Here is a 55,957-nt window from a genome sequence, read left to right on the forward strand (position 1 = left end):
CCAGGCTATATCTCCAAACTCAATATCTGAAAGATACGCCCCCACCTCATCAAAAATCAGTTTGTCTGTGATGGGTAATACCTGCAGGCTATCGCGGTGCACTATCATGTACTCCAGCTCCACACCGAATCCTTCGAACAGGTGCAGCGGCTTCTTGTGCTTATCTTTCGGTTCTGCCGTTTCCATTTTTATGATTGTCTATGCGTTGCTTTAAAGATTTGATGATAGAGGTATAAAGCCCTTTTTTAAGGATTTTATCTTCAACACCAGCGTCGATGCTCGGGTTATCATTCACTTCAATGATATATGCTTTGCCGTCGATCTCCTTCACATCCACACCGTAGAGGCCATTACCGATTAAGTTGGCTGCTTTCAGCGCCGTGTGCAGCACATGGAAAGGCACCTCCTCAAACGGAATCACTTCGCCGTCACCCTCCTCATCCTGTTTCTTTTTGCCGTTCCAGTTGTATATCTGCCAATGGCCTTTGGCCATGTAGTACTTACAGGCATAAAGCGGCTGTTTATCCAGCACGCCAATACGCCAGTCGAAATCGGTGGGCGTGTACTCCTGCCCGATAATCAGTTCCGAGTCGTCCAGCATTTTGTCCAGTTCCTCCTTCAGGCTCTGACGGTCTTTTGCTTTTACTACGCCCTGCGAAAATGAGCTATCAGGTTTTTTCAGCACACAAGGCAGTCCTAGTTCCTCTTCCACTTTATCTTTGTTGTCTTTGTGGATGATCATGGTTTTGGGCGTCGGCACTTTGGCTTTAGCGAGCAGCTCGGCCAGGTATACTTTGTTTGTGCAGCGCAGGATAGAAACCGGGTCATCAATCACAACCAACCCATCGGCAAAGGCCTTACGGGCAAAGCGGTAGGTATGGTGGTTTACAGCAGTGGTTTCCCGGATAAATAGAGCGTCAAACTCGGGCAGCCGACGGTAATCATCCTTGGTGATAAGCTCTGTGTAAAATCCCATACTTTCGGCGGCCTCCACAAAATGCTGAATGGCACGGCTGTTGGAAGGCGGCGCTTTTTCCTCCGGGTCTACCAATATGGCAAGGTCATACGCTTTCCTGTTGATACGCGCACCTGAGAAGCGGTGGCGGGCAAAGTAAGCTTTGGCAAAGCGTTTCAGGTATTTACGATGCTCGTCCTGCACCTCGTTTATGGGCACCTGCGAGATGCTCTGCAGCACCCAATGGTCTTTGCGTACAAACTGCGCGCGTAGCAGCGGCGCCTGAAAATGATCGTGCAGCGCCTTGCACAGCTTCTCATACTTGTGCGCCAGGTTTTGTCCAAAGTAAATGCTTAGTGTAAAGCTATCAGACCTCAAACCAGCCAGGCTTTTCTGAATCAGGTCTTCTATTTCAACCGTAATGGCGCGCACAATAGTGGGGCTCTTCAGGTCTTGCATAGTGGTAACGCTAGGTATGGCCTTATGGCCTCGTGCCTCCGCCAACAAAGAAACATAGTAGCCAGCGCTTTGGTAGCGGTGCGAGCGGCAAAGGTTGAAGATCCGGGCGCTCCTGATGTCGGTGTAAGTAGAGTTGGTGAGGTATGTCTGGGCATCGACTACCTCTGTGTCTTCAATTGCTTCCTCCCAGTCTTTGGGGTGGTCCACAATAATTATTTTTCGCATGTATTATTCTTCGAGAGGTTCTTGATGAGCGGGCTGTATGGCTAGCAAATTGGCATCATAAGTAGCCATACCCAGCATAATAGAGTTGATTAGGTGCGTCGCCTTTACTTCATAGTAATTGTCGTTAAAGAAAGGGTTTTCCCGGTAAGGGTCAGCTACCACAATGCTTTTCTGATCTTCTCCAAAACCGCACAATACTACAAAATGTCCCATAGGGAAGCCACGGACATCATCATAAACCGAGTCCCCCTGTTCATTCCCAAACTCGCGGGCACTTTGGTACAGGTAAGTGGCGCTTAAGCCGGTAAGCAATGGTATATTCCGGTCGAAGTACTCGCGCAGCAGGTTTTTCGTAAGGTCCTGGCAGCGCAGCTCGCCACCCAGGCGCAGAAACTCAATATAGGCGTTAGTGGCACGGTGCAGTTTAGCGCCTTTTTTATACTTTAGTTGCTCCTCCAGTTTTAGGATGATCTCCTCGTTACTCAGCCCGATCCAGGTTGGGTCAAAAATGAACATATTGTACGTATAGATGCGGGCGCGATAGCCGCGTTTGAGGGCATGGCAGGCCAAGAGTACCTCCAGCGTGCCTCCCTCGTCCAGAGACGGAACTTCCTTAATGACATCTACGAGCGAAATAGGATCTTTGAAATAACGATACACGGCATGCAGGCTTGTGGGGCCGCAAGTGGAATCATCAGGTTGAGTATGGATTTTTATTGGAATCACGTTAAAATAAATCAGCTTAAGAAAGTACAACAACGTGTCTTTTATACGCTAGGAAAAGCAGAAGTAGTTGAATTTAATAAAGATTATACGTGCAAATTAGAAGGGCCTGAAGAAGAACTTTATCGCTGGAGTTTGGCTTCTAATTAAGAGAATGTGTATATTAAGATGCACTTGTAACTAATACTATGGATTGGAGCTTCAGAATTAGTCACCGTAATAGAATAGCGCTGGCACTGGCGTTTGTATTCCTGATTATAGTGCTGGCAAACTGGTTTGTAAGTTACAGCATGACCAAGGTGAGCCAAAGGTTTGAATCCGTGTATGCTGACCGGCTTGTGCCAGCCCTCGACATCTCTGCCATGCAGGAGAAATACTATCAGAACCGTCTTCTGCTGGAAGAGCACCTATTAGCCACAACAGCGAAGGAGGAGAAACAGATTATGCAACAGATAGAGCAGAACGAAACCGACCTGGACTCGCTGCTGCACAAGTTCAGGGCCACCTACCTGACCTCTCAGGAGAGTGAGGATTTAAATGAGTACCTGAAGGCGGGGGAACGTTACAGCAAGGTTCAGCAGACTATACTTGTGATGAGCCATACCCAGGACAAAGCGACTGCCATGGCTATGTTCAGGCAAGAAGGCATGCAGTCGTTTCAGGAGCTGTTACTGCCGCTCCATGCCTTAAGCCAGCTTCAGGAGGAGGTTGGGCACGAGTTGTATGCTGACTCTGAGCGGCAGATGAAATCATTGAAAGTGCTCTCCTACCTTGTTATTGCGTTGGCGGTTATACTTGCACTACTGGTTGGGTCTTTGTTACAGGCATCGCGCCAGCTGAAGCATATCAAGCCGCAGAAGTATCACCTGAATTAGAAGGCATTAGCTAAGGTGGTTTAAAGTTTAAATTTATACTTTCAACCACCTTAGAAGTTATGAAGCACCAGTCAGGTTTGCGTAGGCCTGATACACCCGCTCAAAGTTAAATTGCTGCACCAGCTGCTGCATCTGCTCTGCAATTTCATTGTTACAAAGGTTGCCTATACTTCCCTCGTGCGTGTGTGTTACTTCCGCCGGAGCCTGAAAAGTACCTGCCTCTATTTGCTCTCCCACGGCTTTATAGGCATCTCTGAACGGCACCCCCTGTAGCACCAGCGCATTGACGGCATCTACGCTGAACAGGTATTTATACTTCTCATCTTTTAGAATATCCTCCCGCACCTGCAGCTGCTGCGCCATGTAAGCCATCATCTGCAAACAACTTTTTATCTCCTGAAAAGCTGGGAAAAGGCTTTCCTTTAGTAACTGCATTTCGCGGTGATAGCCGGATGGCAGGTTGATGAGCAGCATACTTACATCAGTTGGCAGTGCCTGCAGCCTGTTACATTTGCCACGCAGCAACTCGAACACGTCCGGATTTTTTTTGTGCGGCATGATGCTGGAGCCGGTAGTCAGGTGGTCGGGCAGCGTTACAAAGCTGAAGTTCTGGCTCATATACAGGCACAGGTCCATACTCATGCGGGCTACTGTGGCAGCCACAGCAGCCAAGGCCACAGCGACGGTTCGCTCGGTTTTGCCACGGCCCATCTGTGCATACACCACATTGTAGTTCATACTATCAAAACCCAGCAGATCGGTAGTCATCTGGCGATTAAGCGGAAAAGAAGAACCGTAACCAGCTGCAGAGCCAAGAGGGTTTTTATCGGCTACTTTATAGGCGGCCAGCAGCAGTTGCATATCGTCCAGCAAACTCTCTGCATATGCTCCAAACCACAAACCAAATGATGAGGGCATGGCCACCTGCAGATGCGTGTAACCTGGCAACAGCACATTTTTATACTTTTCGCTCTGGGCCTGCAGCACTTCAAACAGATTCTCCACTTCCTGCACTACCTCTTGCAGCTGATGACGAAAGTATAGCTTCAGGTCTACCAGCACCTGGTCGTTGCGTGAGCGGCCGCTGTGGATCTTTTTACCCGCCTCACCCACTCTCCTAATCAACTCCAACTCCACCTGCGAGTGTATGTCTTCCACACCTGGCTCAATATTAAAATCTCCGGCTTCTATACTTTTATAGATGTTTTTCAGCTCCGCCTGCAGCACCTGTAGTTCCGCTGTAGTTAGCAATCCTATACTTTGCAGCATCTGCGTATGCGCCAGCGAGCCCAGCACATCGAAGCGCGCCAGTTCCATGTCCAGTTCCGCATCGCGGCCAACAGTAAATTTTTCTATTTCAGCGGCTACAGCCGTGGTTTTCTGCCAAAGTTTCATGTAGTGGTGTTGAAAAAGTGGGTAAGCTTTTGAAGCATGTATTTAACTATTTAGGATAATCACGCTCTCCAGCAGCTCAATATAATTTTTGATTCCTTCTTCTATTTCATGCAGGTAAATGTACTCGTCTGCCATGTGAGACCGCCCTGAGAATCCTGGCCCTATTTTGAGCGAAGGCATAGGCAGCAGCGCCTGATCTGAGAGGGTCGGAGAGCCATAGGTTTGTCTGCCTAAGCGAAGGCCGGCCTGTACCAACGGGTGCTCTAATGAAATGTTAGATGGTTTCAGGCGCATAGAGCGCGGTTGTACTTCGGCCTTTACATGCTGCTGAATTGTCTCCAATACTTCTTCCATTGTATAAGCATCGGTCAGGCGCACATCTACGGTAAAGGTGCAGGTGTCCGGCACTACGTTATGCTGCGTGCCCGCCTGCAGTACCGTCACGCTCATTTTCACCGGCCCCAAATGCTCCGACATTTTAGGAAAAGTGTAACTCTGGAACCATGCTATATCCGGCAGCGCCTCATATATGGCATTTACGCCTTCTTCACGTGCAGCGTGGCCAGCTTTGCCTTTGGCGGTGCAATCCAGTACTATCAGCCCTTTTTCAGCCACGGCTAAATGCATTTCTGTCGGCTCTCCAACTATGGCAGCTTCTATATGGCCCAGTTGCGGCAGTATAGTTTCGATGCCGTTGCTACCGCTGATTTCCTCCTCCGCCGTTGCCGCCAACACCAGGTTATACTTCAGGTCCTGCCGTTCATAAAAGTATAAAAAGGCCGCCACCAACGACACCAGACACCCACCGGCATCGTTACTGCCCAAGCCAAAAAGTTTACCGTCTTCTATAGCTGCCTCAAAAGGGTTGCGGGTATACCCGACGTTTGGCTTAACAGTATCATGATGGGAATTAAGAAGTAAAGTTGGAAGCGCCGGATTAAAGTGCCTATTGAAAGCCCAGATGTTATTCTGTTGCTGATGAACTGATTCTACGCCTCTTCCTTTTAAGAAGCCTGAAAGTATAGCGGCTGTTTTATCTTCCTCTCTGCTGAACGACGGCGTTTGAATTAGCTCCTGCAACAGCTGCACCGCCTGGTGGTATAGTTCTTTTTGCTTCATTAGGTAAGGCTGAGGGTGGTGCCGCTGTAGTGGTTGGTGTTTATACTTGTCAAAGCTTCTGCCTGGCAAATTAGGACCTGTGCCACTCCCTGCTGCAGCGCAGCAAAGGCATTATCCATTTTCGGCACCATGCCTGCGTTAATCACGCCTTTACCTTTCAGCTTCTCGAACTTTTCACTGTCAATAGCCGAAATCACAGAATCATCGTCTTGCGCGTTTTGTAGTACTCCCTTCTTCTCAAAACAGTATACCAGCTGCACTTTATGCTTCGGAGCCAGTGCCGTGGCTAGTACCGAAGCAATGGTGTCGGCGTTGGTATTGAGCAGGCTGCCTTTCGTGTCATGGGTGAGCGGGGCAAAAATTGGAATAAGCCCAGCCTGTAAGAATACCTCCAACGCCTGCACGTTTATACTTTCCGGGCCTGTCACATCACCTGCAAAACCATAGTCTATAGCTTTCACCGGACGTTTCTGCGCGGGAATAATGTTGGCATCAGCACCAGTCATGCCTATGGCGTTACAGCCCAATGCCTGCAGCTTCGCTACCACCTGCTTATTTACCAATCCGCCGTAGACCATGGTTACCAGGTCCAGCGTTTCTGCGTCTGTAATGCGGCGGCCTTCTACCATATGAGGCGTAATGCCCATACGCTGGCCAATGGCAGAGGCTATTTTTCCGCCTCCATGTACCAGTAACTTTGGGCTGGGCAACTGCGCGAAATCAACTAAAAAAGCTTGCAGCCGCTCCGGATTATCGAGGATATTGCCTCCTATCTTTACTATGATCATGTGTTAAAGTAATTTCCTGGCGAGGTGGTATTAAGTAACCGTCAATAACCGTGTTATCAGTTGATAAGTTTTATATCGAAAATCCCTCACCACTATTTATACCAAAGCCTCCAGCATACGCTTTAGCACAGCCTGAGCGGCATAAGTACGGTTATTAGCCTGCTGCAGAACCAGCGAGTTCGGGCCATCCAAAATCTCATCACTTAGCTCCACGTTGCGCCGCACCGGCAGGCAATGCATTACCTTCGCATTATTGGTTACCTGCAGCTTCTCGTTAGTCAACATCCATCCTTCTCCATCTGTCAGCACCTTGCCATAATCTGTATAGCTCGACCAGTTTTTGACGTATACGAAATCAGCATCTTGCAGCGCCTCTTGTTGGTTGGTGGTAACGTTAGCGTTTTGGGTAAACTCATTGGCCAGCTCATAGCCTTGCGGGTGCGTTATCACCAGGTCTACATCTGCGTACGCCATCCACTCAGCAAAAGAATTTGCCACGCATTGCGGAATCGGTTTGATATGAGGAGCCCAGCTCAGCACCACTTTCGGGCGCTTGCCGGCCACTGCGTTTTCTTTAATCGTCAACAAATCTGCCAAACTTTGCAGCGGGTGGCGCGTAGCCGACTCCAGGCTCACGATTGGCTTTTTGCTATACTTGATAAACTGCTGTAGCAGCTCCTCGCTGTAATCTTCCTCCCGGTTCTGCAGTTTCGGGAAAGACCTGATCCCAATAATATCGCAGTATTCGCCCATAACGGCAGCAGCTTCTTTAATATGCTCCACAGTAGTGCCATTCATGATGGCTCCTTCCTGTGTTTCCAAAGCCCAGCCCTCCTTATCCAGGTTCATCACGATCACGTTCATGCCCAGGTTCTGCCCAGCCTTCTGCGTGCTCAATCGCGTGCGCAGGCTGGGGTTCAGAAAAATTAATCCCAAGGTTTTATTCTCGCCGAGCGTTTTATACTTGTAGGGGTTCTCTTTCAGGTGCTGCGCCTCTTCTACCAATTGGTTCAGGTCGGCTACGTCATGCACAGAAGTATACTTTTTCATTAGATAGCCTGTGGTTCAGTTTGATAAAGGACGGCCTCAAAAGCTGTTAGGAATGCATCTACTTCGCGCATGCCGATGCAGAGTGGCGGCAGTAGGCGCAGCGTATTCTTGTTTGAAGAGGAACCTGTAAAGATCTGGTGCTCCTCCAGCAGCTGCTTTCTTATAGCGGCACAAGGTTTATCTAGCTCCACACCTATCATCAAGCCTTCGCCTCGTACTTCTTTTACACCTGGCAGATGGCGCAGCTCATGCATCAGGCGCTGCCCGATATTGTGTGCGTTTTCCATCAGTTTCTCCTCCTGCATCACTTCCAGCACAGCCAGTGCAGCCGCACAAGCCAGGTAGTTGCCCCCAAACGTAGTGCCTAGCATCCCGTGCTTTGCTTCTATTTGCGGATTGATCAGTACACCCGCCACCGGAAAACCGTTGCCCATACCTTTTGCCATCGTAATCAGGTGCGGTTTTAGGTCTGTATGCTGATGCGCAAAGAATTTACCTGATCGGCCATGGCCCGACTGCACTTCGTCTAATATCAGCAATGCGCCTGTTTTATCGCATCCTCTAGCAAGGGCTTGCAGAAAACCTGGCTCCGGAAGCTGCACGCCTCCCACGCCTTGTATACCTTCTACAATCACAGCGGCCAACTCAGAACCGTGCTCTTGCAGCGCGTTTTCAAATGCTGCAATATCGTTTAGTGGCAGAAAAATGAAGTTATCCGTCTTGTTGATTGGCGCCTGTATCTTCTCGTCGTCTGTAGCGGCTACGGCAGCAGAGGTACGTCCGTGGAAAGCTCCTTTAAAAGCAATTACTTTACTACGGCCTGTGTGGAAAGAGGCGAGTTTGAGGGCATTCTCATTTGCCTCAGCACCTGAGTTACACAAAAATAGGCTGTAGTCATGGTAACCACTTAACTCGCATAACTTCTCTGCCAGCTCCTGCTGCATCGGCATCTGAACGGAGTTGGAGTAAAAGCCGATGTCGTAAAGCTGGCGCGCAATGCGCTTAACATAATGAGGGTGGCTGTGGCCGATGGAGATTACGGCATGGCCGCCGTAGAGGTCGAGGTAACGGTCGCCTTTTTCGTCCCAGACATAGGCGCCTTGTGCCCGAACGGGCGTGATATCGAAGAGCGGATAAACATCAAATACATTCATGATCTAAGGTATAATTAGATGTAAGAGGTTAAACAATAGATGAAATACTTTACGTACATAGCTTAACTGCTAAAGTGTTGTTAATTTGATAGCTGGTAATATGCTTGGTATAATCCCACCTAAAAAGGGAGATTATATATTTAGAAAGCCGAAGCTTTTAGTCTCAAACCTGCTTGTTCCTCCAGCCCAAACAGCAGGTTCATGTTCTGCACGGCCTGTCCTGAAGCTCCTTTCAAAAGATTGTCAATCAGACTTGTGATGATTAAGTAATCTCCCTCCTTCTGTAGGTGCAGCAGGCATTTGTTTGTATTTAGAACTTGTTTTAGGTCAGGGGTGCTGGCGCTGATGCTGACAAAAGGATGGTGGCTGTAATAGCTGCCATACAACTCCCCTGCCTCCGCCTGGCTCAGGCTGCAGCGGGTGTAGCTGGTGCACAAAATACCGCGCGTAAAGGGGCCTCTGTAAGGTACAAAGTTTATACTTGGCAAGTCATTGCTTTGCATACCCTGCAGCGTGCGCCGGATTTCGTGCAGGTGCTGGTGGCTGAGGACTTTATAGTTTGATATATTACCGCTGCGCCAGCTATAGTGCGAGGTGGCACTCAGACTTTGCCCGGCTCCGGTGCTGCCTGTAATGCCGCTGACCTGCACCTGCTCGGTTAGCAGATTATGCTGCGACAGCGGCAGCAGTGCCAATTGTATAGCCGTGGCAAAACAACCAGGGTTGGCAATGTTGTGAGCTTGTTTAATACTCTCGCGCTGAAGCTCAGGTAAACCATATACAAAGTCTCTGCCACAGGCGTTTACCACCTGCTCCTTCGAGTCTTCATTCCACCTGAAATCCTGGCTCAGGTCAATCACTTTTATACTTTGCTTTAGCTGCTGCTCTTGCAGGAACTTCCTGGCCGCGCCATGGCCTACGCACAGGAACAGCACGTCCACGTTCTGCTGCAGCTCATCAGTAAAGTATAAATCAGTATCGCCTAGAAGATCTTTATGGGTCTCGTGCACGGGTGCGCCTGACTGGCTGTTGCTATGCACAAAACTTATTTCTACGTTCGGGTGGTTTAGGAGCAGGCGTAGCAGTTCGCCACCGGTGTAGCCAGCGCCGCCTACAATACCTGCTTTTATACTTATTCCGCCCATTCTGTCGTATTGTTTATTGTGTGGTACATTTTGGTCTGGTTTCCGAAAATTTTGGCAAATCCCTTCACATCATCTGAGGTCCAGGCGCGGTTCATTTCACCGTAGCTGCCAAACTTGTCGCTCATCAGGTCATGCTTGCTTTCTATACCCTCCACCTGAAAGTGATAAGGCGCCAGTTGTACAAATACTTTACCGGTTACGTTTTGCTGTGTGCTCTCTAAAAAAGCCTCCATATCACGCATGGTCGGGTCAAGTAATTGGCCTTCATGCAACCAGTTGCCGTACCATACCGAGAGTTGGTCTTTCCAGTACAGTTGCCATTTGGTAAGCACGTGTTTCTCCAGCAGGTGATGTGCTTTGATGATCACCATCGGGGCAGCGGCCTCAAAACCTACACGACCTTTAATGCCGATGATGGTATCGCCCACATGCATGTCGCGGCCAATGGCGAAAGGCGCGGCTAACTCCTGCAGGTGCTGTATGGCCTCTACCGGATGCTCGAAAGACTGCTCATTTACGCCTTTAAGCTCTCCTTTCTCAAAGTATAAAGTCACGCGCTCTGGTTCGATTTTGCTTAGCTGCGTTGGGTAAGCCTCCTCCGGCAAAGGCAAGTGAGAGGTCAGGGTTTCCTTTCCGCCAACAGATGTTCCCCAAATACCTTTGTTAATCGAATATTGCGCCTTCTGAAAATCCATCTCCACGCCATGCTCCTTCAGGTAAGTGATTTCCTGTTCCCGCGACAAACGTTTATCACGAATCGGGGTAATAATCTCCACCTCCGGAATGAGTGCCTGAAACACCATGTCGAATCGCACTTGATCGTTACCAGCACCAGTACTGCCATGAGCCACAAAGTCTGCACCCACGCTTTTTGCATGATTGGCAATGGCAATGGCCTGCGTTACACGCTCGGCACTCACGCTAAGCGGGTAAGTATTGTTTTTCAGGATGTTGCCATAAACCAAATAGCGGATGCAGCTATTGTAAAAGTGCGCTGTCTCATTTAGGTGGGTGTGTTGTTTTACGCCCATTGCGTAGGCCCTGCGCTCTATTTCCTGCAGTTCATCTGCTGAAAAACCGCCTGTGTCTACAATGGCTGAGTATACTTCCAGGCCAAGTTCTTGCGCCAGGTATATGGCGCAGTAAGAGGTGTCGAGGCCGCCGCTAAAGGCTAAAACTACTTTTTTCATTCCTTAGTTATACTTTCTGATGTTCACTTATACTTTTACTGGGCTCATTTCAAGCGCATTTAACCCCGGCTTCTGACGATGACGCAGCCACCGCTCGTTAGCGCTCCCTGGCTTTGGCACTGTCTTTTTCTCTACCACAGGCAAAGCTATAAACTCCTTCTCCTTGGTAGGGTCGTACAGCATGGCGGTGCAGAGGCAGTTTGTGCGGTTCTTGCTTTGTAGTATCTCAAAATTCACGCAGCTGCGGCAGCCTTTCCAAAACTCCTCGTCATCAGTTAGCTCCGAGTAGGTTACGGGCGTATAGCCGAGGCCGGAGTTAATGCGCATTACCGCCAAGGCAGTTGTCAATCCGAAGATCTTAGCATCCGGATACTTAGTGCGTGAAAGTTCAAATATTTTCTTTTTGATAAGACGCGCCAGTCCGCTCTTACGCAGCTCAGGTGATACAATAAGGCCAGAGTTGGCGACGTACTTGCCGTGGCCCCAGGTCTCGATATAGCAGAAACCAGCCCAGGTACCGTCCTGGTGCAGCGCGATTACGGCTTTGCCCTCCAGCATTTTTTGGGCAATATAATCCGGTGAGCGTTTGGCAATGCCGGTGCCGCGCGCCTTAGCCGAAGACTCCATTTCGTTGCAGATTTGCAGCGCATGGATAATATGTTGCCCTTCGGCAACCGTCACGATGAATGCAGGTTGATCCATTGTTACAAAAGTATAGCTATGCTGCTTTGGGCACAGCTAAAGTCAGCTTATAAAAATTTAACCGGAAAATTGAATGCAACGAAAAAGCAGCTCAGGCAACAGCCGGACAGCTAAAGATCGAAATGCAAAAGAATATTGGTGGATAGATGACTACCGCATAGGCAGTCAGGAAAAATGTAGGCTACCGCCTGTAGCGGACCGCAGGTATAATTACCCTCAAAACTACCTTATCAGAAAAGGTAGAAAAAGCCGCACCCTCCGTGGCTGGAGTGTGTTTTATCACATCAGATGATAAAAGCGTCTTTTTTTTCATTAGTTGTTTTAAAATAGTGGGTTCTGTGTTATACCCTTATTTACACTGCAAATGTTTCGTAATAGAAACGACTTATGCAAGCAAAGCGCTAAATTTATTTAAAATATTACACATTATAGCGCTTAAGTAACAAATAGCTCCTTAACTGTAATGAGTTTTGTTTCTAAACCCGATCAATTCAGGAGCATCTGAATCAAAATTTATAACTTGCGCCGTCATAAGCCTGTGGGGCTGCTGCTTAAATCTGTTACATGAAAAATTTGTCAATAAGAATTATAATCGGGATTCTTTTCTCAGCTATTGGATTGGTTTCGCTTTTCTTTACAAGTGACGCCCTGATGTCGGCTATTTGGCTTAGCTTCGGCAATGGCCTTATACTTTCCGACCTACGTTTTGAGGGAGTAGATGATAACGGAAATATATACCTAAAGCCTATCCCAAGAGCTCGCACTTACGCTGCCATACTATTAATTGTGATGGCTGTTTTGCTGCTGATCTTTCAGATATTCACGGATTTACAACATCCGTAAGCTACTGTTGGTTAACAGCTTCAGATTCTGCTTTGAAGTACAAAATTAACATCAATAATCTCCTCCTGCCGCTTCAGGCGCAGCTTTAGTTTACGCCCCGGTTTGCTGTCGAGCATGTTTAGCAGCTCCTGCAGTTGAAGCTCGTTGCAGGAGCGGCCGTTTATATGCAGGAGCTGGTCGCCGGCCTGCATTCCAACTGTCTTAGCTGGCGAATCTTCCACCACGTTAGACACTACATAAAAATTTGCGCCCGGAAGTGGTGTACTTACCTCAAAACCAGCCATGTTGTAGTTAAATGGCTCTTTAAACCTTCTGTTAGGTGAAAAAATGATGCGCTCGTTTGGGTAATCGAAAATAACCGTGAACCGCTTCAGTATTGCCGACCCTAAATTGCCATTGCGCCCGGCTATGTTCAGCGCTAGTTTTACAGCCTCCTCATCAGGATAAGAAGCCGTCAGGTTTTCTATCTCATACTTCCCCAGCTTAAAGCCCTCCAGTCTTCCTATTTTACCATTTATATCGCCACCCAAACCACGGCCAAGGTATGCCTGCATCACTTTGGGCGGAAGCTCTAGCCGATCATTGGTTGGCAAGTATAGCGAAATACCATGACTGGCGCCCGTATCCACTATCAGCTTCACATCCAGCGAGTCTCCGTTATGCTGCTTCACTGTGGCATTCAAGTATGGTTTAGCATCTTCAATCAGTAAAGGGTACTCTTCCGCTCTGCGCGGCTTTCTGATTTTGTGGTCTGGTCTGTACAGCGTTATGGTTTCTTTGCTGTAGTTTATCTTTACTATAAAATTTTTAAAAATATCATACCCGATAATCCCGTGCACAGGCATCCCCATACGCGTGGACAGGTTAAAAATATCCTCCAGCAGCACGTATACAGTATGGTTGTCGCCTTTGATGCCAGACATAAAAATGTTGTTGCCTATGCTGTGCAGCGCCTCTATGGAGTAGCCCTCTCCCAGCCCTCTTATCTTAATGCGGTTTGATTCCTTTAAATCTAACGAGTCGGTATAATACAATTTCGTAATGAGGGTATTTCTTACTCCGGAATCAAGTATGAAGTTGAGAGGCTTTGAGCCGTTAACCTGAACCGGCAACACAATAAGGTTATGCACCAGCTTGAAAGGCATTGTTATTTTTTTACGGTTCGAGATGAAGTATACCGTATCAGGTTCTTGCAGGATTTGTGCCTGTACTTTGGCTTCGGATAACAAAATAAAAAGGCAAGCACAGAACATCGCAGAATAAATGGCTATTCTCATAAGCGAGTGTTTGGCGTGAGACATCTATATAGTTATACGCAGAACTTCTATACAAAGGACACCATTAGCAGCTGATATATAATCTCTTACAGCTGCAATTAGTAATAACGCTTATACTTGTTTTTGCACTCTCGCCACTTACGTAAATCGACTTTCTTCCTTTCCACAACCTCCGGCAAAGGTTAGGTCATTTCAATTATTCTTAAATTGAAATGTTCTAATAATTTCACGCACATAGAAATACAAACACCTGTTGTTATACATTCCATACTTCTTAAGATTTGTACAAAATCGGCTCAGCCTTCCGATTCATTTTAAACGATATGACCTAATAAAACGACTATCTGCTGAAAATGGCTGCAAAAATTAGTACCTTAAGGAGTAAACCTGAGAATTGAAATTTAATAAATTTATACTTTTCTAACATATGCACTACATCGACCTCTCCATTTTTGTGCTCTACATGCTGGCTATGCTCGGCGTTGGATTTTACTTCCTGAGAAAGAATGAAGGTGCTGAAGATTATTATGTTGGTGGCCGAAGTATGAGCAGCAGCCATATCGGGCTTTCTGTAGTGGCAACTGATGTGGGCGGCGGCTTCTCCATTGGCCTTGGCGGTTTGGGCTTTGCAATGGGGCTCTCAGGCTCTTGGATGTTGTTTACAGGCTTGCTAGGTGCTTGGCTGGCAGCTGTTTTTCTGATTCCAAAAGTTAAAAGCAACCCTGCTTTTGCCAGTTTTCTCACCTTTCCCCAGATATTCGGTTATTACTTTAATGCGCGGGTTGCATTGTTGGCCGGTATTATCTCTGCTATTGGTTATACAGGCTTTACCAGTTCTCAAATTCTGGCTGGGGCTAAGCTTGCCAGTGGCACGTTTGTCGATTTAGACCTTAACACTGCGCTACTCATTATGGGTATCATTGCGGTGGTTTATACTGTGATGGGTGGCCTTAAAGCAGTGATTTATACGGATACCATACAGTGGGCCATTCTAATGGGCGGACTCATATTTATCGGCATACCGGTCTCTTTCCTCGCTGTCGGGGGCATGGACACGCTTGACTTTTCCCAGATGTTAAGCCCGAGCTACCTTTCGGAACAAGGAGGCCGAAGTATGCAAGCCATCAGAACTACGCTGCCGGCACATTTTCTGAGCCTGACTAATATTACCTGGCAGCAGATCGTGAACTGGGGAATTACCATTATCCCGATCTGGTTTGTGGGCATGACTTTATACCAGCGCATTTACGCCTGCCGCGATGAAAAAACAGCTAAACGTGCCTGGTTTATCGCCGGTTTTTTTGAGTGGCCGCTAATGGCATTTATGGGCGTTAGTTTAGGCATACTGGCACGCGTGGCCGCCGAGCAGGGCATGTTCGATTCGCTGGGCGCTGGCGCTGTGGTAGACCCTGAAACTGGTTTGCCAATGCTGCTGCGTTCTGTTCTTCCGGTAGGGCTAATGGGCCTGATGCTCTCGGCCTACTTCTCGGCTATACTTTCCACTGCCGATAGCTGCCTGATGGCCTCTTCCGGGAATATCGTGACAGACGTATTGAGCCATTTCTTTAAGATTGACCCTGAATCACCTAAAACTTTGCGCTTGTCGCAGTTAATTACTTTGCTGGTAGGCGCATTTGCGCTGTGGCTGGCCTCTACCATGACAAACGTGCTGGACCTGATGCTTTACTCATATGCCTTTATGGTATCTGGCCTTTTTGTGCCGGTGCTGGGAGCCTTGTTCTGGAAGAGGCGCAGCAGTGTGGCGGCGTTCTGGGCAATGCTGATGGGCGGTGTGGTAACCGTGGTATTACAAATAAGCACTTTGGCTGCTCCGGCACCGGATGCTGATATCACAGGTTTAGCGAAGTCGTTACACCCCTACTTTCCGGCAGAGGTTAGCCAAACCTGGTTGAGCCTGAGCGAGTTTGAATTGCGCGGATTGGTGGAGCGTACACTTTCTGACAGCAGCATCGTACATATCTCGTGGCTGGATCTTACGTTTGCCCTGCCTTTTAATCTCGACCCTAACCTATTTGGCCTCACCGCCTCACTTATACTTTATATTACACTAACACTATTATTCCCTAACAAAACAGAGACAAAACTATGGCAGAGAACAACGGCATCAGCTACCACCGCTATACGCCATCAAACCACGCAGATTTAAACCGTGACCAAGTACTGGATTTCCTTTTTGAACACCTGGATGAATATGGAGATAAGCGTGAGGATATTGCCAAATGCATGGATTACGCTTTATCGGGCGCTGAAGGCAAAGGAGGCTCGGTACTGGTGGCCACCGAAGATACTAAAGTGGTAGGTGCCCTAATTCTGAACAATACCGGCATGAGCGGGTATATACCAGAGAACATACTTGTTTACGTGGCTGTGCACGGCAGCACACGCGGAAAAGGTGTTGGCAAAGGGCTGGTACAAATGGCCATTGATAACACCAACGGAAGTATAGCGCTGCACGTGGAGCCGCAGAACCCGGCGCGGCATCTGTATGAAAAACTCGGCTTTACAAACAAGTATTTAGAGTATAGATTAACGAGATAACATGGCAGTTCTAAAGCTGAACCACAACAAGCTACTACATAACTACAACCACCTTGATCATGTTTTCAGGGAGCATGGCATAGACTGGGGCATTGTAACCAAATTGCTGTGCGGCCATGAGCTCTTTCTGAAAGAGGTGCTCGCCTTGGGCGTGAAAGAGATTCATGATTCAAGGGTATCTAACCTTAAGACGATAAAGAAGATGGCGCCCGATGTGCAGACCGTGTACATAAAGCCGGCACCAAAACAAAGTATACCCGAAATTATCCGTTACGCTGACGTAAGCTTCCAGACAGAACTTGAGATAATACGGCTGCTGTCGGAGGAGGCAGTAAACCAGGAGCGGCTCCACAAGATCATCATCATGATTGAAATGGGCGACCTGCGAGAAGGCGTGATGGGCGAAGAGCTAGTGGACTTTTACGAGAATGTTTTTGAGCTGCCAGGCATCTCAGTTATAGGCTTAGGCGCTAATTTCAACTGTTTGCACGGTGTTATGCCTACTCAGGATAAATTAATACAGTTATGCCTGTACAAACAAATTATTGAGGCCAAGTTTAACCGTAAAATTCCGTGGGTATCGGGTGGCACGTCTGTTACCATTCCGTTGCTGTTCAACCATTTATTGCCGCAAGGCGTCAATCATTTTCGTATTGGCGAGGCGCTGTATTTTGGGCTGAACCTGTTTACCAACGAAACATTCGAAGGCATGCATGATGATGTTTTCGAACTGGACACAGAAATTATAGAGCTCACTGAAAAGCCTATGATTCCGAGTGGCATTCTGGCTGAAAACCCCAGCGGCGAGAGCTTTGAGATAGATGAAAAGCTGTACGGCAAAACATCGCACCGCGCCATACTAGATGTGGGCCTTCTGGATATAAATCCCAAATTTTTGATTCCGAAGGATGAAAACATTAGTGTGATAGGCGCCAGTTCGGATATGCTTATTGTTGAGCTTGGCTTGAATGAGCAGAACTATAAAGTTGGCGATGTGCTGCGGTTTAACCTCCGATACATGGGCGCATTAAGTTTGCTTAACTCACGTTACGTAGAGAAAGAAGTGATGAAATAACCATACTTCATACTATTGTCAGAAGCCACAGTTTTATACTTAAAGCTGTGGCTTCTGCATTTATGTTCCTCTCCTATTGTAGGATATAGCAGAACATTTGTTTTGGCTGCCACGTCATTAGTTACAAGTTGAACCAACACACGCGCACCTTGAACAAGACAATTACCGCTAAGCCAAAACTTTATCAACGCATCCTGTACCCGCTCCTGGAGTTTGTGAAGGCAGAGTCCTTCAGCGGCATTCTGCTGATGTTCGTCACTATCATTGCTATTGCCTGGGCCAACTCCCCTTGGGCAGACACTTATGAAAAAGTATGGAATACGCCGTTTACCCTAGCCTTAGGAGATTATGGCCTAACTAAAGCCGCTATACTTTGGATTAACGATGGACTGATGGCCATATTCTTCTTTGTGGTAGGGTTGGAGATCAAGCGCGAAACAATGGTGGGTGAGTTATCCTCTATTAGGTCTGCAGCCTTTCCGGTTACAGCGGCCTTGGGAGGCATGGTTGTACCGGCTGGCATATTTGTGCTCCTAAATCTGAACAGCGATGGCTTATCAGGCTGGGGCATCCCTATGGCCACCGATATTGCCTTTGCCCTCGGCATTCTTATGCTGCTAGGCCCCCGTATACCACTCTCTCTCAAGCTTTTTCTTATTGCCTATGCCATTGTGGATGATATAGGGGCTGTGCTGGTAATAGCCCTGTTTTATACTTCGGAGGTTAACTTCCAGAGCCTCTGGATTGGGTTTCTGCTCTTTGGCTTGCTGCTGGCAGGAAATGCCCTGAAAATGCGCAACATCTGGATCTATGTGCTGGTCGGTATCATCATGTGGGTAGCTTTCCTGAAATCTGGTGTGCATGCAACGGTGGCCGGTATTCTGTTAGCCATTACCATACCCGGCCGCTCTAAGATAACAGAAGAAGAATTTGTGAGTAGCACAGGAAACATTGTGGAAGAACTACAAGTTTCCCATTGGGCAGTAAAAGAAGACCCAGACCTGGAGGTCAACAGCGAAGCCTACCAAGGCGCGGTGTACACAATAGAGGAAAACTGTGAGGAGGCGCTCTCGCCGATGCACCGGCTGGAACATGCCCTGCACCCTATTGTAGCCTATGCCATTATGCCGATTTTTGCCTTGGCAAACGCCGGTATATTTATCAATGCCGACCTGGTGGGCGGTTTATCAGCATCGCTTCCAATAGGCATTATACTTGGGTTGGTGCTGGGTAAACCCCTTGGTATACTTCTTTTCGCCTGGCTTGCCTCTGCCACAGGCATCGCTGCTAAGCCAAAAGCTTTTAATTGGATGCAGTTGCTGGCTGTTGGTTTACTGGGAGGCGTAGGTTTTACCATGTCTATTTTCATCGCCAACCTTGCGTTTGCTAACTCTGCTTTACTGCCGCTTTCTAAGTTAGCCATACTTTGTGCTTCTGTTGTAGCGGGTATTGCGGCTTACCTCATCCTACGGTTTTCCGCACCTAAGCCTACGGTTGAATAAAGCAAGTGTAAAAAAAGGTAAATCCTCTTAAATTACTTTGTTTCACTAACCAAAAAAGAAAAACCCTGCTTTTTAATAAGGCAGGGTTTAGTGTATACTTTGCACGGACGCATTAAGGAGATAACAGAGCATCCAGAAAGCCCATGTCTTCGTCTTTTTTCTTGAACACAAGCAGCGGAATATCCAGGTCGTGGCGGAGTATCTTTTCTGTAACACTGCCCAGCACAAACAAAGCAGCCGCCGACATGCCTTTTGCGCCAATCACTAAAAGGTCGGCGCGTGCGCGCTTAGCCTCTACAACCACTAATTCGCCGATATCTTCTTCCTCCTGCCGCACCAGCGTCAGTTCTGTTCGGTTGTCGAGCTCCGGAAAATGAGTAATAAGCTTCTCATACTTGGCCTGTGCAAAACCGCGCATACGCTCATCAAACGATTCGTAGGTCATACCGAGAGTGCGATGGCCGGAGGGCACCTGATACGCGTGCAGGCACACTACGTGTATGTCCGGCTTCTCCTGCGCCACCTGCAGCACCCGTTCCAGTGCCATCTCGCTGTATTCCGAAAAATCTATGCTCACCACCACATTTCGTAAGCGCGGCTCACTATTTTCAGGTACAAACAGTACGCTGATCCTGCCTGTGCGCAGCAGTTTTTGGGCCAGCACACCTGTACCGCGTAAGCTCAGCTTGCGCCCCATTAGCAGCAGGTCAATATTCTTGATCTTGGCCCAATGCAGTATTTCTTTTACGGGTGTACCCTCCTCCACCAAAACCTCCACCTGCACTTGCGGCAGTTGTTTAAAAGCAGGCCCCACTAAGGTCATAATCATCTCGCGGATGCTCTCGTCGGCAGGAAGGTTATTGCGCTGCAGGCTTTGCAGCAGCTCGCTTGGCACCTCCAGGCTCTTTTCTACATGAATGAAGTATAGGGTCTCCACATGCAGTTGTCGGGCTAAAAAAGCTGCATACGTCACCATCGACTCGTCCATGCCTGTGAGGTCCAGCCCCACCATCAGTCTGTTAATCTTGTTCATAAGAGTAGGTCTTTAGATTGAGTTTGAGCTAAAATAGAATCATTAAAACCAGCACCAGTCATTTGCCGGAGCAACTATGGCGCTAACTTATAAGTACTCATACTATACATACGCCAACATTCATAATTTATATATAAAAACCAAATTTTCATGTTCTATGCGCTCCTTATAGGTATTTTAGCCGCCGCGGCTGCCCCGCTTCTGTTCCGGGCAATAGGCCGGCGTGTGGTAGTGCCAATGGTCCTGATTGCGCTGCTGCTGTTTGTATATTATTGTACATTTCTGCCGCAGGTGCTGCAGGGCCAAAACCTGGTAGAACAGTATAGTTGGGTGCCGGAGTTAGGTATTAACCTGCAGTTCAGGATGGATGGCCTGAGTTTGTTGTTCGCCCTGCTGATTTCCTTTTTTGGTGCCCTGGTGATGTTATACGCGAGTGGCTATCTGCACAACGACAGGCTGCTGGGTCGTTTTTACCTTTACCTAACTCTTTTTATGACCGCCATGTTGGGTTTGGTAACTTCAGATAACATATTTTGCCTGTTCATATCATGGGAACTAACCAGTATCAGTTCTTACTTGCTTATCGGTTTTAAGCAGGCAGACAAAAACGCGCGAACAGCTGCCTGGCAGGCTTTGCTGGTTACAGGCTTGGGTGGTCTGGCTTTGATGGCTGGCCTTATTCTGATCAGTATTTCAGCGGATAGCTATACTTTCAGCGGACTTACGGAGCAACGGCAGTTGGTGCAGCAGCATATATTTTACCTTCCGGCTGTTATACTTGTACTTGTTGGCTGTTTTACCAAGTCTGCGCAGTTTCCGTTCCATTTCTGGTTACCCAACGCCATGGCAGCTCCCACGCCTGTCAGCGCTTATCTCCACTCTGCCACAATGGTGAAGGCAGGCATATACTTACTGGCCCGTTTGAATCCGGTTCTGGCAGGCCCTGATGTATGGCACTATGCTTTGATGGCAGCGGGAGGTATTACGGCAGTACTTGGTGCCGTGCTGGCGCTGCAGCACACGGATCTGAAAGCCATACTTGCCTACACAACCATCAGTGCGCTTGGGCTGCTGGTAACCATGCTCGGCCTTGGCTCTGAGTATGCCGTTAAAGCTATGCTCGTTTTTTTACTGGCTCACGCTCTTTACAAAGGCACCCTGTTTCTGGTAACCGGCTGCATTGACCACTCCACTGGCACCCGGGATTTGCAGAAGCTGCATCATTTAGGCCCTGGTATGAAGTATAACGGATGGGCTGCTTCGCTGGCGGCGCTATCCATGGCCGGAGTTTTTCCCTTTATCGGCTTTGTAGGCAAAGAGCTGCTGTATGAGTCTACACTGGAGAGCCTGCTTTTGCTGGCCGTAAATTTTATAGCGGGTGTTGCTTTTGTGGCAGTGGCTATTATTATAGGCTTTAGGGTATTTTGGCGAAAAGCGACTGATAAAACCCAACTGCAGCACAAAGCCGGCTTCAAGTTATACTTCCCTCCTTTGGTGCTGGCCGGTATTGGCTTGCTGCTTGGCGTACTGGTTAGTTCTGTTCCGTCGCCGCTTCTGCAGCAGGGTGCCAGAGCAGTTCTAGCCGACGAGACAGCCAAACTGAAGCTGAGTCTCTGGCATGGGTTTACGCCAGTACTGGGGCTGAGTGTACTTACAATCATAGCCGGAATGTTAGTCTATTCATTTTTACCGGCTATTCACACCCGCGTAACTGCACTACAGCCAGTTTATAAGTATGGCCCAAACGCTGTTTACCATAAGCTGTTTGAGCAGTTTCTGGTAAAAGCAAAAGCATTTATACTTTGGCTTCAGGATGGCTACCTCCGCAGTTATGTTATGTACATCATGTTATTTTTCTGCGGACTGCTGCTCTTTACCCTCCAGCGAGACACCCCCGGCATTAATATTACAGACCGCATTTACCAGCTGCAGGAGGTGAGGCTTTATGAGTTGGTGGTGCTGTTTCTGGTGATAGCGGCTTTGGTATACTTGCTGGGCACACGGTCTAGGCTCACATCTATTGTGGTCATGGGCTTAATCGGCTATTCAGCGGCGCTGTTCTATATTCTTTTCGGAGCTCCGGATGTAGCCATCACACAGTTCTTGATCGAAACGCTTACCGTAGTAATTTTTGTGCTGCTCCTGCATAAGCTGCCCGCTTTTACGTACCTCTCTCATCAGTTTAAAAAGTATAAATTCATCGCTATTTCTGTATTATTTGGCTCCTTGATGACTTATGTTATGCTGCTGGTGCAGCAGCAGGCTATCCCTTCAGAACTGAAAAAATATTATGGAAAGATGAGTTATATGGAAGCTCATGGGCGCAACATTGTAAACGTTATTCTGGTTGATTTCAGGGGGCTAGATACTTTGGGAGAGATAACTGTACTGGCAGTGGCCGCGCTGGGTATTTTTTCACTGCTTCGCCTAAATCCAGAGAAAGGAGGTAAACCATGAGAACTATCATTTTTGCTACAGCCATTCGCTACCTGACGCCGGTTTTCCTGTTGTTTTCAGTTTACATACTTTTCAGAGGCCATAACCACCCCGGCGGCGGCTTTATTGGCGGCCTCATCGGCTCAATTGCCTTTGTGTTTCATGTGCTGGCGCATGGCTCGGAGCGTACGGTTAACACTTACTTTCAACTAACAGTTTTTCATCAGAACAGGCAGGAAAACCATAGCCGCACCAAGTATGTCTGGGATCTGGTGGGAGCCAATACCTGGAAGCGCATACAACCTTTTAAGTCAGCTAGTTGGCAGTTTTATATACTGCGTGTGCGCCCGGCATATATGATGGCCACGGGCCTTTTTATAGCTGTAACGAGCGGTGTGGTTGGCCTGCTGCGTGGGCAGTCGTTTATGGCCGCTTGGTGGATGGAGGGTGAAATACCAATCATCGGGGCGATTGGCACACCCATCTTGTTTGACACCGGTGTTTACCTGCTGGTATTGGGTATGGTCTTGAAACTGGTGTTTACAATGTCTAAAGAATAACACGTATGGAAACACTACTTCCGCTTATGGTAGGCTCTCTCTTTGCTGCAGGCCTGTACTTTATACTGCACAGGCACCTGTTCAAGGTTATACTTGGGCTGATACTTTTCGGGCTGGCTACTAACCTGTTTCTTTTTGTTGTTGGCGGCCTTACAAGAGGAGGCACTGCTATCATAAACAAACATGAAAAAGTAGCCGTCGAACCTTACGCAGATCCAGTTCCGCAGGCTCTTTTGCTCACTGCCATAGTGATAGGTTTTGGCATTCAGGCTTTTGCTATCGTCCTGATCCGGCGTGTCTATCAAACTTTCAAGTCGAACAACCTGGACGAACTCAGGAAAGAAAATGAGGCACATTAGCCTCATAACACCTCCAGGCATCTATCATTTAAACCAACGCGTTTACCTTAAAGCACTTACCCTTCTACTAAACCTTATGCCATCAGATCTACTGCTGTTACTACCTTTGCTTATTCCGCTTTACGGCGCTTTGCTTTGCCTTATGTTTTGGCAGAAGGAGAAGTGGCAGGCGGCAATGGCAGGTTTGGCGCAGGTGGCGTGGCTTGCTGGTTCCGCTTTCCTGTTGCAACGGGTGTGGGTGCAGGATGTGGTTTCAACCCAAATCGGGAATTGGCCAGCACCTTACGGCATTACGCTTGTAGCAGATGTTTTTAGTGCGCTGCTGTTGCTGGCTGGGGCGGTTATCGGCTTGGCAGTTTATCTTTTCTCGCTGCAAGGATTGGATGTTACACGTCGGCGTTTCGGGTATTATCCGCTGCTGTTGCTGCTGCAGATGGGCGTGAGTGGCGTTTGCCTTACCGGCGATCTGTTTAACTTATATGTATGGTTTGAGGTGCTTCTGATCTGCTGCTTTGCCCTTTTGAGCCTGGGCAGTACCAAAGGGCAACTGGAGGGTACCTTGAAATATGTCACAATCAATTTTCTGGCGTCTGGTTTACTGCTTACTGGTGTCGGGGTTGTGTATAGCCTTTTTGGCTCCCTTAACCTGGCCGAACTGGCAGTGCTTGTAAGGCAGCCAACTCACCCAAACCTGCCGCTGCTAAGCATGGCAAGCATTTTTTTTCTGGTAGGCTTTGGTGTGAAATCCGCTATTTTCCCGCTGTTCTTCTGGTTGCCAGCCTCTTATCATACTCCTCCTATTGCCATCTCAGCGTTTATTGCAGGCCTAATAACCAAAGTAGGAATCTATACTTTTATCAGGCTGTTCACGCTCATTTTCGTCAGCGACCTTGGCTTCTTACTACCGTTACTCGCTATACTTTCCGGGCTTACCATGCTGGTGGGAGTGATTGGAGCTGCTGCCCAAACTGATTTTAAAAAAATTCTTTCTTTCCACATCATCAGCCAGATCGGGTATATGCTGATGGGGCTGGCCATTTATACGCCGCTGGCCATAGCAGGAAGTATTTTCTTTATCGTGCACAACATCCTGGTAAAAACCAACCTGTTCCTGATCAGTGGTGTGGTGGCAGAGCGTTACCGTACCTTCTCACTTAAAAAGCTGGGTGATGTATACTTAGAGCAACCCATACTTGCCCTACTGTTTTTGGTATCGGCGTTAAGTTTGGCGGGCACCCCTCCTCTATCTGGTTTCTGGGGGAAGCTGATGCTGGCGAAAGCCGGTTTAACAGCCGGAAACTATATTCTGGTGGCTACTTCGCTCTGCGTCAGCCTTGTCACACTTTTCTCCATGACCAAGATCTGGAATGAGGTTTTCTGGAAGCCCAAAGCGCAGTCACTTGAAAAAAAATTGACTCGTGCTCCTGTTAACCTCTTTCGCCTTCGGCAGCTCTACCTGCCAGTTATACTATTGCTTGTGTTCATCTTGTTTATAGGAGTGTGCGCTAGGCCGCTTGTTCAGCTGTCTGAGCGGGCGGCAAATGGGCTCCTGCACATCGAAAACTATACAGAGACAGTATTAACTAATAACAACACGCGCAAATAGAAAGCCCAGATGAAGTTACTTTTAATACATATCGTAGTGGCAGGCGCCTTAATTTACGCCTATTTCCGACAGCCTGGGGCATTGATACCTTATACAGCTTTGAGCACTGCGCTGCTTTTCCTGCTCCTCATCATTTTTCTCTGGGTCAGCTCAAAGTTTTACAACAGGTCTTATTATCGTAAGCTGCCCAAGCTTTTCTACTTTTTACTTTACTTTTTGAAGGAGCTTTTTGTAGCAAACCTGAAAATAGCTTATGACATTGTAACCCCGCATTACAGAATGCAGCCTACTTTACTTGCCTTGCCGCTTAATGCCAAAACAGATTTGGAGATCTCCTTACTGGCCAACATTATCAGCCTCACACCCGGCACGTTAAGTATAGATATAAGTGAGGATCGGTCCGTTTTGTACGTGCATACGCTCTATGTAAAGCATGGGGATGTTGAACAGCTGAAACGAAGTATAAAGGATGGGTTTGAACGCAGAATTTTAGAACTGACAGCATGAGTATTTTACATGTCACACTGATTATCTCTATGATAATGCTAAGTATATGCCTGTTGCTGAACGCCATACGCTTTGCCATTGGCCCCACGCTACCAGACCGCATAACGGCATTTGATCTATTCGTAGCGAATATTATAGGCATCATCATCATCTACACGGAGCTGACTGATAACGAAGACTTTATAGACGTGGCTATGGTCCTTTCGCTTTTTGGGTTCTTAGGATCTATTTCCTTCGCCTATTATATTATGAAAATCACCAAATAGAGTATGGCAGGCACTATAGATTGGGTATTAGTAAAAGAGATAATAAGCTGCGTGTTTATACTTACAGGCGTAATTTTTATGCTGATTGCCTCAATTGGCCTGCTGCGTTTCCCGGATTTTTACATACGCATGTCTGCCATTACCAAAGGGGCCACTTTGGGGTTAGGGTTAATATTGCTAGGTATGGGAGTATACTTCAACCAGCCGGGGGTAATGCTTAAAGTGCTGGCTATTATCGGGTTTACTTCCATTACGGCGCCAGTGGCAGCCCACGTTATAGGCAGAACGGCAGTCCAGAACAGAATTTCATTTTGGCCGAAAACCAATTTAAAAGAATTTGAGGATTATATTACCAAAGAACACCTGGAGCAGCCTATTAACCACGACAAGTATACCGAAGATATAAAAGAAGATATCAGGATGGAGATGGGTGGTGGTGATGATGCTGATAACGGATAAAAGGCCTTACAGACTCTGCATACGTTTGATAGGATTCTACTGAAGTAAGCTTGTGCTCAGGATAAGTCAGTGCCGTAAGGGTTCCTCCAAACACACAACCTGTATCGATGTTGATGGTGTTGTTTCGCCAACTTGGTTCGTGCACCGGAGTGTGGCCGTAAATCACTACAGCTTTTCCGCAATATTCGGCAGCCCAGTCTAAACGTATGGGCAAGCCTTTATTATCCGTTTCGCCGGATGTGGGGCCATACAGGCAAAGCTCTCTAACGCCTTTGGTGTTGTGCCCATGCAGCCTTTCCTCCAGCCCGGCGTGTGCCACTACCAACCTGCCTTCATCCAGTATAATGTGGTGCGGCAGGTTACTAAGAAAATGCTTTACGCGTTCCCGGAAAACAGCGTCGTAAGGCTCCAACTGCGCCTTGGTAAGTTCCAGCCCGTGGCGCACCTGCACGTTGCGACCAAGCAGCATGCGCAGCAGCTTATCGTCGTGGTTGCCGCTCACGCAGTAAGCGAGTCCCGCCTCTGCCATATCCATCACCAGTCGCAGCACCTCCGGCGAGTTTGGGCCTCGGTCAACTAAATCACCAACAAAAATAACCTTTGCCCCATCTGGCGGCACAACATCATACTTGCTACTTTCCTTATCAAACCGGACATCATATCCCAGGCATTCAAGTAACTCCAGCAGCTCGTTAAAGCATCCATGTACATCCCCTATCACATGAAAAGGGCCATGTTCTTCCGGAAGCTCAAGATTAAAAAAAGTATGATTTACCTTTTCACCCATACATCAAAATCGGTTTAAAAATTGCGCAAACAATGTGCTGCCTATATATTAACAGCGAAACATGGGTTCAGGTTAGGCTACGGACAAACATTTTTAAGCACCGCATCGGTTAAAAGAGTGCAAAAAAAGATTGGCCTTGGGCGATGGTCTTTCTAATTTTGTAGGAATATACTAAAAAAACCTTCTGGCTTACCACCTATAATGCCGTCTTCTTACAAGAAAATAAAAATTCCGCTGCTTTGGCTTCGCCGCCATACTTCAGATAGAGAGTTCATGCTCATCTCAAGCGTACTGGTGGGGCTAACTGCCGGGGTGGCAGCCGTTATACTTAAGTCGCTGGTACATTACATACAGGCGCTGCTGGCTTATGGCAACCGCCTGTTAGACCAGCCTTATTGGCTCGTTGTTTTTCCTCTGATCGGCATTTTGCTTACCGTTCTAATTGTTAAGGTTTTCTTTAAAGGCAGCATCGGGCGGGGCACAGCCAATATACTTTTCAATATCTCGCAAAAATCCAGTTTGGTAGAGCGGCACAAAATGTTCTCGCATGTGCTTACGAGTGCTATCACCGCAGGCTTTGGCGGCTCTGCCGGTCTGGAGTCCCCGATTGTGGTCACGGGCTCTGCCATAGGCTCCAACTATGGCCGCGAGTACCACCTCAACTACCGCGACCGCACTTTGCTGTTGGCATCAGGCGCCGCCGCCGGTATAGCCGCCGTGTTTAACGCACCCATTGCCGGTGTGCTTTTTGCCATCGAGGTGCTTCTCACAGACATTAGTATCTCAGCTTTTATTCCGCTTATTATATCAGCTGTGGTTGGTGCGCTTAGCTCTAAAATCATTTTAGAGGAGGATATTCTGTTTAACATTAGTCAACAGGAGTTTTTTGCGGCAGGGCATGTGCCATTTTACGTGCTGCTGGGTATACTATGCGGCATGATCTCCGTCTACTACACCCGGATGGCGCTGCGGGTTGAGGAGCTTTTCGAAGAGTACCAGACTACGGTTTTTAAACGCGCTATTTTAGGCGGTGCCATACTTGGTTTACTCATCATGCTGTTCCCCCCGCTGTTCGGCGAAGGGTATGATAGCATAAGGCTGCTGGAGCGGAACCAGGCACAGCTGCTGCTGCAGGACAGCTGGCTTGCTTTTTTCGGCACCAACGAGTGGCTTATACTTTGCTTTGTGGGTGCGCTGGCGCTGGTTAAGGTTTTTGCCACCACTATAACCATTGCCTCTGGCGGAAACGGAGGCAACTTTGCTCCTTCCATGTTTGTGGGCGCGAGCACTGGCTTCTTTTTCTCCCGCATCATCAACATGTTAAACATCAGTAATTTGCCAACCAGCAGCTTCTCGATGGTGGGCATGGCCGGTATATTGAGCGGAGTGATGCACGCGCCGCTTACGGCAGTTTTCCTGATTGCGGAGATTACCGGAGGTTATACTTTGATGATCCCGCTGATGATTGTGGCGGCCAGCTCTTTTGCACTGGTTAAATACTTTGAGCCTTATTCGCTGGATACTAAAAAGCTAGCACAAAAAGGCCAGCTCCTGACGCACAATAAAGACCGCACTATCCTGCGCATCATGAAAATCCGGCACCTTATCGAGACAGAGTTCCAGCAGGTTTCGCCTGATGCTACGCTAGGCGAGTTTGTGGAGGTGATAGCCCATTCGCGCCGCAACCTGTTTCCGGTAGTAACAGCTGACGGCAAGCTAGCGGGAGTTATACTACTGGAGAACGTGCGCGAGATCATGTTCAAGACGGAGAAGTATGACAAAGTGAAGGTAAAGGAGCTAATGATTAAACCACCAGCCATCGTGCAGTACGACGACAGCATGGCCGACGTCATGAAGAAATTTGATGAGTCGGGCGCCTGGAACCTGCCTGTGCTTCATGCTGACACCTACCTCGGCTTTGTGTCCAAATCCAGCATCTTCACTAAATACCGTAAGCTTCTTATCAAGACTACTAACGTAAGCTAAACATACTTTTAATTTAAAGTTTGAATTATAACTTAACTATACATCTCGCCAAAGCACACCTTGCCTGATCTGTAACGGCGACGGAATGTTGTTGTGGTAAAGCTGGCCTGTTCCCAACCCATGCGGAAGCTGGACGTCATATTGAGCAGTAAACTGGCTGATAGCGTTCAGACCGATGTTGGACTCTAAAGCCGAGGTCATCCACCAGCCAATGCCGCGTTCGGCTGCCATACTTATCCAGTCGGCGCTGGCGGCTAGACCGCCTACTAATGTTGGCTTCAGGATGATGTACTGTGGCTTTATACTTTCAAGGAGCAATGTTTTTGCCTGCGGCTCCTGCACCCCGATCAGTTCTTCATCCAGGGCAATAGGCACCGGTGTATACGCGCAAAGCTGCGCCATTTCCTGTAGCTGCCCCTGCTTTATGGGCTGCTCAATGGAGTGAAGCTCATACTTAGCCAGCCGCTCCAGCTTTTTATAAGCTTCCTGCGGAGCAAATGCGCCATTGGCATCCACGCGCACCGTTAATTTATCGGCACCCGCCACCTCTCGTATACTTTGCAGCAGCTCCAGTTCTGTTGTAAAATCCAGGCTACCGATTTTCAGCTTCAGACAAGTGTAACCATCCTTCAGCTTCTGCGCTATCTGCTCCTGCATAAAGGTTCTGTCGCCCATCCAAACCAAACCATTGATCGGTATGCCTTTGTTGCCCCGGCTAAACTCATTATGATAGATAATGCCGCTGCCATCTTGCTTCAGATCCAACAAGGCGGTCTCTAGTGCAAACTTAATGGAAGGCCACTTTTCAAGTTCAAGCACCTGCGACAGCTCCTCCGCTGCCTCCAGAGTTACTTGCGCGTGGTTGATGTCCGTGATTATCTGCTGAAGCTTCTGCTCTAAATCTGGCCTGAAGTCTATACTTAAACCTGCCAAAGGCGCACATTCCCCAAGCCCGGAAATCTCAGGATGTTGTGTATCCCACATTTTGATGATGTAAACCTTATGCTCTTTGATAGCGCCGCGTGAGGTGCGGGCATCAAACCTGAACTTTAGGGTATGGGGCGTATAGCTAAGCTGCAGACTCATAATTTCCGATGGTTAGAAGAAGCAATATAAACCATAAACACTGGATTTGTCGTAGAGGAAGAACAAAGTGCCGCGATTTTACTGAACCAGATGCGCCATCACGAAGCTAAACTTAGCAGCCGTGTTTCTGGTTATAAATAAAAAACGTAGAATTTTGGTATGCAGCGGCTGTTTCTCTAGTCCATTCCATACATTACATTAGCCCTAACACTTACCAATTATGACTATACTTACTGCCTCCGCCAGCCAGGTTCTTCTGGAGCATTTCAACAAAATCAGGCAGCGTACCGAGCGTATTTGCAGTCCGCTGGAGCCTGAAGATACCGTGGTGCAGCCTATCGTGGATGTGAGTCCTCCTAAATGGCACATGGCCCATACCAGCTGGTTTTTCGAAACGCTTATACTTGCGCCCAACTTGCCTGGGTATGAAATTTTTCACCCGCAGTACGCTTATCTCTTTAACTCATACTATAATAGCCTTGGCAGCCGTGTGTTACGCGACCAGCGCAGCACACTTACTAGACCACCTCTGCGTGATGTGATTGCCTACCGCAAGTATGTTAACGAAAACATAAACAAGCTGTTGCAGGAGCTTGAGGAGGAGAAGATTGAGCAGTTGCGGCCATTGCTGGAACTTGGTCTGCAGCATGAGCAACAGCACCAGGAGCTGCTCATTACCGACATAAAGTATATCCTGGGCACAAACCCAATGCTTCCGGAGTATTTACCGGCACCGCAGCAGAACCCTGAAAGAGAGGCAACGCCAGTTAAGTTTTTAGAAGTGCCAGCCGGGAAGTATAAAATCGGTTACCAGGGAGAGGGTTTTTGCTTTGATAATGAACTTGGGGTGCACGAGGTACAGCTGGATGGTTTTGAGGTGATGAATCGCCTGGTGACCAACGGGGAGTACTTGGAATTTATGCGCGACGGCGGCTACGGCGATTTCAGGCATTGGCTTGACGAAGGCTTTGCCATGGTAAACCTGAACAAACTAGAGGCGCCGCTGTACTGGGTGAAGCAGGGTGACACCTGGTACCGGTTTACCTTGCACGGCCTGCAAAAAGTAAATTTGAACGAGCCCGTTTGCCACCTGAGCTTTTACGAAGCAGATGCGTTTGCTAGTTGGTCTGGCAAGCGCCTGCTAACTGAATTTGAATGGGAGGCTGCCTCACAGGTATACCCTCCGCAGGGCGGCAATTTTGTGGAAAGCGAGCAGTTGGAGCCTATCGCAGCAGATCCCTCGGCAGCAGGACTCCAGCAGATGTACGGCGACCTTTGGGAATGGACCTACAGCGCTTATCATCCTTACCCGGGTTTTACAAAAGCCCCAGGACCTGTCGGGGAGTATAACGGCAAATTTATGATTAACCAGATGGTGCTGAAGGGCGGCTCCTGCGCCACTCCAGAAAGCCACATCCGAACAACTTACAGAAACTTCTTTCACCCTGACAAGCGCTGGCAGTACACAGGTATCAGGCTGGCAAACAAGAAATAGCCTCATGGAATTAACCTCAACCCTTGCACACATGATAGAATTAAGCCGCCAACAGGATGGCTCTACAGATACAACCGCCTTTGCCAAAGACGTGGCCAAAGGCTTAAGCCAAAAGCAGAAGTCGCTTTCCTCCCGCTATTTTTATGACGGAACGGGCAGCAGGCTTTTTCAGCAGATTATGGAGTTGCCCGAGTATTACCTGACACGCTGCGAACTGGAGGTACTCACAGAAAATAAGCAGGACATGGCGGAGCAGTTCTCTAATGGCGGTTTTTTCCATTTGATCGACTTGGGTGCCGGCGACGCGCTTAAGACGAAGATCCTCTTAAAAGAGCTTTCAGGACAGCAAAGCGCCTTTGATTATGTGCCTGTAGACATTTCGGGTGATGCGATGCAGGAGCTTTCGGAGAGCCTACAGCAAGAGCTGCCGCAGGTAAAAGTTGAGGCCGTAGTGGGCGAATATTTTCGGGCGCTGGAGTGGCTTCAGGAAAATAAGTCGGAGCGTAAAGTAGTGCTGTTTCTGGGGTCTAACATCGGCAACTTTGAGCAAGAGGAAAGTATAAACTTCCTGAGGAGCATCCGCAGCTACCTTCAAACCGGCGACCAACTGCTGATGGGCATTGACTTGCGCAAAGATCCTGAAACTATCTTAAAAGCCTACAACGATGCAGCGGGCGTAACGGCAGCATTTAACCTTAACCTGTTGCACCGCATCAACCGCGAGCTTAACGCAGACTTTGATGTGAGTCAATTTTGCCACCATGCCATCTATAACCCGCTGGAAGGCGTGATGCGCAGCTTTATCGTAAGCAAAACCGATCAGGATGTACGCATTGGCAAAGCAGATATAACAATCCATTTCGAAGCCTGGGAGGCAATCCATACAGAGAATTCTTACAAATACAGTATTCCGCTGATAGGAGAGCTCGGGCAGCAGTGCGGATTTAAAATTGAGACAGTATTTTACGATAGCCAGAAACGTTTTGCAGATGTGCTTTTCAGCGTACTTTAAAACATATACTTTTGAGGTACATATCAACCGTTGCAGATTTTAAATGGAAGTAATCTCGCTAGCTGCCGGGAGCAGCTATTTTAACAGTCCGGCAAGCGCTAAGGCTGCGGCCATTGCCGCCCTGCAGCACGATAAAACATTTTACGGCCCGACGGAAGGAACGCTCCCCTTGCGCCGCGCCGTTACCCAAAAGTATGAACCTGCAGGTATAGAGCTGCGGCCAGAGCAAGTATTAGTTACACCAGGTGCCAAACAAGCCCTTTATAACCTGTTTACGGTTTTGCTGCGCCCCGGTAACGAAGTGGTAGTGCCTACACCAGCCTGGTTTGGGTTCCATGAGCTTTTACGGTATACTACGGCCAAAGCTGTGCCTTTAGTAACACACTCAGCAGAAAGTTACAAGTTAACGCCTGATATGCTGCGGAGCACTCTATCTGAAAAAACCCGCATCCTGCTGCTGACCAACCCCGGCAACCCCACCGGACGTATGTATACAAGACAGGAACTGGAGGCTTTGCTGGACGTAGTAAACCAGTTCCCGAACCTATACTTGATTTCAGATGAAATATATGACCATGTTACTTACGGCAAGCCTTTTACTTCTATCCTTTCCTGCCAAGGGGCGAAAGCGGCAAGAACAGTCGTCGTAAACGGCTTCTCTAAATCGTTTGCTATGTCCGGCTGGCGGCTCGGATTTATACTTGGCCCGGAGGAGCTGATTAAAAAATGCACAGCTTTTCAGAATGCGACGCTATCCGGTGTAAGCGTGTTTGTTCAGGATGCCGCACAGGCTGCTCTGGAAGCCCAAGACGAGGAACTTCCAATGATGCAGCAGATACTCGCATCCAACAGAGAAATTATGCGCAATGGCCTGGATGCAATTCCGCAAGTAGATTATTATTTGCCTGACGGTGCCTATTACTTTTTCCCTGATCTGAGTTATTACCTTAACCGCACAAGTATAACCGGCGAGCTTCTAGAGACAACCCCTGATCTTTGCAGATACCTGCGCGGCTGCTATAACCTCAAACTCGCTCCCGGAGATAATTTTGGCGCTTCGGGCCACGTCCGTATGTCATTCGCCATCGAACCTCACCGCCTGCAAGAAGCCATGCAACGACTGCGGCAAGGGCTGGCGCTCTTAACCGAACGTGCAGACTAATGTGGATTAATAAAGCGCGTGTCGGTTATTTACGCTAATTTTGCGGCCATATAGCTCAGAGATTACGTGCCGCATGGAGATTACAGATTACAAAGACCACTTTTCCAAAAATTTCACCCTAGCTTACCCAGTGGTGTTGAGCCAACTCGGGCACATACTGGTTAGTGTGTTTGATAGCTTGATGGTGGGTCAGACTGGCACAATGCCTCTTGCGGCAGCATCGTTGGGCAACAGCATCTTCACGATTGTGCTGGTGTTTGGTTTAGGAGTATCGTATAGTATAACGCCTCTTATTGCAGCTGCTGATGGCCGCAACAACTATACGCGGATATCACTCCTCCTGCTTAACGGACTGGTGTCCAACGTGCTGCTGGGTATTCTGCTTTTCATTGCCGGCTATTTCCTGTCTCCTTACATTACCATACTTGATCAGCCCCCTAAAGTAGTGGAGCTGGCGATTCCATACATCAATATACTTTTCCTGTCTATGGTGCCGCTTATGGTGTTTCAGGCTTTCAGGCAGTTTGCTGAAGGCTTATCACTTACCAGGCAGGCGATGTACATTTCTATACTTGCCAACGGACTGAATGTGGTGCTGAACTATATTCTGATCTTTGGAAAATTAGGTTTTGAACCCATGGGATTAATAGGTGCTGGCTGGGCAACGCTTATCTCCCGCGTAATCATGGCAATTGCTATGGCAGCTTGGGTGCTCTATGCCAAACGCTTCGGGGTGTACCGTCATTTCTTGCGGCTGCGCCACCTCTCCTTTATTCACATGTACCGCATTTTTAAGCTAGGCCTGCCTATTTCCGGGCAAATGATTTTCGAGATGGGTGCTTTTAGCTTTTCTGCCATCATGATTGGGTGGTTGGGAGCAAAAGAACTTGCCGCTCACCAGATCGCCATTAACGTAGCCGCAGTTACATACATGATGGCCAGCGGTATAGCCGCCGCTGCTACCATAAGAGTGGGCAACCAAAAAGGCTTGGGCAACTTTAATGCTATGCGTGTAGCTGGGTACAGCAACCTGATTATGGGAGTAGCCTTTATGTTGGGGAGTGGTCTGCTGATGGTGCTGCTGAACAAGCATATTCCCATGCTCTACATTGATGACCAGGAAGTGATTCAGCTGGCTTCCAGCCTGTTGATTATAGCTGCTCTGTTCCAGATTTCAGATGGCGTGCAGGTAGTAGGCCTTGGCGCACTGCGTGGCCTGGAGGATGTACGAATTCCGAGCCTTATCTCATTATTAGCATATTGGGTGGTTGGCTTGCCTATCGGGTATATGCTGTGCTTTAAAGCCGGATTTGGAGCTAGTGGCATTTGGATGGGTCTGCTTTCGGGGCTTTCTGTAGCCGCTATTTTGCTCACGCTCCGTTTTCGGAAATTAAGTAACTTGTTGACACTCAGGTAAAGTACAAATTTGTGGCACTTTTTAACTTTGGCTGCTGTTGCTATACTACAAACAGTATTCACTTTTAGCCGAGTCCTACATGTTTACCTTTACCTTATTCCTGTCATTCTGGGCAAGAATTCTGCTTCCCCATCTATACCCAGATGCTTCTGCAGCAGCCACTTCTGCTGCAAGTATAGCTATAAAAACACCTGCAGATAATGCTATTAGTGAGCAAGTTACCTGGTCAACGGACCGCAGATTAACCTGGGATGATTTCAAAGGTTTACCCGACGATGCCAATCCGCACCATGCCCTCACAGCAGCCAACCTGGCAGTAAATGCGAGTTGCAAAAACAGCCAGTACAGCTATGTGGTAAAGTGTGTCTTTCTGCCCCAGCAGTCGTGGTCCAAGAAAAAAAATTCTGAGAAATTATTGGCGCACGAGCAACTTCACTTCGACCTGACAGAAGTACACGCCCGGCAGCTTCGCCACGACCTGCAGCAGATCAGCTGCTCTAACCTTAAAACTAAATTAAGCTTAGTGGTTAATGAAGCCTTCAAGCGTTGGAGAGCGGAGCAGGATATATTTGACAAAGCTTCTAAGCACGGCATGGAGAAAGAAGAGCAGGAAGCTTGGGCCGCTAATATTGCTGTACGCCTGAAAAGATTAGAGGCTTATCAATAGTTATTGATAAGCCTCTGAAGTATGGTTTTATTTGCGCTGGCTTAGCTTGCCGGGCCAAGGTCTGAACTGGCGGGTCCTGTAATTACCTTACCAAACGGATCGAAACGAGAACCATGACATGGGCAGTCCCAGGAGCTCTCCACGCTGTTCCAGCTTACCACACAACCTAAGTGAGGACATACAGCTGAGCACTGATGACGTACGCCATCCTGATCACAGTACACAGCGACTTTTTGGGCTCCTTTGCGCATAATCCGGCCGGTGCCAGGTATTACATCAGCCAGCTCATCCACATCACCCGGTGTAACAAAATCTTTCATTTGAGCTGCCACATTCAGGTTCTCCTTCAAAAATTCCCCTACTGATTTTAGGCTGACACGGGAAGGATCATACAATTTGGCCCACGGGTTAGGTCGCTCCATAATCAGGTCAGTTATAAGTATGCCTGCTATAGTACCGTGTGTCATGCCGTGTCCGGAATCACCTGTAGCGATGTACACATTTTCCTCATCGCCGGGGTTTCGGCCTATATATGCCAGTCCATCCACAGGCTCAAACACCTGGCCAGACCAGCGGTAAAGCACTTCCTGAGCCTCTGGGAATTTAAGTTTGGTCCATCGCTCCAGTTCCTGAAAACACTCTATAGGATGCGCATGCTGCCCTGTCTTATGGTCTTCTCCCCCTACAATCAGCAAATCGTACCGGGATTCTCCGGTTGTTTCTTTCTGTAGGCGGATGTAGTGGTAAGGATCTTTCATGTCCCAATACAAGGCATCGGCCACAGAGTCTTTCGGCACCTGCACCCCAATGGCATACGTGCGATAAGGCGCTTGTTTGGTGTGCATGGTTACTCTGTCGTTTACGGGAGTGTTGGTTGCCACCACCAGGTGATTGGCAGCTACGGCGTACCCTTCGGCAGTTACCGCTGTGGCAACTGCACCCGATCTAAACTCCTTCACATGAGACCCTGTATAGATGCGCCCACCTTTATCTATAAAAGCGTTGGCTAGGCCATTCAGGTATTTCATTACATGGAAGCGCCCCTGGTTCGGGTAGTGCAAGCAAGGAAAAGCTGTTAAGGTATCAACTGGGCAGCGTTTGCGCATTACCACATCCTGCCAGCCAATCTGTTGCAAAGCCTCTAGCTCCTGCATCAGCTTCTCCTCTTCTTCTGCCGAGGCAGCAAACAGGTAGCCATCTATACGGGTAAAGTCACAGTCGATATTTTCTTCGTTCGCAATTTCTTCAATTTTGTCGATTGCCTGCGCGTGGCTTTGGCAGGCTAGGCGGGCGCCATCTTTGCCGAAAAGCTTTATCAGATTATAATACTGCTCATCAAGCGCATTAGAAAGATGCGCCGTAGTTCTGCTGGTCTCACCGCCGCCAATGTCTTTAGACTCCAGCACCACAACCCGCTTCCCTTCTTTAGCCAACAGATAAGCTGTTGTAAGGCCAGCTATACCTGCTCCCACCACACACACATCACACGAAAGGTTTTCCTCAAGCGTTTTTGTGGGCGGCAGCTGCAACTGATTCATCCAAACTGGTAAAGTGGCACCGGACTCCTTTTTCATAGTTTTAATTTTGTACAAATGGAAATTTGCTGAGCCTTGCCAAGGCGGCAAAGCCGGATGAATAGGAGTACGAAGCAGGTTGGCATATGTTGCTCAAGGGCTCCTGCAGAGGCTTTGTGTTGTTAAATAGGCAGCAAACCTATACCTTAAAACTGCATGAGTTGCAAAGCCTCAAAACTTATACTTATCTTGAGCGGCTACACCAAATAAGCAAAACTATGCATGTACCTGAACACACTATGGAACAGATTACCTGGCAGGAGTTTGAAAAGACGGATATCAGGGTGGCTACTATTGTAGCGGCTGAAAACTTAGAGGGCGCGCGCAAGCCAGCCTATAAACTACAGCTGGACCTAGGGCCGCTTGGTATCAAAAAATCTAGCGCTCAGATCACGAAGCACTATAAACCGGAAGAGCTGCTAGGCCAGCAAGTGCTGTGCGTTACAAACTTAGGCAAAAAACAGATTGGCAATTTTATGTCGGAGGTACTCGTTACAGGTTTCGCGGACGAATCGGGCGACATTGTACTGGCACAGCCGGCGGGCAAAGTACCAAACGGAAGCAAACTGATGTAGCCGAACAGCTTTTACTGCGCCTGCAGCTGCTGCTCCTGCTCGGTGGTGGCTTCCTGGCCTGTGCCAGCTTTAGCCTTTGTCTCGCGCATGCTCAGTGTATCCACTATAATCTCATAAAGCTCATCCATATCTTTGAGGTTATCCAGGTAGTAGTCATACGTATCCTCAAACTGGCTTTGCGTCACGTTGTAGCGGGTAAATATCTTCTCCTGCTCCTGATTGAAAGTCATCAAGGCAGTGTCAGGGTAAATCACATTCGATTCGATCATCGCCTCGGCAGTATGAATGTCGGCCAGTATTCTTACCATTTTATCCTCCGGAATAATATCCTTCGGTTTCTGGTCGCTCTGGCTCTGGCAGCCGAGCATGCTAAAGCAAAAAAGTATGCAGAAAAGTCGTTTCACGGATGCATATTACGAGTTTATCACTTAATTTTAAAATCAGACTGCAGCTTACCTTTACATGAGAGAGCTTGTTAAGAAGCTACGAAAGTACGAAATACGCATTCGCAAAGCGATAAACACCCAAATGCAGGGCGATTTCCATTCTGTGTTTAAGGGCACAGGATTGGAGTTTGATGATGTGCGCGCCTACCAGTATGGCGATGACGTGCGCTCTATTGACTGGAATGTATCAGCAAAAGGCCACGGGACGTTTGTTAAAACTTACCGCGAGGAAAAGGAGCAGTCAGTGTTTCTGATGCTGGATGTAAGCGCCTCGCAATGCATCGGAACCGGGGCGCAGCAGAAGCTGGATGTTGGCAAAGAAATATGCGGAGTGCTTGCTTTGTCTGCGGCAAGGCAGCAAAGCCAGATCGGGGTTATCTGTTTTTCTGACAGAAAGGAAAGATACCTGAAACCGGCCAAAGGAATTCAGCAGGCCTACGCGATCATAAAATCGCTGAGTGAGCTGGTGCCGGTATCCAAGCAAACAAGCTTATCGGCAGGTATAAAATTAACCCTAGATATCATCAAACGACGCAGTATTATCCTGCTCCTCTCCGACTTTATAGATAACAATTATGAGAAAGAGTTAAGTATGCTGGCACGCCGACATGACCTGATTGTGCTGCACCTGCGCGACCTACGCGAACAGCAGTTGCCAGCCATGGGCATTGTACCCATACTTGATAAAGAGACTGGCCGCACACTTTGGTTAAATACTTCAGGCGAGGAGTTTCAGAAACGTTACCTGATGCAGTATACTGAAAACCAGGAGCGGCTGGTGCGCCTTTGCCAGAAATACCAGGCCAATTACCTGGCTATAGATACCAACGAAGATTACGTGCCGCAGCTAGTGAACCTGTTCAGGCTCCGAAATAAGTCAACTAAGAAAAGTGCGTAAACTGCTTTTACTTCTGCTCCTAAGCCTATGCCAGCTGGCTGCCGATGCGCAACAGCTACTGCAACCCAAGGGCTATTTTAACCGCGATACCATCCGGCTTGGCGAGTTGGTGCAGTTTACGCTGCTGCACCGCCACCCTGACACGCTTGAAGTTATACTTCCGGCTGCCAACTATAACTTTGCTCCCTTTGAGTTAGTTAGAAATGATTTTTACCCTACCAGCACAAAAGCGGGAGTCAGCACGGACAGCGCGGTTTACACGTTACGAACCTTCGAGACCGACACCCTGCAGCAACTGGCATTGCCTGTTTACATACTGCGCGAACAGGATACGCTTTCGCTTTTTACTGATGTAAATGCTGTGCACCTCAAGCAACTGGTTAAGACGGTGCAGGAGCCTTTGGTGGTTATCTCCAGCACAGCGCTAGCCCCCGTAGAAGAACGGTTTAACTGGCCCATTATGCTGCTTTGGGTTGTGACTGTGGTAGCTGTTGTTTCTCTGATTTGGCTTCTGTTTGGGCAATCGATTAAGCGCAGATATAAACTTTATAGGCTTCGCAAGGACCACGTTTACTTTGCTTCGCGCTTTAACTCACATAAAGACCGTTTTCAGAAATCCGGTGTTCAGGCGAGCCTTGAGAAAGCGGTTACGCTCTGGAAAAACTATCTGACTAAGCTAGAACGTAGCGGCATCAACTCCTTTACAACCAAAGAGATTGTTGAGTTTTACGAAGACGATGAGGAAGTGAACACTGCCTTGCGCATCTGCGACAAAGCCATTTACGGAAACCTGCAAACGGAGTCGGAAGGTGAAGCGAACCTAGCGCTGAGCATGCTGCGCCGTTTCTCGAAAGAACGCTACCAGTTACACAGCGAACAAATCAGAAATGCAAGAAATAGATAGCCAATTGTGGGACTGGCTGAGCAACGAGTGGTTCACCTACAGCACCCTCCGCTCCTTTGATTGGGTGTACCCGCTTGCGCTGTATGCATTGCCGGTAATTCCGCTCTTATTTTTTTTAAAATCCATACTTCGGAGCAACACGCGCATTAAGCTGGAAATGGCTTTGTTTGAAGGGCGCGTAAACTGGCAGTGGAGCAGCTTACTTCGTTTTGTGCCACGGCTGGTATTTATGCTTTTCACGATGCTGGTGCTGGTGGCGCTGGCAAGGCCGCAGCGTGTAAACGAGCAACTAGAACTGACTTCAGAAGGTATAGACATTGTGCTTGTGCTGGATGTATCCGGCTCAATGGAGTTGCAGGATTTTGTGCCGAACCGCTTGGAAGCAGCTAAAGAAGTGGCGCTTAACTTTATAGACGGGCGCGTGCAAGACCGTATCGGTTTGGTAGTTTTTGCTGGCGACGCCTATTCTCTGGCCCCGCTCACCACCGATTACGACCTGCTGCGCGAAAGTATAAGAACCATTCGTTTTAAGATGATCCAGAACGACGGGACAGCCATTGGCAGCGCACTTGCTGTAGCCACCAACCGCATGCGAGACTCTGATGCGCAAAGCAAGGTTATTATCTTGATCAGTGATGGCGAGAACACTGCCGGCAGCCTGAACCCAGCGCTTGCGGCGCAGCTATCTTACGCTTACGGTATAAAACTTTATACGATCGGGATTGGTAAAGATGGGCAAGTACCGTATGAGGTGGACGGAGCCGGCCAGGTGCTTTACGTAGAGACGCAAATGGATGAATCAAGTCTCCGGGAAATAGCCGCTCTCGGTGAAGGGCAGTTTTACAGAGCCGACTCTAAAAGCACGCTGCAGGAGGTTTTCCAAAATATCAACCGCCTCGAAAAAACAGAGGTGACAGAGAGGCGCTTCCGTGATACACAGGATTATTACCAGGTATACCTGAAATGGGCGCTTATGCTGCTCGTGATCTGGATGCTGCTTAAAAACACCTTTATAGCCAATGTACTGGAAGATTAACTAAGGTTAAAATAATTTACCTATACTATAACTCATGAGCATTAAAGATAATATACTATACTTTGACGGACAGCTTCAGCGCACCCCTTGCCGACTGGTGGCTGTTTCTAAAACGCATCCGGCTGAACTGGTAAAAGAAGCCTACGACGCCGGACACCGACTATTTGGAGAAAATAAAGTACAGGAACTGGTTGATAAATATGCCCTGCTTCCGCACGACATTGCCTGGCACCTGATCGGCCACCTTCAAACAAACAAAGTAAAATATATTGCTGAGTTTATTGACACCATACAATCTGTAGATAGCCTAAAGCTGCTAGTGGAGATAAACAAGCGCGCTGAAATGTACGGCCGAACGCTGCCTATAAACTGTATGCTTCAAATTTCCATTGCCGATGAGGATAGCAAGTATGGCATGACCTGCGCTGAGGCCGAAGCACTGCTGCAGTCAGATGAATACCGCCAGATGAAGTACATCCGTATCACCGGCGTAATGGGCATCGCCACTAACACCACAGATGAGCTAAAGTTGAGGCAAGAGTTTAGTGAGTTACGGGCGTGCTTTAACCGGCTGAAGGAAACTTTCTTTATGGCAAACGACGACTTTAAGGAAATCTCGATGGGTATGACTTCGGATTGGAAATTAGCCGTGGAAGAAGGAAGTACCATGATCAGGGTCGGCAGCGGCATTTTCGGGGCCAGAGATTACAGTAAAAGCTAGCGTAAGGCTGCAGCAGAAGTATAACCCATAGCTTTTTTGGAGAATGAAAGTATGATGATGAAAGCTGCTACCAGCTTCTTTTACAAGTATGTAAACGATGATAAAAGCCATATTTTATACTTTGCATTTAGCTTTTCTGTTGTTAACAGCCTGCACAACTTCTAACTACATGCAAAATACTCCTCCTGCTGCAGCTACACCGCCACTTCCGGAGTTTGACCTGGAAGGGCATCGGGGTGCGCGCGGGCTATTGCCAGAAAATACGGTACCTGCCATGCTCAAGGCGCTGGAGCTGGGTGTCACTACTTTGGAGATGGATGCGCATATTAGTCAGGACGGGTTGGTGCTCCTCTCTCACGACCCGTATTTTAATCGGGAGCATGAGCTGCTGCCATCCGGCGAGCAAATACCGGCAAAAGATGCTAAGAAATATGTATTGTTCCAGATGCCGTACAGCGAGATTCTCAGGTTTGACGTAGGCTCCAAATACTACGACAAGTTTCCGGAGCAGCACCTGATGAAAGTGCATAAACCGTTGCTCTCAGAAGTAATAGATTCCGTTCAGGCTTATATTAAAGAGCATCATCTTGATCAGGTTTTCTATAACATTGAAACTAAATCAAAGCCTTTTGGAGATGGACGTTACCACCCGGCACCTGAAGAATTTATTGATAAGCTGGTAGCTGTAGTGGAGGAAAGAAAAATACGACCATACGTTATAATACAGTCTTTTGACCCACGCACGCTCCAAGCACTTCACCTTAAATATCCAGATATAAAAACTTCTCTGCTGGTGGAGAATCTGAAAGGTTTAGAAAAAAATATAGAGCGGCTCGGCTTTACGCCCAATATTTATAGCCCTTACTTTAAACTCGTTACGTCTGCTCTCGTAGAGGCAACCCATAAACGAGGAATGAAACTCGTGCCTTGGACTGTAAACAGCGTGCAGGAGATGAAAAGGTTTAAAAGGTTAGGCGTTGACGGACTTATTTCAGATTACCCTAACCTGTTTAAGCAGCTGTAACCGGCATTCAATTGAGCAGATATTCTTAAAGTATATAGTTTTTTTGTAATTTGCTTTTAAAATCATACTAAAACCATTAAACAACAACATATGACACAGCATGCAAACAACATTGAGCAACAGTATCAGAACTTTATAAAGCATGTTGTGCAATCAGAGGAAGTCTGGGGCTTAACTAAAGATGAAACCTGGGCCACTTCCAGTTCATCTGAATTTGAAGATACAGAAGTGATTTTGTTCTGGTCTGGCAAGGAAGGTGCTTTGGCTTGTGCTGAAGATGAGTGGGCAGACTATGTGCCGGAGCCAGTGTCTTTAGTGGAATTTCTGGAGAACTGGTGCGTTGGCATGTATGGCGATGAGCTGCTTGTTGGAGCAGACTGGGACAAAGACTTAGTTGGCAAAGAAGCTGAGCCGCTTGTAGTAGCCTTAGATGTAGTGACGCAGCTGAAAGCTGAGGGCAAAACGCTGGAGTTTGTACAGTACGATAGCCAGCAGGAGTTTGAAGAGCAACTGATCGAAGCCCTGGAGGCCGAGTAAAATCTGCTTATCTGGATTTGCTGTCGTATCTTTATGCGCCCTGTAAACTTTGCAGGCTCATTTATTCTTTAATACCGTGACGCAGAAAGCCATACTTTTGATTGCCAGCGCATTAGGTGCCTTAACAGTAGCTATTGGCGCTTTTGGTGCACATGCTCTTGCTCCTATGCTGCAGGCCAGCAACCGTGTAGATACCTTTGAAACAGCTGTTAAATACCAGATGTACCATACTTTGGCACTTTTGGCTGTCGGGCTGCTGCTATTTCAGGTGCAACAGCCTGCATTACAGGTAGCCGCGTGGTGCTTTTTTATGGGTATACTGGTCTTTTCTGGTTCCTTGTATGTACTGGTACTGACGGGGATAACATGGTTGGGAGCTATAACCCCTATCGGTGGCACACTGTTTATTGTTGGCTGGGGAGCACTTTTCTATGCTGTTCTAAAGGCTCTTTAAGGCAGATTTTTAGAAGAATAAAGTGCAAGTAATCAAAAACATAGCACAGCTATAAAAACAAAGGCCGCTCATAATAGAGCGGCCTTTTATACTTTGGCAGAACCAGCTAATTAGTTTTTAGCAGCGCTGGCGTTAGATTTCTCTTTGATGTTAGTTACAATGTACACATATTTGGCTCCTTCGGCAGCATTTGAATGTACAATGATAGCTTTCTTCTGCTGGCCAAGCTTTCCGGCGCTGTTAAATTTAGCTGTAATAAAGCCAGTTTTACCAGGCATAATCGGCTCTTTAGTCCAGGCTGGGGTAGTGCAGCCACAGGTTACGTCAACGCGCTCCAGTACAAGTGGCTGGGTGCCTGTGTTCTTAAACTCAAAGGTATGCTCCACCACATCTCCCTGCGTAATATCTCCGAAGTTGTGCTCCGTGGCCTGGAAGGTAAGTGCTGGGCCGTTTTTAGCCTGCTCCTGCGGGGCAGTAGCCTTAGGTTTTTCCTGCGCCACAGCGCCGCCAACAAACAGGGCGGCAAAAGCAAAAGAAAGGATTACTTTTTTCATCTTATGTAGAGGGTTAAAGTTTATTCAATTTTATATATACTTATCTTCAGCAAAAACGATGCAAAATAAGCTTTTCTTTTTCAGTCAACTAATAATTGTTCGTTAAAGTTCAGGAGGAAAAGCTCTTCCGAGGAGCGGGTAAGGGCCGTGTAAAGCCAGCGAGCGAACTCCTCATTCACCATATCCTCCTTCAAAAAACCCTGATCCACGAACACGGCCTGCCACTGTCCGCCCTGTGCTTTATGGCAGGTAAGCGCATAAGCAAACTTTACCTGCAGCGCATTTAAGTAAGGGTTTTTCTTTAGCTCCTTGTAACGCTCTTTCTTGGTTTTGATATCCATGTAATCTTGCAGCACCTCCTCATAGAGCTTCTTGTTCTGATCCGATGGCAGCGCCGGGGAATCAGAGTAAAGTGTGTCGAGCATAATCTTCACCTCCTCTTCCTGTGCATCAGGGTAGTCTACAAACCGGAGCCTTACGTCGGCAAAGCGGAAACCATACATATCCTCATAGCGGATAATTTTAGTTACCTCCACAAAATCGCCGTTGGCCATAAACCCTATGTCTGAGTCTTTAGGAAGCCAGAAATAGTTGTTGCGCACAATCATCAGGTAATCGCCTACCCCCAGTTCATCCTCAGCAAAGAATATTCGGCGACGGATGTGCTGGTTATATTGGTTGGCATTTTTGTTAGAGCGGCAGATAACGATGGTATTTTCCACACCGAATTTATCATAGGCATACCTTAGGCCGTCTTCCAGCTTCTCGCCTGTCATGCGGTAAATATCGCGCCAACCTTTGGTAAACAGTTTAATATCGAGCTTCTCCTGCTTCATGCGGTCGCGGAGCTGCGTGGCGTTCATCAGTATACCTGATGCTTCTGCTTGCCGCATAACCTGGCGCAGCTCTATTTGCTGTACTTGGCACCGAAAGTTCTGCTTCATGTATTCAGCATCCAAAGACGGACTCAGCGTCTGGCCCACCGGTGGCAGCTGAGCCGTATCCCCGATCAGCAGCAGTTTGTTTTTCTTTTTGTCGAACACATACTGCAGCAGGTCCTGCAGCAGGCCGTTTTCGCCAAAGCCGCTTTCGTCCGATATCATCGAGGCCTCATCTACAATGTAAATGGTGCTGTCAGTTTTGTTTGGCTGTCGGGTAAAGGAAAGCCCATCAGAAAAAGGGTTAGCGGTTTGGCGGTAGATTTTTTTATGTATAGTAAATGCAGGGCGGCCACTGTAGCTAGACATTACCTTGGCGGCACGGCCGGTGGGCGCCAGCAGCACATACTTATACCCAAACGAGTTCAGGATTTTAACCAATGAGGTAACAACGGTGGTTTTACCTGTACCGGCATACCCTTTCAGCAGAAACACCTGCCGCTCATCGGTTTTATTAAGTATAAACTCATCAAGTTTAGCAAAAAGCTTCGCCTGGTCCTCTGTCGGTTCAAACGGGAAACTGTTTCGTAAGGCTTCTACCGGGCGCATCTTAAAAAGTTAGAAAGTTAAAAGGTTAGAGAGTTTGGAAGTTGGCTAACTGACTTGACTTCGTTGAAGTATAAGTCTAAAGTATACTTTTCATTATCCGTAAGTATAAGTTTTTAAGACTCTTTAGCCTTCTAACTTTTTATCTCTCAAAATATCTTCCGGAGTAATGGTGGCCATACTTGTGCTGGCTTTGGCGATAAGCAGCGGGGGCTCCTCTCCTTTTACGGAGTATACTTCGGCTTCGCAGAAATTAATTTTTCGCCCCTGCTTTAATACGTAACCTTTTGCCAGCAGCTTGTCTCCAAGTCCAGGGTGAAAGTATGAAACTTTTATCTCGGCTGTAACTACATTATGGCCTTTTGGCACTAAACTTACGGCTGCAAAACCTGCCACAATATCCGCTAGAGTGGCTATAACACCACCGTGAGCGAAGCCTTTGTGCTGCCGATGCTTCTGTTCCAGCATTAATTCGCCTTCTATCTTACCTTCTTCTATCTTTGTAACGTTAAAGCCCAAGAGTTTCATAAACTCCTGTCGCTCCAGCTTTTCGCGTATGTCTGTTTCGTAATCCGGATTATACGTTTTAATCATACTGTAAATTTACGATCAAAACACCATAAACCTATTATGTCTGATTTAAACCCTGCCGCCGCTGCCTACGCTAAGAAATTACGCGTGCGGGCGTGTGGCATCTGTATAAAAGAGAATAAGTTACTTTTAATGCGCCACAGCAATACAATTGGCAATAATGCATTTTGGGCTCCTCCCGGGGGCGGCCTTCAATACGGAGAAACTATTCATGATTGCCTGAGGCGTGAGTTTGAGGAGGAAACAGGACTGCAGGTTGAGGTGAACCGTTTTCTTTTCGTGAATGAGTTTTTGCAGGAGCCCTTGCACGCCGTTGAGTTCTTTTTTGAGGTAAACCCTGTCGGCGGAGAAATGACAACCGGCTCCGATCCTGAGGCTGAAGACGGAAACCAGCTAATTGAGCACCTGCAGTGGCTGAGCGTCAAAGAGATTCAAGCAATTCCTTTTGGAGATAAACACCGTTCGCTACAGCTGTTGCTTTCACTGGATGACTTGCTGGGCCTGCCACATAATTTTATGCCATAGTGCCGGCCCCGCTGCCTTTTGCCATAATTTTTTTATACTTGCAGTAAGGCGGCTTTGCCCGCTGTAGCTTACACATGACCACAGTAGACCTTGAACACCATCAACACACACTACAGGCTCTCCCACAGGATACAGGATGAAGCTTTTTCGCTGGAGCAGGCGGGGCAGTGCAATTTATATATCGCTCTCAGCCAAAAAGCCATACGCCTGGCAGTGGCTAACACAGAACGCAATAAGTTTGTGGTACTGGAAGATTATGAGCTGATTACAGTTTTCTCTCCAATGCAGGTGGCGGAGCAACTGCGCCTGATTGCACAGGAAAACGAGCTGCTGCAGCAACAGAACTGGAACATGGTGCGCGTATCGGTGAGCAACCAGCACTTTACCCTCGTGCCCGAAACGCTATATGAGCCCACTCATCAGCAAGATTACCTGCGCCTGCACTCCGACTTTAACCCAATTCAGGATGAAGTGCTGTGCTACAGGCATAACGGCCTGGAAGCTATAAATATTTTTGCCATAGACGGTAATCTGGTGAAGGCGCTGCAAGATTTGTTCCCGAAGCAGTCGCTGCAGGTGGTGCACCTCACAAGTTCACTTATTAGAAGTATACTTCACCAAATCCCACGTACTAACCTCCGCAGCATGTATGCCTTTGTGGAGCGCAATTATGTTACGCTATTGGTGATTGGCCCCGGAGGTCTGGAGTTCTGCAATATATTCCACTATGTAAGCCCGGAGGATTTTATCTACTACATCATCTTCATCATGCAGGAGCAGAAAATGAACCCGGAGCAGGAAACGCTGACGGTCTGGGGCGACATCACGCACGATTCATCCCTGTTCAATATTTTGCAGAAGTATATCCGGCAGATCAGGCTAGGCAAAAAACCTTCGGATGTGGAATACAGTTATAAATTCCATGACATGTTTGAGCACCGTTACTTTGAGTTGTACAGCCTGCACCTCTGCGAGTGAGGCTTAATTGCTGATGGTTGAATTTTTAGATTGCTGGATATAGATCTTAAGTATACTTTCAACTTATGGTAATTCAGCACTTTACTAAACCAAATCAACCCATTTAAATAACTATAGCAGCCGGAATTCAGGCATCAACCATTTAGCCATCCTACTATTTACCAACTTAACCTCATGAAAAGAATCGCCCTATTCCCTGGATCTTTTGACCCGTTCACTAATGGCCATTATGATGTAGTGATGCGCGGCGCAAAGCTTTTTGATGAAGTGATTGTGGCAATAGGTAACAACAGCAGCAAGCAGCGCTACATACCGGTGGAGAAAATGGAGAAAGTCATGACGCGCATTTTTGCCGATCATTCCAACATTAAAGTCGTGACGTTTAAAGGGCTGACGGCAGAATATGCGCGTGAGACAGGCGCTCAGTTTCTGTTACGTGGCCTGCGCAACACCACTGACTTTGAATATGAAAATACCATCGCTCAGGCCAACCGCCATGTAAACCATGATTTGGAAAGCGTGTTTCTGATTACGTCACCGCACCTTGCCGCCATCAGTTCCTCTATAATTCGGGAAATTCACCGATTTGGCGGCAACGTGGATGAGTTTATACCTTTCCAGTTTTCTGAGATTGCAGATAGTGTCTCATAATAAAAGCAATTGACATATAAGCCTTAGGCAGCACCTCCTGTACCTCCTCGGGTGTCATCCAGCGTACTTCTTCTATAAACTCCTCGGCCTGCGGCTTCATTAAACTGTCGTCGGTGCACTCCATCAAGTACCAGCTGGTTCTTTTCAGGATCTTCTTTCCTTTGAAGGCGTAGGAGTGCCAGGTTTTCGGTAGCTTCTCCACTACATCAACTTTTATGTTGCACTCCTCTTCTACTTCACGGATAGCGCCTTGGCGTACTTTTTCCTTTTTCTCCAGTTTTCCTTTTGGCAGGTCCCATACACCAAGCCGGTAGATCATCAGTATTTTGCCGTCTTTCAGAACTAGCCCTCCGGCAGCTTTCACAATTTTGAACTGGTCCTTCAGGTGCTCGATCATCTTTTTCTTTTTGTCGGCAACAAGAGTCAGTGATTTCAACTTTTTGAGTTTTTTCACCTCCATCAAACGTACCAGGCGATCTATCAGCTGCGGGTCTGCCTCTTTTATAAGTACATCTCCAATCAGATCTTTCGAGGTAAAATGCTCTGAAGCCTTCAGAACCAGGTCATACTCATGCTTGTATACCTTATCTGTAGCTTTTTTTAGTATAAGCGGAATGTCGTTAATAAAAACGTTCATGAGGTTTGGGTGCTTCAGTGGAAGCGTAATTTATACAAAACAAAAAATAAATCAGGTCAATCAAAATAAGCAGCCTTAAAAAGGAAGATTATTTCTGTAAATTCGGGTCATGGATTCTATGACAACAGCACATCAGGTGGCCTCGTTCCTGCTCGAGACAGAGGCCGTAAAGTTAAGACCGGAGCAGCCATTTAAATGGAGCAGCGGCTGGAACTCCCCTATCTACTGCGATAACCGCGTAACGCTCTCCTTCCCCTACATCCGCAGCTACATAAAGCAACAGCTGGCAGAACTGATTAAGCAGCAGTACCCGGAGGCTGAAGCTATCGCTGGCGTTGCCACAGCAGGCATAGCACAGGGCGCCTTGGTAGCTGATTTGCTGGAGATGCCTTTCCTATACGTGCGGCCGGAGCCAAAGAAGCATGGAATGGGCAATCAAATTGAAGGACGGCTGCTGGAGGGCCAGAAAGTGGTGATGGTGGAAGACCTGATCTCGACGGGTGGCAGCTCATTGAAAGCCGCTGAAGCCGTTAAGGCAGCTGGCGCAGAGGTGGTGGGAATGGCCGCTATCTTTACCTATGGCTTTGCTACAGCAGATAAGAATTTTAAGAATGCCGGTATTCCGCTGCATTGCCTGAGCAATTATGAAGCACTAGTAGAGGCTGCCGCGAAGCATGGTTATATTCAAGAGTCCGCCATGGACACGCTGGCTGAGTGGCGCCAGTCACCGGAAACCTGGGGCGTTTAAGATATAAGCCAAAAGTATAAAGGGAGGGCACATACCAATTGACCCTCCCTTTATACTTTACAGTATCCGCATTTCGATGCGACGGTTCAACTGGCGGTTTTCTTCTGAGGTATTAGGCTGAACTGGCTTTGATTCGCCATAGCCTTTGTATCTGATACGATTTTTATCTACGCCTTTTTGGGCCAAATAATCTACCACAGACTTTGCCCTGCGCTCCGACAGTAGTTGATTTGCCTTGTCAGATCCAACATCGTCGGTATGGCCTGAAATCTCAATCTTCACCTGTGGGTTTTGCTTCATAAAGGCAATCAGCTTGTCCAGTTCCGTCTTTGAGTTTTTCTCCAGATTATACTTCCCAGTATCAAAAAATAGGTTGTTCAGCACCATCGCCGCTCCGGATTTGATCGGCTCTAGGTATACATCCAGCGCCACCGGCGACAATGCCTTAGAGGAAGTATAATCAAAGCTTCGGCTATTTAAAAGGTATTTTGGGGCGGACACATACAGCCCATACTGCTTACCCTGCGTCAGCACCACGGTATACTCCCCAGAAACCTTATCGGAATTTACCTGCTGCACCAGCGAATCAGCCTCTAAGTCATAAAGCTGCACCTGTGCCGCAAGCGGTTTTTTAGAGGAGGCATCAAATACACGGCCTTGCGCATAGGTACTGTTCACGCGGCTACGCCAGGCAGCGGGCACATCAAACTTATACAGCTGTATTCCCGAAACACCGTTACCGGTATTATCCTGACGTGAGTAATACCCAATCTCACTGTCTGGGGTGATGAAAAGGGAGCCTTCATTGGCAAAAGTATTTAAGGGATACCCAAGGTTCTGGGGCTTAGTCCATTTGCCGTTTTTGTTCAGGTCGGATTTAAAAACATCCAACCCTCCCATACCTATATGCCCGTCGCTTACAAAGTATAAAGTGGAGCCGCTCATGTGTATGGAGGGCGCCATGTCGCGGCCGGTAGTATTAATATCCCTGCCCATATTGACAGGTTTTACCCATGAGCCGTCATCATTTCGGTTAGTAACCCAGATGTCCTCCTTGCCTACTCCGTCGCCCCGAGTGGAAGTAAAGTATAAAGTACGCCCATCGGCAGAAAGGCTTGGCTGAGAATCCCAGGCTTTAGAATTTACAGTTTTACCCATGTTCTGCGGCTTGCTCCATTCGCTGCCTGTCCTAAAGGAGATGTATAGATCGCAATCGCCTTGGGAATCCGGGCGGTTACAGGAGGTGAAAACCAAAGTCTTGCCATCCCCGGAAATTGTAGCTGCTCCCTCGTTAGCCGGTGTATTGATGTTTTCGGAGATAGAGACAGGCGTTTGCCACTGCTGATCTTTGTATTGGCTTACATAAATATTTTCGTCATGGTCAGGTCGGCCACTTACACGCGCGGTATAGATAAAGTAGCGCTGATCGGCTGTAGTATAAGGGAAGTACTGAAGCCCGAATTTATTAAGCGTACCCGGTAGTTGCTCCGGGTTGAACTGCACCGGCTGCTGCATGGCCTCTTGTGCAAAAGCTGCGGTTTTTAGTTGCTTTTGCGCCCATTCAACCTGTTTTGTATTGTTAGCGCCTGTTTTTAGAAAAGTCTCATACCATTCGCTTGCCGCCTGGTAGTTTCCTTTGTCAAAGTATAACTCGGCCAGATCGAAGTAGTTGTTGGCTTGTCCTTTTGAGAACGGCAGTAGCTTGAGCCCTTTTTCCATGTTCTCGAAAGCGGCTGCCTTATTACCCGTCATCTTGTGCAGACTGGCGGCACGCAGGTAGGCATCAGCAAACTCAGGGTCTTTCTCTATTGCCTCACCAAGCAATTGCAAAGCACGGTCAAAATCGCGGGCCCGCACGTAGCTATCCGCTTTCTCGTATAAACGCTCTGCTTTTGCCGATGTAGTGTTGAGCTTTTGATTTTGCGCCAGCGAAGTTGTCGCTGAACCCAGCACGACTAAAGAGGCGATTAGGAGCTGTTTATACTTCATGAGGTGTTAAGGGATATCCATGTACTTGTGCGTCTGCAGAGACACACGCCACCGGGGGTTGCTTTTCACATACTCTACGATAAGCGGCGTCATCTCACTGACTTTGCTCCACTCCGGCTGCAAGTATAGTTTGCAGTGCTCCCCTACTTTGGCTGCGTGCTCTTCAGCCCACTTAAAATCACTCTTGTTAAAGATAATGACTTTTAGCTCATGCGCAAAAGGATATACCGAAGGGTCAGGCTGTTTAAACTTTTTCGGCGACAGACAAATCCAGTCCCAGTTGCCGCTAACGGGATATGCACCAGAGGTTTCTATGTAAGTCTTAATACCTCTTGCCTGCAGTTGCTCGGTTAAGGGTTTAAGGTTGTAAAGCAGAGGCTCCCCACCAGTAATCACGACTGCCTTGCCAGGGTAAGCGGCGGCGGCTTCAACGATATCCTCAATTGGGGTAAGCGGGTGAGCTTCAGCATCCCAGCTCTCTTTCACATCGCACCAGTGGCAGCCCACATCGCAGCCGCCCAGGCGTATAAAATAAGCAGCCGTGCCTGTGTTGCCACCTTCACCCTGAATAGTATAAAAAGCCTCCATCAAGGGTAATCTGCTGCCGTCTTTAGGCACCTGATGTATAGAGGCTGTTTTGTATGCTTTTAATTCTTCCAATGCTTTCTCTCCTCAGGCCATACTTTAAATTAATAGCACAGCCGTTTATACTTGCGTTGCTGCCTTTTAGAAGTATAAACTATACTTCCGGCAGAACTCGCAAAGTTACAAAAAAGGATTAGGATTTACAGGATTAAAAGGTATACAGAAATATACATTCAGAATGGATTCTATAGATGATGAGAAATTAAAACGCTGACCATCCGGATTATATATAAAAAGATCGCCCCTCCTATTTATGAGGAGGGGCGATAGTAATTTAGCTATATACTTCTTTTTTTGCTGCTTTTAATGTGTTCATCATCAGCATAGCAATTGTAAGTGGGCCAACACCACCGGGAACAGGCGTAATATAACTGCATTTCTCGGCTACATTCTCAAAATCCACATCGCCTCTCAGCCTGAATCCGGATTTGCGGCTGGCATCCGGCACGCGGGTAGTTCCAACGTCAATTACCACAGCTCCTTCTTTTACCATATCGGCTGTTACAAGCCCCGGCTTCCCTACAGCTACTATCAGTATATCAGCTTGGCGTGTGTGGTGCGCCAGATTAACTGTATTACGGTGGCAAATCGTAACAGTAGACTCTCCCGGATAGGAGCATTTAGACATCAAAATACTCATTGGAGTACCCACAATATTGCTTCGGCCAATTACTACGCAGTGTTTGCCTAAGGTCTCAATGTTATAGCGCTTCAGTAGTTCAAGAATACCGGCAGGCGTAGCAGGCAGGTAGGCAGGCAAGCCAGCTACCATACGGCCAACATTGGTCGGGTGAAAACCATCCACATCTTTTTTCGGATCAATGGCCTCAATTACTTTATTGGAGTTAATATGCTTTGGTAGCGGCAACTGCACAATAAAACCATCCACTCCCTCATCCTCGTTCAGCTCTTTAATCTTGTTCAGCAACTCCTCTTCAGTTACAGTGTCTTCGTAGCGGATTAGCGAAGAGCCGAAGCCAATGCGTTCACAAGTAAGCACTTTGTTGTTCACATAAGTCACAGAACCGCCGTCGTTTCCTACAAGCACAGCAGCCAAATGCGGCGTTTTGCCTCCATTGGCTTTAATTTGAGCTACTTCAGCAGCTATTTCGTCTTGAATAACTTCGGATGTTTTTTTACCGTCGAGCAGAGTCATTTTTGGAATTGTATATTGGGAGTGATGAATTATTATTGATGTAGTAAATCCGTATAAGCATTGTGCACCAGGTCTTCATCGCCGATCTGAAGTTGATCTTTATAAAAATTACACTGTTGCCGTAGCACTTCTAATCCTATGGTGCCTTCCAGGTCTATCGCCTCTATTTCAATAAAAGTACCGAAGCATTCAACTTGATCCAGGTGAAACTTTACATTATCAAGAAAGAATATTTTACGCACTTTCTCTACCTGGCTTATTATACTTTTGCCCTCACAAATACTGGCAATTGTAGCGGCGCTCGGGTTCTTCAGAAAAAGCTGTACTTCTGTTCTCATAGCATTGCCCAGCTCCACTCTGTTGTAATGGATGAGCACGTTTTCTATTACGCCCTGCCGGTGCTTCAACTGTCCGTAGGCCGTTTCGTAATACACATCCGTTTGCACATCCTGGCCAATATAATCAGCGCCAAGTCCTAAAAGTATACTTTCGGCCTCTGCAGGCTCGTAACAGTAAGCTTTTATAGTGATGTCAGAATACAAAGCTAAAGAGGTAAAAGAAAAAAGTATAAAAGTGACAAGCCCCGACGCGCAGGGACACGTTGGGGCTTGATAAAATATTAGTCGAGTTTAAGCACGGCTAAGAAGGCTTCTTGTGGAATTTCCACGTTGCCTACCTGGCGCATGCGTTTTTTACCCTTTTTCTGTTTTTCGAGCAGTTTACGTTTACGGGAAATGTCACCGCCGTAGCACTTAGCCAAAACGTTCTTGCGCATGGCTTTCACCGTTTCTCGGGAAATGATTTTCTGACCGATGGCAGCCTGGATGGCAATTTCGAACATTTGGCGCGGCAGCAACTCACGCAGTTTCTCACAAAGGCGCTTGCCCCAGTCATAAGCTTTATCGCGGTGCACAATGGCGCTAAGCGCATCCACTTTCTCGCCGTTCAGCATGATATCCAGTTTCACCATGTTAGACGGGCGGAAACCGATCAGCTCATAATCCAGGGAGGCGTAACCACGGGAGATTGTCTTCAGTTTATCAAAGAAGTCGAATACAATCTCAGCAAGCGGCATCTCGAAAGTCATTTCAACACGGTCGCTGGTCAGGTAAGTCTGGTTCTTCAGAATACCGCGCTTGTCCATACAAAGCGTAATAATCGGCCCAACGTAATCTGACTTGGAGATAATTTGCGCTTTAATAAACGGCTCCTCGATATGGTCGATATAGTTTGGATCTGGCATCTCCGACGGAGCGTTTACCTTCACCATTTTCTCCTTGGTAGTATAAGCATGGAACTGCACCGATGGCACCGTCGTGATTACGGTCATGTCGAACTCACGCTCTAAGCGCTCCTGTACAATCTCCATGTGGAGCATGCCCAGGAAACCGCAACGGAAACCAAAGCCAAGGGCTGCGGAAGTTTCCGGCTCCCAAACAAGTGAGGCATCGTTAAGCTGCAGCTTCTCCATGGAGGCGCGCAGTTCTTCGTACTCGCTGGTCTCCACCGGATAAATACCGGCAAATACCATCGGTTTCACATCCTCAAAGCCCTGTATGCCTTTAGCCGGACGATCTACGTGCGTTATCGTATCACCAACTTTTACCTCTTTAGCATTTTTGATACCTGAGATTAGATACCCTACGTTACCTGCGCCCATTTCTTGGCGCGGCTCCTGGTTCAGCTTCAATACCCCGATTTCATCTGCCTCGTACGTTTTACCGGTGTTGATGAACTTCACCTTCTCCCCTTTTTTCAGGTTGCCGTTGAAAATACGGAAGTATACTTCAATGCCTCTGTAGGAGTTAAAAACGGAGTCGAAAATCAGTGCCTGTAGCGGAGCTTCAGGGTCACCTTTCGGAGCCGGAATTCGGTCGCAAATGGCGTTTAAGATTTCCTCTATACCGATGCCTGCTTTACCTGAAGCATGTATGATGTCCTCTCTGTCGCAGCCAA

General features: G+C 47.7%; 58 protein-coding genes (2 of these 58 only partly in view). 32 read left to right on the top strand and 26 right to left on the bottom strand.

Features of this window, described 5'->3' with window-relative positions; translation table 11 throughout:
* The 3 genes in view from Q1B04_RS06805 to Q1B04_RS06815 are tightly spaced (at most 3 nt apart) and all read right to left on the bottom strand, a layout consistent with a single transcriptional unit that may run on beyond the window.
* Positions 1-186, bottom strand: the 5' end (the start) of a protein-coding gene (locus Q1B04_RS06805) for a glutamate-cysteine ligase family protein (RefSeq protein WP_299757197.1). The gene continues 1,089 nt to the left of window position 1, outside the view; the window shows 186 of its 1,275 coding nt (coding positions 1-186); its start codon is at positions 184-186; the stop codon falls past the left edge of the window.
* The gene (locus Q1B04_RS06810) at positions 161-1,639 is read right to left on the bottom strand and encodes a RimK family protein (RefSeq protein WP_299757199.1); all 1,479 of its coding nucleotides are present in this window, start codon (positions 1,637-1,639) and stop codon (positions 161-163) included. Before Q1B04_RS06810 ends, Q1B04_RS06805 begins: the two co-directional genes overlap by 26 nt.
* Positions 1,640-1,642: 3 nt before the next feature.
* Positions 1,643-2,299, bottom strand: coding sequence for a peptidase-C39 like family protein (locus tag Q1B04_RS06815; protein WP_366524644.1), 657 nt, complete (start codon positions 2,297-2,299; stop codon positions 1,643-1,645).
* A 45-nt stretch (positions 2,300-2,344) separates the two neighbouring features.
* On the opposite strand from Q1B04_RS06815, the gene Q1B04_RS06820 reads away from it, so the two are divergent.
* Both Q1B04_RS06820 and Q1B04_RS06825 read left to right on the top strand, forming a co-directional pair.
* The gene (locus Q1B04_RS06820; RefSeq protein ID WP_299757759.1) at positions 2,345-2,512 is read left to right on the top strand and encodes a hypothetical protein; all 168 of its coding nucleotides are present in this window, start codon (positions 2,345-2,347) and stop codon (positions 2,510-2,512) included.
* A 38-nt stretch (positions 2,513-2,550) separates the two neighbouring features.
* Positions 2,551-3,237 carry an MCP four helix bundle domain-containing protein gene (locus Q1B04_RS06825; protein WP_299757203.1) on the top strand — a complete coding sequence of 229 codons (687 nt, stop codon included), beginning with the start codon at positions 2,551-2,553 and terminating at the stop codon, positions 3,235-3,237.
* Positions 3,238-3,294: 57 nt separating this feature from the next.
* On the opposite strand, the gene argH is transcribed toward Q1B04_RS06825, so the two are convergent.
* The 8 genes from argH to Q1B04_RS06865 form a co-directional block, all read right to left on the bottom strand.
* Entirely contained in the window at positions 3,295-4,632 is a 1,338-nt protein-coding gene (gene argH / locus Q1B04_RS06830) for an argininosuccinate lyase (RefSeq protein WP_299757206.1), read from the bottom strand.
* A 42-nt stretch (positions 4,633-4,674) separates the two neighbouring features.
* Positions 4,675-5,751, bottom strand: coding sequence for a M20 family metallo-hydrolase (locus Q1B04_RS06835; RefSeq protein ID WP_299757209.1), 1,077 nt, complete (start codon positions 5,749-5,751; stop codon positions 4,675-4,677).
* On the bottom strand, positions 5,751-6,539 hold the full coding sequence (argB, locus tag Q1B04_RS06840; protein ID WP_299757211.1) for an acetylglutamate kinase: 789 nt from the start codon (positions 6,537-6,539) through the stop codon (positions 5,751-5,753). Before argB ends, Q1B04_RS06835 begins: the two co-directional genes overlap by 1 nt.
* A gap of 96 nt (positions 6,540-6,635) precedes the next feature.
* A complete protein-coding gene (locus tag Q1B04_RS06845; protein ID WP_299757214.1) occupies positions 6,636-7,589 on the bottom strand; it encodes an acetylornithine carbamoyltransferase in 954 nt (317 codons plus the stop codon).
* Positions 7,589-8,743 carry an aminotransferase class III-fold pyridoxal phosphate-dependent enzyme gene (locus tag Q1B04_RS06850; protein WP_299757217.1) on the bottom strand — a complete coding sequence of 385 codons (1,155 nt, stop codon included), beginning with the start codon at positions 8,741-8,743 and terminating at the stop codon, positions 7,589-7,591. The genes Q1B04_RS06845 and Q1B04_RS06850 overlap by 1 nt, the downstream gene beginning before the upstream one ends.
* A 140-nt stretch (positions 8,744-8,883) precedes the next feature.
* On the bottom strand, positions 8,884-9,888 hold the full coding sequence (gene argC, locus Q1B04_RS06855) for an N-acetyl-gamma-glutamyl-phosphate reductase (protein WP_299757219.1): 1,005 nt from the start codon (positions 9,886-9,888) through the stop codon (positions 8,884-8,886).
* Positions 9,876-11,078, bottom strand: coding sequence for an argininosuccinate synthase domain-containing protein (locus tag Q1B04_RS06860; protein ID WP_299757221.1), 1,203 nt, complete (start codon positions 11,076-11,078; stop codon positions 9,876-9,878). The genes argC and Q1B04_RS06860 overlap by 13 nt, the downstream gene beginning before the upstream one ends.
* A gap of 27 nt (positions 11,079-11,105) precedes the next feature.
* Positions 11,106-11,780, bottom strand: a complete 675-nt coding sequence (locus Q1B04_RS06865) for a GNAT family N-acetyltransferase (protein WP_299757224.1) — start codon at positions 11,778-11,780, stop codon at positions 11,106-11,108.
* 564 nt (positions 11,781-12,344) lie between these two features.
* Here Q1B04_RS06865 and Q1B04_RS06870 point away from each other — a divergent pair.
* Entirely contained in the window at positions 12,345-12,623 is a 279-nt protein-coding gene (locus tag Q1B04_RS06870) for a hypothetical protein (protein WP_299757226.1), read from the top strand.
* A gap of 20 nt (positions 12,624-12,643) precedes the next feature.
* On the opposite strand, the gene Q1B04_RS06875 is transcribed toward Q1B04_RS06870, so the two are convergent.
* Positions 12,644-13,900, bottom strand: a complete 1,257-nt coding sequence (locus Q1B04_RS06875; RefSeq protein ID WP_299757228.1) for an aspartyl protease family protein — start codon at positions 13,898-13,900, stop codon at positions 12,644-12,646.
* Positions 13,901-14,327: 427 nt separating this feature from the next.
* Between Q1B04_RS06875 and Q1B04_RS06880 the strand changes: the two genes are divergently transcribed.
* From Q1B04_RS06880 to nhaA, 4 genes are all read left to right on the top strand, one after another.
* Positions 14,328-16,067, top strand: coding sequence for a sodium:solute symporter family protein (locus Q1B04_RS06880; RefSeq protein ID WP_299757230.1), 1,740 nt, complete (start codon positions 14,328-14,330; stop codon positions 16,065-16,067).
* A complete protein-coding gene (locus Q1B04_RS06885) occupies positions 16,007-16,459 on the top strand; it encodes a GNAT family N-acetyltransferase (protein WP_299757232.1) in 453 nt (150 codons plus the stop codon). The genes Q1B04_RS06880 and Q1B04_RS06885 overlap by 61 nt, the downstream gene beginning before the upstream one ends.
* 1 nt (position 16,460) lies before the next feature.
* Positions 16,461-17,534, top strand: a complete 1,074-nt coding sequence (locus Q1B04_RS06890; protein ID WP_299757234.1) for an alanine/ornithine racemase family PLP-dependent enzyme — start codon at positions 16,461-16,463, stop codon at positions 17,532-17,534.
* Positions 17,535-17,683: 149 nt separating this feature from the next.
* Positions 17,684-19,036, top strand: a complete 1,353-nt coding sequence (nhaA, locus tag Q1B04_RS06895) for a Na+/H+ antiporter NhaA (protein ID WP_299757236.1) — start codon at positions 17,684-17,686, stop codon at positions 19,034-19,036.
* Between the two features lie 112 nt (positions 19,037-19,148).
* On the opposite strand, the gene Q1B04_RS06900 is transcribed toward nhaA, so the two are convergent.
* The gene (locus tag Q1B04_RS06900) at positions 19,149-20,069 is read right to left on the bottom strand and encodes a universal stress protein (protein WP_299757238.1); all 921 of its coding nucleotides are present in this window, start codon (positions 20,067-20,069) and stop codon (positions 19,149-19,151) included.
* A 150-nt stretch (positions 20,070-20,219) separates the two neighbouring features.
* Here Q1B04_RS06900 and mbhE point away from each other — a divergent pair, with 150 nt between their 5' ends.
* From mbhE to mnhG, 7 genes are all read left to right on the top strand, one after another.
* Positions 20,220-22,526, top strand: coding sequence for a hydrogen gas-evolving membrane-bound hydrogenase subunit E (gene mbhE, locus Q1B04_RS06905; RefSeq protein ID WP_299757241.1), 2,307 nt, complete (start codon positions 20,220-20,222; stop codon positions 22,524-22,526).
* Complete coding sequence (locus Q1B04_RS06910) at positions 22,523-23,065, top strand: MnhB domain-containing protein (protein ID WP_299757243.1); 543 nt, start codon at positions 22,523-22,525, stop codon at positions 23,063-23,065. Before mbhE ends, Q1B04_RS06910 begins: the two co-directional genes overlap by 4 nt.
* A 5-nt stretch (positions 23,066-23,070) precedes the next feature.
* Positions 23,071-23,424: a Na+/H+ antiporter subunit C gene (locus tag Q1B04_RS06915; RefSeq protein WP_299757245.1), complete on the top strand. Its 354-nt coding sequence runs from the start codon at positions 23,071-23,073 to the stop codon at positions 23,422-23,424.
* Between the two features lie 76 nt (positions 23,425-23,500).
* Positions 23,501-25,030 carry a proton-conducting transporter membrane subunit gene (locus Q1B04_RS06920; protein WP_299757248.1) on the top strand — a complete coding sequence of 510 codons (1,530 nt, stop codon included), beginning with the start codon at positions 23,501-23,503 and terminating at the stop codon, positions 25,028-25,030.
* Positions 25,031-25,039: 9 nt separating this feature from the next.
* Positions 25,040-25,537 carry a Na+/H+ antiporter subunit E gene (locus Q1B04_RS06925; RefSeq protein WP_299757251.1) on the top strand — a complete coding sequence of 166 codons (498 nt, stop codon included), beginning with the start codon at positions 25,040-25,042 and terminating at the stop codon, positions 25,535-25,537.
* A complete protein-coding gene (locus tag Q1B04_RS06930; RefSeq protein ID WP_299757253.1) occupies positions 25,534-25,803 on the top strand; it encodes a monovalent cation/H+ antiporter complex subunit F in 270 nt (89 codons plus the stop codon). The genes Q1B04_RS06925 and Q1B04_RS06930 overlap by 4 nt, the downstream gene beginning before the upstream one ends.
* Positions 25,804-25,806: 3 nt before the next feature.
* Positions 25,807-26,262 carry a monovalent cation/H(+) antiporter subunit G gene (mnhG, locus tag Q1B04_RS06935; protein WP_299757255.1) on the top strand — a complete coding sequence of 152 codons (456 nt, stop codon included), beginning with the start codon at positions 25,807-25,809 and terminating at the stop codon, positions 26,260-26,262.
* Here mnhG and Q1B04_RS06940 read toward each other — a convergent pair.
* Positions 26,219-27,049: a metallophosphoesterase gene (locus Q1B04_RS06940; RefSeq protein WP_299757258.1), complete on the bottom strand. Its 831-nt coding sequence runs from the start codon at positions 27,047-27,049 to the stop codon at positions 26,219-26,221. The genes mnhG and Q1B04_RS06940 overlap by 44 nt on opposite strands.
* Before the next feature lie 201 nt (positions 27,050-27,250).
* Here Q1B04_RS06940 and Q1B04_RS06945 point away from each other — a divergent pair, with 201 nt between their 5' ends.
* On the top strand, positions 27,251-29,035 hold the full coding sequence (locus tag Q1B04_RS06945; RefSeq protein WP_299757260.1) for a chloride channel protein: 1,785 nt from the start codon (positions 27,251-27,253) through the stop codon (positions 29,033-29,035).
* Between the two features lie 36 nt (positions 29,036-29,071).
* Here Q1B04_RS06945 and Q1B04_RS06950 read toward each other — a convergent pair whose 3' ends face one another.
* Complete coding sequence (locus tag Q1B04_RS06950; RefSeq protein WP_299757262.1) at positions 29,072-30,121, bottom strand: o-succinylbenzoate synthase; 1,050 nt, start codon at positions 30,119-30,121, stop codon at positions 29,072-29,074.
* Positions 30,122-30,341: 220 nt separating this feature from the next.
* Between Q1B04_RS06950 and egtB the strand changes: the two genes are divergently transcribed.
* The 5 genes from egtB to Q1B04_RS06975 all read left to right on the top strand — a co-directional run bounded on the left by egtB (position 30,342) and on the right by Q1B04_RS06975 (position 35,874).
* Positions 30,342-31,616, top strand: a complete 1,275-nt coding sequence (egtB, locus tag Q1B04_RS06955; protein WP_299757265.1) for an ergothioneine biosynthesis protein EgtB — start codon at positions 30,342-30,344, stop codon at positions 31,614-31,616.
* Positions 31,617-31,647: 31 nt separating this feature from the next.
* The gene (egtD, locus tag Q1B04_RS06960; protein WP_299757267.1) at positions 31,648-32,628 is read left to right on the top strand and encodes an L-histidine N(alpha)-methyltransferase; all 981 of its coding nucleotides are present in this window, start codon (positions 31,648-31,650) and stop codon (positions 32,626-32,628) included.
* Between the two features lie 43 nt (positions 32,629-32,671).
* Entirely contained in the window at positions 32,672-33,790 is a 1,119-nt protein-coding gene (locus Q1B04_RS06965) for an aminotransferase class I/II-fold pyridoxal phosphate-dependent enzyme (protein WP_299757269.1), read from the top strand.
* A gap of 73 nt (positions 33,791-33,863) precedes the next feature.
* Positions 33,864-35,207, top strand: a complete 1,344-nt coding sequence (locus Q1B04_RS06970) for an MATE family efflux transporter (protein WP_299757272.1) — start codon at positions 33,864-33,866, stop codon at positions 35,205-35,207.
* Positions 35,208-35,286: 79 nt separating this feature from the next.
* The gene (locus Q1B04_RS06975) at positions 35,287-35,874 is read left to right on the top strand and encodes a DUF922 domain-containing protein (protein ID WP_299757274.1); all 588 of its coding nucleotides are present in this window, start codon (positions 35,287-35,289) and stop codon (positions 35,872-35,874) included.
* Positions 35,875-35,915: 41 nt separating this feature from the next.
* On the opposite strand, the gene Q1B04_RS06980 is transcribed toward Q1B04_RS06975, so the two are convergent.
* The gene (locus Q1B04_RS06980) at positions 35,916-37,448 is read right to left on the bottom strand and encodes an FAD-dependent oxidoreductase (RefSeq protein WP_299757277.1); all 1,533 of its coding nucleotides are present in this window, start codon (positions 37,446-37,448) and stop codon (positions 35,916-35,918) included.
* A gap of 239 nt (positions 37,449-37,687) precedes the next feature.
* On the opposite strand from Q1B04_RS06980, the gene Q1B04_RS06985 reads away from it, so the two are divergent.
* Positions 37,688-38,023: a tRNA-binding protein gene (locus tag Q1B04_RS06985; protein WP_299757279.1), complete on the top strand. Its 336-nt coding sequence runs from the start codon at positions 37,688-37,690 to the stop codon at positions 38,021-38,023.
* An 11-nt stretch (positions 38,024-38,034) separates the two neighbouring features.
* On the opposite strand, the gene Q1B04_RS06990 is transcribed toward Q1B04_RS06985, so the two are convergent.
* Positions 38,035-38,427 carry a DUF4296 domain-containing protein gene (locus Q1B04_RS06990; protein ID WP_299757282.1) on the bottom strand — a complete coding sequence of 131 codons (393 nt, stop codon included), beginning with the start codon at positions 38,425-38,427 and terminating at the stop codon, positions 38,035-38,037.
* Between the two features lie 58 nt (positions 38,428-38,485).
* Here Q1B04_RS06990 and Q1B04_RS06995 point away from each other — a divergent pair, with 58 nt between their 5' ends.
* From Q1B04_RS06995 to Q1B04_RS07025, 7 genes are all read left to right on the top strand, one after another.
* On the top strand, positions 38,486-39,367 hold the full coding sequence (locus Q1B04_RS06995) for a DUF58 domain-containing protein (protein ID WP_299757285.1): 882 nt from the start codon (positions 38,486-38,488) through the stop codon (positions 39,365-39,367).
* Entirely contained in the window at positions 39,360-40,271 is a 912-nt protein-coding gene (locus Q1B04_RS07000) for a hypothetical protein (RefSeq protein WP_299757288.1), read from the top strand. Before Q1B04_RS06995 ends, Q1B04_RS07000 begins: the two co-directional genes overlap by 8 nt.
* Positions 40,255-41,307 carry a VWA domain-containing protein gene (locus tag Q1B04_RS07005; protein WP_299757290.1) on the top strand — a complete coding sequence of 351 codons (1,053 nt, stop codon included), beginning with the start codon at positions 40,255-40,257 and terminating at the stop codon, positions 41,305-41,307. The genes Q1B04_RS07000 and Q1B04_RS07005 overlap by 17 nt, the downstream gene beginning before the upstream one ends.
* A gap of 34 nt (positions 41,308-41,341) precedes the next feature.
* Positions 41,342-42,028 carry a YggS family pyridoxal phosphate-dependent enzyme gene (locus Q1B04_RS07010; RefSeq protein WP_299757293.1) on the top strand — a complete coding sequence of 229 codons (687 nt, stop codon included), beginning with the start codon at positions 41,342-41,344 and terminating at the stop codon, positions 42,026-42,028.
* A 169-nt stretch (positions 42,029-42,197) separates the two neighbouring features.
* Positions 42,198-43,052, top strand: a complete 855-nt coding sequence (locus tag Q1B04_RS07015) for a glycerophosphodiester phosphodiesterase family protein (RefSeq protein WP_299757296.1) — start codon at positions 42,198-42,200, stop codon at positions 43,050-43,052.
* Between the two features lie 90 nt (positions 43,053-43,142).
* Complete coding sequence (locus tag Q1B04_RS07020) at positions 43,143-43,589, top strand: DUF2750 domain-containing protein (RefSeq protein WP_299757298.1); 447 nt, start codon at positions 43,143-43,145, stop codon at positions 43,587-43,589.
* Positions 43,590-43,638: 49 nt separating this feature from the next.
* Positions 43,639-44,043: a DUF423 domain-containing protein gene (locus Q1B04_RS07025; protein WP_366524647.1), complete on the top strand. Its 405-nt coding sequence runs from the start codon at positions 43,639-43,641 to the stop codon at positions 44,041-44,043.
* Positions 44,044-44,153: 110 nt separating this feature from the next.
* On the opposite strand, the gene Q1B04_RS07030 is transcribed toward Q1B04_RS07025, so the two are convergent.
* The 3 genes from Q1B04_RS07030 to Q1B04_RS07040 all read right to left on the bottom strand — a co-directional run bounded on the left by Q1B04_RS07030 (position 44,154) and on the right by Q1B04_RS07040 (position 46,675).
* Entirely contained in the window at positions 44,154-44,597 is a 444-nt protein-coding gene (locus Q1B04_RS07030) for a DUF1573 domain-containing protein (protein WP_299757300.1), read from the bottom strand.
* 80 nt (positions 44,598-44,677) lie between these two features.
* A complete protein-coding gene (locus Q1B04_RS07035; protein WP_299757302.1) occupies positions 44,678-46,084 on the bottom strand; it encodes an AAA family ATPase in 1,407 nt (468 codons plus the stop codon).
* A gap of 123 nt (positions 46,085-46,207) precedes the next feature.
* A complete protein-coding gene (locus tag Q1B04_RS07040; protein ID WP_299757305.1) occupies positions 46,208-46,675 on the bottom strand; it encodes a PaaI family thioesterase in 468 nt (155 codons plus the stop codon).
* 36 nt (positions 46,676-46,711) lie between these two features.
* Here Q1B04_RS07040 and Q1B04_RS07045 point away from each other — a divergent pair, with 36 nt between their 5' ends.
* From Q1B04_RS07045 to coaD, 3 genes are all read left to right on the top strand, one after another.
* The gene (locus Q1B04_RS07045) at positions 46,712-47,197 is read left to right on the top strand and encodes an NUDIX domain-containing protein (protein ID WP_299757307.1); all 486 of its coding nucleotides are present in this window, start codon (positions 46,712-46,714) and stop codon (positions 47,195-47,197) included.
* Between the two features lie 90 nt (positions 47,198-47,287).
* On the top strand, positions 47,288-48,175 hold the full coding sequence (locus Q1B04_RS07050) for a DUF3822 family protein (RefSeq protein WP_299757309.1): 888 nt from the start codon (positions 47,288-47,290) through the stop codon (positions 48,173-48,175).
* 174 nt (positions 48,176-48,349) lie between these two features.
* Positions 48,350-48,826 carry a pantetheine-phosphate adenylyltransferase gene (coaD, locus tag Q1B04_RS07055; protein WP_299757311.1) on the top strand — a complete coding sequence of 159 codons (477 nt, stop codon included), beginning with the start codon at positions 48,350-48,352 and terminating at the stop codon, positions 48,824-48,826.
* Here the strand turns inward: coaD and Q1B04_RS07060 are convergent.
* Positions 48,783-49,463 (bottom strand): NUDIX domain-containing protein, encoded by a 681-nt coding sequence (locus Q1B04_RS07060; RefSeq protein WP_299757313.1) that lies wholly within the window; start codon positions 49,461-49,463, stop codon positions 48,783-48,785. The two genes, coaD and Q1B04_RS07060, sit on opposite strands and share 44 nt — an antisense overlap.
* Positions 49,464-49,572: 109 nt before the next feature.
* Between Q1B04_RS07060 and pyrE the strand changes: the two genes are divergently transcribed.
* Positions 49,573-50,211, top strand: coding sequence for an orotate phosphoribosyltransferase (gene pyrE, locus Q1B04_RS07065; protein ID WP_299757315.1), 639 nt, complete (start codon positions 49,573-49,575; stop codon positions 50,209-50,211).
* 57 nt (positions 50,212-50,268) lie between these two features.
* Here pyrE and Q1B04_RS07070 read toward each other — a convergent pair whose 3' ends face one another.
* From Q1B04_RS07070 to lepA, 5 genes are all read right to left on the bottom strand, one after another.
* Complete coding sequence (locus Q1B04_RS07070) at positions 50,269-52,200, bottom strand: OmpA family protein (protein WP_299757317.1); 1,932 nt, start codon at positions 52,198-52,200, stop codon at positions 50,269-50,271.
* A gap of 6 nt (positions 52,201-52,206) precedes the next feature.
* On the bottom strand, positions 52,207-52,860 hold the full coding sequence (locus Q1B04_RS07075) for a 7-carboxy-7-deazaguanine synthase QueE (RefSeq protein WP_299757319.1): 654 nt from the start codon (positions 52,858-52,860) through the stop codon (positions 52,207-52,209).
* Positions 52,861-53,119: 259 nt separating this feature from the next.
* Positions 53,120-54,001 carry a tetrahydrofolate dehydrogenase/cyclohydrolase catalytic domain-containing protein gene (locus Q1B04_RS07080; protein WP_299757321.1) on the bottom strand — a complete coding sequence of 294 codons (882 nt, stop codon included), beginning with the start codon at positions 53,999-54,001 and terminating at the stop codon, positions 53,120-53,122.
* Between the two features lie 32 nt (positions 54,002-54,033).
* A complete protein-coding gene (locus Q1B04_RS07085) occupies positions 54,034-54,543 on the bottom strand; it encodes a CYTH domain-containing protein (RefSeq protein ID WP_299757324.1) in 510 nt (169 codons plus the stop codon).
* Between the two features lie 77 nt (positions 54,544-54,620).
* Positions 54,621-55,957, bottom strand: partial view of a translation elongation factor 4 gene (gene lepA, locus Q1B04_RS07090; RefSeq protein ID WP_299757327.1) — the 3' portion only. Its footprint extends 448 nt past the window's final position; 1,337 of the gene's 1,785 nt are visible here — the last part of the coding sequence; its start codon lies beyond the right edge, outside the window; the stop codon is at positions 54,621-54,623.

Origin of the sequence: uncultured Pontibacter sp., from assembly GCF_947495565.1 — a bacterium.
Lineage (GTDB): Bacteria > Bacteroidota > Bacteroidia > Cytophagales > Hymenobacteraceae > Pontibacter.

What these genes read in the sequence shown, in the direction of transcription:
- Q1B04_RS06890 (WP_299757234.1), top strand. Translation starts at nt 16,461, where the DNA reads ATGGCAGTTCTAAAGCTGAACCACAACAAGCTACTACATAACTACAAC.
- Q1B04_RS07030 (WP_299757300.1), bottom strand. Translation starts at nt 44,597, where the DNA reads ATGAAAAAAGTAATCCTTTCTTTTGCTTTTGCCGCCCTGTTTGTTGGC.
- Q1B04_RS06885 (WP_299757232.1), top strand. Translation starts at nt 16,007, where the DNA reads ATGGCAGAGAACAACGGCATCAGCTACCACCGCTATACGCCATCAAAC.
- Q1B04_RS06900 (WP_299757238.1), bottom strand. Translation starts at nt 20,069, where the DNA reads ATGAACAAGATTAACAGACTGATGGTGGGGCTGGACCTCACAGGCATG.
- Q1B04_RS07010 (WP_299757293.1), top strand. Translation starts at nt 41,342, where the DNA reads ATGAGCATTAAAGATAATATACTATACTTTGACGGACAGCTTCAGCGC.
- Q1B04_RS06920 (WP_299757248.1), top strand. Translation starts at nt 23,501, where the DNA reads ATGCCATCAGATCTACTGCTGTTACTACCTTTGCTTATTCCGCTTTAC.
- Q1B04_RS06820 (WP_299757759.1), top strand. Translation starts at nt 2,345, where the DNA reads ATGGATTTTTATTGGAATCACGTTAAAATAAATCAGCTTAAGAAAGTA.
- egtD (WP_299757267.1), top strand. Translation starts at nt 31,648, where the DNA reads ATGATAGAATTAAGCCGCCAACAGGATGGCTCTACAGATACAACCGCC.
- Q1B04_RS06865 (WP_299757224.1), bottom strand. Translation starts at nt 11,780, where the DNA reads ATGGATCAACCTGCATTCATCGTGACGGTTGCCGAAGGGCAACATATT.
- Q1B04_RS07070 (WP_299757317.1), bottom strand. Translation starts at nt 52,200, where the DNA reads ATGAAGTATAAACAGCTCCTAATCGCCTCTTTAGTCGTGCTGGGTTCA.
- Q1B04_RS07035 (WP_299757302.1), bottom strand. Translation starts at nt 46,084, where the DNA reads ATGCGCCCGGTAGAAGCCTTACGAAACAGTTTCCCGTTTGAACCGACA.
- Q1B04_RS06880 (WP_299757230.1), top strand. Translation starts at nt 14,328, where the DNA reads ATGCACTACATCGACCTCTCCATTTTTGTGCTCTACATGCTGGCTATG.
- Q1B04_RS06910 (WP_299757243.1), top strand. Translation starts at nt 22,523, where the DNA reads ATGAGAACTATCATTTTTGCTACAGCCATTCGCTACCTGACGCCGGTT.
- Q1B04_RS06860 (WP_299757221.1), bottom strand. Translation starts at nt 11,078, where the DNA reads ATGAAAAAAGTAGTTTTAGCCTTTAGCGGCGGCCTCGACACCTCTTAC.
- pyrE (WP_299757315.1), top strand. Translation starts at nt 49,573, where the DNA reads ATGGATTCTATGACAACAGCACATCAGGTGGCCTCGTTCCTGCTCGAG.
- Q1B04_RS07060 (WP_299757313.1), bottom strand. Translation starts at nt 49,463, where the DNA reads ATGAACGTTTTTATTAACGACATTCCGCTTATACTAAAAAAAGCTACA.
- Q1B04_RS06850 (WP_299757217.1), bottom strand. Translation starts at nt 8,743, where the DNA reads ATGAATGTATTTGATGTTTATCCGCTCTTCGATATCACGCCCGTTCGG.
- Q1B04_RS06950 (WP_299757262.1), bottom strand. Translation starts at nt 30,121, where the DNA reads ATGAGTCTGCAGCTTAGCTATACGCCCCATACCCTAAAGTTCAGGTTT.
- Q1B04_RS06985 (WP_299757279.1), top strand. Translation starts at nt 37,688, where the DNA reads ATGGAACAGATTACCTGGCAGGAGTTTGAAAAGACGGATATCAGGGTG.
- Q1B04_RS06845 (WP_299757214.1), bottom strand. Translation starts at nt 7,589, where the DNA reads ATGAAAAAGTATACTTCTGTGCATGACGTAGCCGACCTGAACCAATTG.
- Q1B04_RS06965 (WP_299757269.1), top strand. Translation starts at nt 32,672, where the DNA reads ATGGAAGTAATCTCGCTAGCTGCCGGGAGCAGCTATTTTAACAGTCCG.
- mnhG (WP_299757255.1), top strand. Translation starts at nt 25,807, where the DNA reads ATGGCAGGCACTATAGATTGGGTATTAGTAAAAGAGATAATAAGCTGC.
- Q1B04_RS07045 (WP_299757307.1), top strand. Translation starts at nt 46,712, where the DNA reads ATGTCTGATTTAAACCCTGCCGCCGCTGCCTACGCTAAGAAATTACGC.
- coaD (WP_299757311.1), top strand. Translation starts at nt 48,350, where the DNA reads ATGAAAAGAATCGCCCTATTCCCTGGATCTTTTGACCCGTTCACTAAT.
- Q1B04_RS06875 (WP_299757228.1), bottom strand. Translation starts at nt 13,900, where the DNA reads ATGAGAATAGCCATTTATTCTGCGATGTTCTGTGCTTGCCTTTTTATT.
- egtB (WP_299757265.1), top strand. Translation starts at nt 30,342, where the DNA reads ATGACTATACTTACTGCCTCCGCCAGCCAGGTTCTTCTGGAGCATTTC.
- Q1B04_RS06870 (WP_299757226.1), top strand. Translation starts at nt 12,345, where the DNA reads ATGAAAAATTTGTCAATAAGAATTATAATCGGGATTCTTTTCTCAGCT.
- Q1B04_RS07080 (WP_299757321.1), bottom strand. Translation starts at nt 54,001, where the DNA reads ATGACTCTGCTCGACGGTAAAAAAACATCCGAAGTTATTCAAGACGAA.
- Q1B04_RS06925 (WP_299757251.1), top strand. Translation starts at nt 25,040, where the DNA reads ATGAAGTTACTTTTAATACATATCGTAGTGGCAGGCGCCTTAATTTAC.
- argC (WP_299757219.1), bottom strand. Translation starts at nt 9,888, where the DNA reads ATGGGCGGAATAAGTATAAAAGCAGGTATTGTAGGCGGCGCTGGCTAC.
- Q1B04_RS06970 (WP_299757272.1), top strand. Translation starts at nt 33,864, where the DNA reads ATGGAGATTACAGATTACAAAGACCACTTTTCCAAAAATTTCACCCTA.
- argB (WP_299757211.1), bottom strand. Translation starts at nt 6,539, where the DNA reads ATGATCATAGTAAAGATAGGAGGCAATATCCTCGATAATCCGGAGCGG.
- Q1B04_RS07040 (WP_299757305.1), bottom strand. Translation starts at nt 46,675, where the DNA reads ATGATTAAAACGTATAATCCGGATTACGAAACAGACATACGCGAAAAG.
- Q1B04_RS06995 (WP_299757285.1), top strand. Translation starts at nt 38,486, where the DNA reads ATGAGAGAGCTTGTTAAGAAGCTACGAAAGTACGAAATACGCATTCGC.
- Q1B04_RS07005 (WP_299757290.1), top strand. Translation starts at nt 40,255, where the DNA reads ATGCAAGAAATAGATAGCCAATTGTGGGACTGGCTGAGCAACGAGTGG.
- Q1B04_RS06835 (WP_299757209.1), bottom strand. Translation starts at nt 5,751, where the DNA reads ATGAAGCAAAAAGAACTATACCACCAGGCGGTGCAGCTGTTGCAGGAG.
- Q1B04_RS07020 (WP_299757298.1), top strand. Translation starts at nt 43,143, where the DNA reads ATGACACAGCATGCAAACAACATTGAGCAACAGTATCAGAACTTTATA.
- Q1B04_RS06940 (WP_299757258.1), bottom strand. Translation starts at nt 27,049, where the DNA reads ATGGGTGAAAAGGTAAATCATACTTTTTTTAATCTTGAGCTTCCGGAA.
- Q1B04_RS06810 (WP_299757199.1), bottom strand. Translation starts at nt 1,639, where the DNA reads ATGCGAAAAATAATTATTGTGGACCACCCCAAAGACTGGGAGGAAGCA.
- Q1B04_RS06825 (WP_299757203.1), top strand. Translation starts at nt 2,551, where the DNA reads ATGGATTGGAGCTTCAGAATTAGTCACCGTAATAGAATAGCGCTGGCA.
- Q1B04_RS06930 (WP_299757253.1), top strand. Translation starts at nt 25,534, where the DNA reads ATGAGTATTTTACATGTCACACTGATTATCTCTATGATAATGCTAAGT.
- Q1B04_RS06945 (WP_299757260.1), top strand. Translation starts at nt 27,251, where the DNA reads ATGCCGTCTTCTTACAAGAAAATAAAAATTCCGCTGCTTTGGCTTCGC.
- mbhE (WP_299757241.1), top strand. Translation starts at nt 20,220, where the DNA reads ATGTTCTATGCGCTCCTTATAGGTATTTTAGCCGCCGCGGCTGCCCCG.
- Q1B04_RS06915 (WP_299757245.1), top strand. Translation starts at nt 23,071, where the DNA reads ATGGAAACACTACTTCCGCTTATGGTAGGCTCTCTCTTTGCTGCAGGC.
- Q1B04_RS06980 (WP_299757277.1), bottom strand. Translation starts at nt 37,448, where the DNA reads ATGAAAAAGGAGTCCGGTGCCACTTTACCAGTTTGGATGAATCAGTTG.
- Q1B04_RS07015 (WP_299757296.1), top strand. Translation starts at nt 42,198, where the DNA reads ATGCAAAATACTCCTCCTGCTGCAGCTACACCGCCACTTCCGGAGTTT.
- argH (WP_299757206.1), bottom strand. Translation starts at nt 4,632, where the DNA reads ATGAAACTTTGGCAGAAAACCACGGCTGTAGCCGCTGAAATAGAAAAA.
- Q1B04_RS06975 (WP_299757274.1), top strand. Translation starts at nt 35,287, where the DNA reads ATGTTTACCTTTACCTTATTCCTGTCATTCTGGGCAAGAATTCTGCTT.